General features: G+C 52.3%; 63 protein-coding genes (1 of these 63 running past the window's edge). 34 read left to right on the forward strand and 29 right to left on the reverse strand.

Annotation, left to right across the window (positions count from 1 at the left end):
* Nucleotides 1-41: 41 nt before the first annotated feature.
* The 5 genes from CYQ09_RS17620 to idi form a co-directional block, all read right to left on the reverse strand.
* On the reverse strand, nt 42-734 hold the full coding sequence (locus tag CYQ09_RS17620; RefSeq protein ID WP_106746712.1) for a dimethylsulfonioproprionate lyase family protein: 693 nt from the start codon (nt 732-734) through the stop codon (nt 42-44).
* 42 nt (nt 735-776) lie between these two features.
* The gene (locus tag CYQ09_RS17625) at nt 777-2,483 is read right to left on the reverse strand and encodes a peptidoglycan -binding protein (RefSeq protein WP_106746713.1); all 1,707 of its coding nucleotides are present in this window, start codon (nt 2,481-2,483) and stop codon (nt 777-779) included.
* A 3-nt stretch (nt 2,484-2,486) separates the two neighbouring features.
* Entirely contained in the window at nt 2,487-3,569 is a 1,083-nt protein-coding gene (locus CYQ09_RS17630; protein ID WP_106746811.1) for a biopolymer transporter ExbB, read from the reverse strand.
* Nucleotides 3,570-3,722: 153 nt separating this feature from the next.
* A complete protein-coding gene (locus tag CYQ09_RS17635) occupies nt 3,723-4,253 on the reverse strand; it encodes a gamma-glutamylcyclotransferase (RefSeq protein WP_106746714.1) in 531 nt (176 codons plus the stop codon).
* A 55-nt stretch (nt 4,254-4,308) separates the two neighbouring features.
* On the reverse strand, nt 4,309-4,848 hold the full coding sequence (idi, locus tag CYQ09_RS17640; RefSeq protein WP_239495998.1) for an isopentenyl-diphosphate Delta-isomerase: 540 nt from the start codon (nt 4,846-4,848) through the stop codon (nt 4,309-4,311).
* Between the two features lie 147 nt (nt 4,849-4,995).
* Between idi and CYQ09_RS17645 the strand changes: the two genes are divergently transcribed.
* The 8 genes from CYQ09_RS17645 to CYQ09_RS17680 all read left to right on the forward strand — a co-directional run bounded on the left by CYQ09_RS17645 (nt 4,996) and on the right by CYQ09_RS17680 (nt 13,360).
* The gene (locus tag CYQ09_RS17645; protein WP_106746715.1) at nt 4,996-5,778 is read left to right on the forward strand and encodes a ThuA domain-containing protein; all 783 of its coding nucleotides are present in this window, start codon (nt 4,996-4,998) and stop codon (nt 5,776-5,778) included.
* The gene (locus tag CYQ09_RS17650; protein ID WP_204353990.1) at nt 5,775-6,824 is read left to right on the forward strand and encodes a Gfo/Idh/MocA family protein; all 1,050 of its coding nucleotides are present in this window, start codon (nt 5,775-5,777) and stop codon (nt 6,822-6,824) included. Before CYQ09_RS17645 ends, CYQ09_RS17650 begins: the two co-directional genes overlap by 4 nt.
* Nucleotides 6,825-7,022: 198 nt before the next feature.
* The gene (locus tag CYQ09_RS17655) at nt 7,023-7,430 is read left to right on the forward strand and encodes a hypothetical protein (protein ID WP_106746716.1); all 408 of its coding nucleotides are present in this window, start codon (nt 7,023-7,025) and stop codon (nt 7,428-7,430) included.
* A gap of 90 nt (nt 7,431-7,520) precedes the next feature.
* Nucleotides 7,521-8,360 carry a flagellar motor protein MotB gene (locus CYQ09_RS17660; RefSeq protein WP_106746717.1) on the forward strand — a complete coding sequence of 280 codons (840 nt, stop codon included), beginning with the start codon at nt 7,521-7,523 and terminating at the stop codon, nt 8,358-8,360.
* Nucleotides 8,361-8,456: 96 nt separating this feature from the next.
* The gene (locus CYQ09_RS17665) at nt 8,457-9,776 is read left to right on the forward strand and encodes a flagellar hook protein FlgE (protein WP_106746718.1); all 1,320 of its coding nucleotides are present in this window, start codon (nt 8,457-8,459) and stop codon (nt 9,774-9,776) included.
* Between the two features lie 22 nt (nt 9,777-9,798).
* Complete coding sequence (gene flgK / locus CYQ09_RS17670) at nt 9,799-11,247, forward strand: flagellar hook-associated protein FlgK (protein ID WP_106746719.1); 1,449 nt, start codon at nt 9,799-9,801, stop codon at nt 11,245-11,247.
* A gap of 2 nt (nt 11,248-11,249) precedes the next feature.
* Nucleotides 11,250-12,254, forward strand: a complete 1,005-nt coding sequence (locus CYQ09_RS17675) for a flagellin (RefSeq protein WP_239495999.1) — start codon at nt 11,250-11,252, stop codon at nt 12,252-12,254.
* Nucleotides 12,254-13,360 carry a flagellar basal body P-ring protein FlgI gene (locus CYQ09_RS17680; protein ID WP_106746720.1) on the forward strand — a complete coding sequence of 369 codons (1,107 nt, stop codon included), beginning with the start codon at nt 12,254-12,256 and terminating at the stop codon, nt 13,358-13,360. The genes CYQ09_RS17675 and CYQ09_RS17680 overlap by 1 nt, the downstream gene beginning before the upstream one ends.
* A gap of 268 nt (nt 13,361-13,628) precedes the next feature.
* Here the strand turns inward: CYQ09_RS17680 and fliP are convergent, their stop codons facing one another.
* The 4 genes from fliP to fliF are packed head-to-tail and all read right to left on the reverse strand — an operon-like array spanning nt 13,629 to nt 16,709.
* Nucleotides 13,629-14,357, reverse strand: a complete 729-nt coding sequence (gene fliP / locus CYQ09_RS17685) for a flagellar type III secretion system pore protein FliP (protein WP_106746721.1) — start codon at nt 14,355-14,357, stop codon at nt 13,629-13,631.
* On the reverse strand, nt 14,358-14,645 hold the full coding sequence (locus CYQ09_RS17690) for a FliM/FliN family flagellar motor switch protein (protein ID WP_106746722.1): 288 nt from the start codon (nt 14,643-14,645) through the stop codon (nt 14,358-14,360).
* Entirely contained in the window at nt 14,638-15,198 is a 561-nt protein-coding gene (locus CYQ09_RS17695) for a hypothetical protein (RefSeq protein WP_106746723.1), read from the reverse strand. Before CYQ09_RS17695 ends, CYQ09_RS17690 begins: the two co-directional genes overlap by 8 nt.
* Nucleotides 15,198-16,709 carry a flagellar basal-body MS-ring/collar protein FliF gene (fliF, locus tag CYQ09_RS17700; protein WP_430383365.1) on the reverse strand — a complete coding sequence of 504 codons (1,512 nt, stop codon included), beginning with the start codon at nt 16,707-16,709 and terminating at the stop codon, nt 15,198-15,200. Before fliF ends, CYQ09_RS17695 begins: the two co-directional genes overlap by 1 nt.
* Nucleotides 16,710-16,878: 169 nt before the next feature.
* Here fliF and CYQ09_RS17705 point away from each other — a divergent pair, with 169 nt between their 5' ends.
* The 9 genes from CYQ09_RS17705 to CYQ09_RS17745 all read left to right on the forward strand — a co-directional run bounded on the left by CYQ09_RS17705 (nt 16,879) and on the right by CYQ09_RS17745 (nt 25,823).
* A complete protein-coding gene (locus tag CYQ09_RS17705) occupies nt 16,879-17,352 on the forward strand; it encodes a flagellar basal body-associated FliL family protein (RefSeq protein WP_106746725.1) in 474 nt (157 codons plus the stop codon).
* Between the two features lie 10 nt (nt 17,353-17,362).
* Nucleotides 17,363-17,722, forward strand: a complete 360-nt coding sequence (locus CYQ09_RS17710) for a hypothetical protein (RefSeq protein WP_106746726.1) — start codon at nt 17,363-17,365, stop codon at nt 17,720-17,722.
* Nucleotides 17,722-18,294 carry a MotE family protein gene (locus CYQ09_RS17715; protein WP_106746727.1) on the forward strand — a complete coding sequence of 191 codons (573 nt, stop codon included), beginning with the start codon at nt 17,722-17,724 and terminating at the stop codon, nt 18,292-18,294. Before CYQ09_RS17710 ends, CYQ09_RS17715 begins: the two co-directional genes overlap by 1 nt.
* An 81-nt stretch (nt 18,295-18,375) precedes the next feature.
* A complete protein-coding gene (motA, locus tag CYQ09_RS17720) occupies nt 18,376-19,245 on the forward strand; it encodes a flagellar motor stator protein MotA (protein WP_106746728.1) in 870 nt (289 codons plus the stop codon).
* The gene (locus CYQ09_RS17725; RefSeq protein ID WP_162617717.1) at nt 19,245-21,314 is read left to right on the forward strand and encodes a hypothetical protein; all 2,070 of its coding nucleotides are present in this window, start codon (nt 19,245-19,247) and stop codon (nt 21,312-21,314) included. The genes motA and CYQ09_RS17725 overlap by 1 nt, the downstream gene beginning before the upstream one ends.
* Nucleotides 21,315-21,488: 174 nt before the next feature.
* On the forward strand, nt 21,489-23,579 hold the full coding sequence (gene flhA / locus CYQ09_RS17730) for a flagellar biosynthesis protein FlhA (RefSeq protein ID WP_106746730.1): 2,091 nt from the start codon (nt 21,489-21,491) through the stop codon (nt 23,577-23,579).
* A gap of 17 nt (nt 23,580-23,596) precedes the next feature.
* Nucleotides 23,597-24,358: a flagellar biosynthetic protein FliR gene (locus tag CYQ09_RS17735; RefSeq protein WP_343229869.1), complete on the forward strand. Its 762-nt coding sequence runs from the start codon at nt 23,597-23,599 to the stop codon at nt 24,356-24,358.
* Entirely contained in the window at nt 24,355-25,428 is a 1,074-nt protein-coding gene (locus CYQ09_RS17740) for an EscU/YscU/HrcU family type III secretion system export apparatus switch protein (protein WP_106746732.1), read from the forward strand. The genes CYQ09_RS17735 and CYQ09_RS17740 overlap by 4 nt, the downstream gene beginning before the upstream one ends.
* On the forward strand, nt 25,428-25,823 hold the full coding sequence (locus CYQ09_RS17745) for a hypothetical protein (protein WP_106746733.1): 396 nt from the start codon (nt 25,428-25,430) through the stop codon (nt 25,821-25,823). Before CYQ09_RS17740 ends, CYQ09_RS17745 begins: the two co-directional genes overlap by 1 nt.
* Here the strand turns inward: CYQ09_RS17745 and CYQ09_RS17750 are convergent.
* The 9 genes from CYQ09_RS17750 to CYQ09_RS17790 are packed head-to-tail and all read right to left on the reverse strand — an operon-like array spanning nt 25,811 to nt 30,333.
* Nucleotides 25,811-26,308, reverse strand: coding sequence for a flagellar basal body-associated FliL family protein (locus CYQ09_RS17750; RefSeq protein WP_106746734.1), 498 nt, complete (start codon nt 26,306-26,308; stop codon nt 25,811-25,813). The genes CYQ09_RS17745 and CYQ09_RS17750 overlap by 13 nt on opposite strands.
* A 21-nt stretch (nt 26,309-26,329) precedes the next feature.
* On the reverse strand, nt 26,330-27,052 hold the full coding sequence (flgH, locus tag CYQ09_RS17755) for a flagellar basal body L-ring protein FlgH (protein ID WP_106746735.1): 723 nt from the start codon (nt 27,050-27,052) through the stop codon (nt 26,330-26,332).
* Nucleotides 27,053-27,061: 9 nt separating this feature from the next.
* On the reverse strand, nt 27,062-27,478 hold the full coding sequence (gene flgA / locus CYQ09_RS17760) for a flagellar basal body P-ring formation chaperone FlgA (RefSeq protein WP_162617718.1): 417 nt from the start codon (nt 27,476-27,478) through the stop codon (nt 27,062-27,064).
* Nucleotides 27,475-28,260: a flagellar basal-body rod protein FlgG gene (flgG, locus tag CYQ09_RS17765; RefSeq protein WP_106746736.1), complete on the reverse strand. Its 786-nt coding sequence runs from the start codon at nt 28,258-28,260 to the stop codon at nt 27,475-27,477. The genes flgA and flgG overlap by 4 nt, the downstream gene beginning before the upstream one ends.
* 15 nt (nt 28,261-28,275) lie before the next feature.
* The gene (locus CYQ09_RS17770; protein ID WP_106746737.1) at nt 28,276-28,989 is read right to left on the reverse strand and encodes a flagellar hook-basal body complex protein; all 714 of its coding nucleotides are present in this window, start codon (nt 28,987-28,989) and stop codon (nt 28,276-28,278) included.
* A 2-nt stretch (nt 28,990-28,991) separates the two neighbouring features.
* Nucleotides 28,992-29,258 carry a flagellar biosynthetic protein FliQ gene (locus CYQ09_RS17775; RefSeq protein WP_106746738.1) on the reverse strand — a complete coding sequence of 89 codons (267 nt, stop codon included), beginning with the start codon at nt 29,256-29,258 and terminating at the stop codon, nt 28,992-28,994.
* Nucleotides 29,258-29,539: a flagellar hook-basal body complex protein FliE gene (gene fliE / locus CYQ09_RS17780; RefSeq protein ID WP_106746739.1), complete on the reverse strand. Its 282-nt coding sequence runs from the start codon at nt 29,537-29,539 to the stop codon at nt 29,258-29,260. Before fliE ends, CYQ09_RS17775 begins: the two co-directional genes overlap by 1 nt.
* A gap of 11 nt (nt 29,540-29,550) precedes the next feature.
* Nucleotides 29,551-29,943 (reverse strand): flagellar basal body rod protein FlgC, encoded by a 393-nt coding sequence (gene flgC / locus CYQ09_RS17785; protein WP_106746740.1) that lies wholly within the window; start codon nt 29,941-29,943, stop codon nt 29,551-29,553.
* A 9-nt stretch (nt 29,944-29,952) separates the two neighbouring features.
* The gene (locus CYQ09_RS17790; protein WP_106746741.1) at nt 29,953-30,333 is read right to left on the reverse strand and encodes a FlgB family protein; all 381 of its coding nucleotides are present in this window, start codon (nt 30,331-30,333) and stop codon (nt 29,953-29,955) included.
* 86 nt (nt 30,334-30,419) lie between these two features.
* Here CYQ09_RS17790 and CYQ09_RS17795 point away from each other — a divergent pair, with 86 nt between their 5' ends.
* Nucleotides 30,420-31,745, forward strand: a complete 1,326-nt coding sequence (locus tag CYQ09_RS17795; protein ID WP_106746742.1) for a FliI/YscN family ATPase — start codon at nt 30,420-30,422, stop codon at nt 31,743-31,745.
* A 40-nt stretch (nt 31,746-31,785) separates the two neighbouring features.
* Here CYQ09_RS17795 and CYQ09_RS17800 read toward each other — a convergent pair whose 3' ends face one another.
* From CYQ09_RS17800 to CYQ09_RS17825, 6 genes are all read right to left on the reverse strand, one after another.
* Complete coding sequence (locus tag CYQ09_RS17800) at nt 31,786-32,589, reverse strand: DUF1217 domain-containing protein (RefSeq protein WP_106746743.1); 804 nt, start codon at nt 32,587-32,589, stop codon at nt 31,786-31,788.
* Nucleotides 32,586-32,990 carry a flagellar biosynthesis repressor FlbT gene (gene flbT, locus CYQ09_RS17805; RefSeq protein WP_106746744.1) on the reverse strand — a complete coding sequence of 135 codons (405 nt, stop codon included), beginning with the start codon at nt 32,988-32,990 and terminating at the stop codon, nt 32,586-32,588. Before flbT ends, CYQ09_RS17800 begins: the two co-directional genes overlap by 4 nt.
* Entirely contained in the window at nt 32,990-33,364 is a 375-nt protein-coding gene (gene flaF, locus CYQ09_RS17810; RefSeq protein ID WP_106746745.1) for a flagellar biosynthesis regulator FlaF, read from the reverse strand. Before flaF ends, flbT begins: the two co-directional genes overlap by 1 nt.
* Before the next feature lie 92 nt (nt 33,365-33,456).
* On the reverse strand, nt 33,457-34,302 hold the full coding sequence (locus CYQ09_RS17815; protein WP_106357111.1) for a flagellin: 846 nt from the start codon (nt 34,300-34,302) through the stop codon (nt 33,457-33,459).
* 210 nt (nt 34,303-34,512) lie between these two features.
* On the reverse strand, nt 34,513-34,854 hold the full coding sequence (locus CYQ09_RS17820) for a hypothetical protein (protein WP_106746746.1): 342 nt from the start codon (nt 34,852-34,854) through the stop codon (nt 34,513-34,515).
* Entirely contained in the window at nt 34,847-35,140 is a 294-nt protein-coding gene (locus CYQ09_RS17825) for a rod-binding protein (protein ID WP_106746747.1), read from the reverse strand. The genes CYQ09_RS17820 and CYQ09_RS17825 overlap by 8 nt, the downstream gene beginning before the upstream one ends.
* 106 nt (nt 35,141-35,246) lie before the next feature.
* Between CYQ09_RS17825 and CYQ09_RS17830 the strand changes: the two genes are divergently transcribed.
* Nucleotides 35,247-36,482, forward strand: coding sequence for a flagellar hook-length control protein FliK (locus tag CYQ09_RS17830; protein ID WP_106746748.1), 1,236 nt, complete (start codon nt 35,247-35,249; stop codon nt 36,480-36,482).
* Between the two features lie 9 nt (nt 36,483-36,491).
* Nucleotides 36,492-37,151: a flagellar hook capping FlgD N-terminal domain-containing protein gene (locus CYQ09_RS17835; protein ID WP_106746749.1), complete on the forward strand. Its 660-nt coding sequence runs from the start codon at nt 36,492-36,494 to the stop codon at nt 37,149-37,151.
* Here the strand turns inward: CYQ09_RS17835 and ubiB are convergent.
* A complete protein-coding gene (gene ubiB / locus CYQ09_RS17840) occupies nt 37,148-38,677 on the reverse strand; it encodes a 2-polyprenylphenol 6-hydroxylase (RefSeq protein WP_106746750.1) in 1,530 nt (509 codons plus the stop codon). The two genes, CYQ09_RS17835 and ubiB, sit on opposite strands and share 4 nt — an antisense overlap.
* A 1-nt stretch (nt 38,678) precedes the next feature.
* On the reverse strand, nt 38,679-39,431 hold the full coding sequence (gene ubiE, locus CYQ09_RS17845; RefSeq protein WP_106746751.1) for a bifunctional demethylmenaquinone methyltransferase/2-methoxy-6-polyprenyl-1,4-benzoquinol methylase UbiE: 753 nt from the start codon (nt 39,429-39,431) through the stop codon (nt 38,679-38,681).
* Nucleotides 39,432-39,524: 93 nt separating this feature from the next.
* Here ubiE and CYQ09_RS17850 point away from each other — a divergent pair, with 93 nt between their 5' ends.
* The 11 genes from CYQ09_RS17850 (at nt 39,525) to CYQ09_RS17900 (ending at nt 49,335) form a co-directional block, all read left to right on the forward strand.
* Entirely contained in the window at nt 39,525-40,157 is a 633-nt protein-coding gene (locus tag CYQ09_RS17850) for a hypothetical protein (RefSeq protein WP_162617719.1), read from the forward strand.
* Nucleotides 40,157-41,008, forward strand: a complete 852-nt coding sequence (gene mutM / locus CYQ09_RS17855; RefSeq protein ID WP_106746753.1) for a bifunctional DNA-formamidopyrimidine glycosylase/DNA-(apurinic or apyrimidinic site) lyase — start codon at nt 40,157-40,159, stop codon at nt 41,006-41,008. Before CYQ09_RS17850 ends, mutM begins: the two co-directional genes overlap by 1 nt.
* A 62-nt stretch (nt 41,009-41,070) precedes the next feature.
* A complete protein-coding gene (locus CYQ09_RS17860) occupies nt 41,071-41,847 on the forward strand; it encodes an enoyl-CoA hydratase (RefSeq protein ID WP_106746754.1) in 777 nt (258 codons plus the stop codon).
* A gap of 171 nt (nt 41,848-42,018) precedes the next feature.
* Nucleotides 42,019-42,966, forward strand: coding sequence for a type IV pili methyl-accepting chemotaxis transducer N-terminal domain-containing protein (locus CYQ09_RS17865; protein ID WP_162617720.1), 948 nt, complete (start codon nt 42,019-42,021; stop codon nt 42,964-42,966).
* A 159-nt stretch (nt 42,967-43,125) separates the two neighbouring features.
* Nucleotides 43,126-43,389 carry a 30S ribosomal protein S20 gene (rpsT, locus tag CYQ09_RS17870; protein ID WP_106357089.1) on the forward strand — a complete coding sequence of 88 codons (264 nt, stop codon included), beginning with the start codon at nt 43,126-43,128 and terminating at the stop codon, nt 43,387-43,389.
* A gap of 610 nt (nt 43,390-43,999) precedes the next feature.
* Nucleotides 44,000-45,355: a chromosomal replication initiator protein DnaA gene (gene dnaA / locus CYQ09_RS17875; protein WP_106746756.1), complete on the forward strand. Its 1,356-nt coding sequence runs from the start codon at nt 44,000-44,002 to the stop codon at nt 45,353-45,355.
* Between the two features lie 125 nt (nt 45,356-45,480).
* Complete coding sequence (gene dnaN, locus CYQ09_RS17880; RefSeq protein WP_106746757.1) at nt 45,481-46,599, forward strand: DNA polymerase III subunit beta; 1,119 nt, start codon at nt 45,481-45,483, stop codon at nt 46,597-46,599.
* A 60-nt stretch (nt 46,600-46,659) separates the two neighbouring features.
* A complete protein-coding gene (recF, locus tag CYQ09_RS17885; RefSeq protein WP_106746758.1) occupies nt 46,660-47,760 on the forward strand; it encodes a DNA replication/repair protein RecF in 1,101 nt (366 codons plus the stop codon).
* Nucleotides 47,757-48,185, forward strand: coding sequence for a VOC family protein (locus tag CYQ09_RS17890; protein ID WP_106746759.1), 429 nt, complete (start codon nt 47,757-47,759; stop codon nt 48,183-48,185). The genes recF and CYQ09_RS17890 overlap by 4 nt, the downstream gene beginning before the upstream one ends.
* Nucleotides 48,182-48,715: a GNAT family N-acetyltransferase gene (locus tag CYQ09_RS17895; RefSeq protein WP_106746760.1), complete on the forward strand. Its 534-nt coding sequence runs from the start codon at nt 48,182-48,184 to the stop codon at nt 48,713-48,715. Before CYQ09_RS17890 ends, CYQ09_RS17895 begins: the two co-directional genes overlap by 4 nt.
* A complete protein-coding gene (locus tag CYQ09_RS17900; protein ID WP_106746761.1) occupies nt 48,715-49,335 on the forward strand; it encodes a LysE family translocator in 621 nt (206 codons plus the stop codon). Before CYQ09_RS17895 ends, CYQ09_RS17900 begins: the two co-directional genes overlap by 1 nt.
* On the opposite strand, the gene CYQ09_RS17905 is transcribed toward CYQ09_RS17900, so the two are convergent.
* Complete coding sequence (locus tag CYQ09_RS17905) at nt 49,319-49,918, reverse strand: TetR/AcrR family transcriptional regulator (protein ID WP_106746762.1); 600 nt, start codon at nt 49,916-49,918, stop codon at nt 49,319-49,321. The two genes, CYQ09_RS17900 and CYQ09_RS17905, sit on opposite strands and share 17 nt — an antisense overlap.
* A 103-nt stretch (nt 49,919-50,021) precedes the next feature.
* Here CYQ09_RS17905 and CYQ09_RS17910 point away from each other — a divergent pair, with 103 nt between their 5' ends.
* Nucleotides 50,022-50,612 carry an NAD(P)H-dependent oxidoreductase gene (locus CYQ09_RS17910; protein WP_106746763.1) on the forward strand — a complete coding sequence of 197 codons (591 nt, stop codon included), beginning with the start codon at nt 50,022-50,024 and terminating at the stop codon, nt 50,610-50,612.
* 107 nt (nt 50,613-50,719) lie between these two features.
* Nucleotides 50,720-53,134: a DNA topoisomerase (ATP-hydrolyzing) subunit B gene (gyrB, locus tag CYQ09_RS17915; RefSeq protein ID WP_106746764.1), complete on the forward strand. Its 2,415-nt coding sequence runs from the start codon at nt 50,720-50,722 to the stop codon at nt 53,132-53,134.
* Between the two features lie 202 nt (nt 53,135-53,336).
* Here the strand turns inward: gyrB and CYQ09_RS17920 are convergent, their stop codons facing one another.
* Nucleotides 53,337-53,657 carry a hypothetical protein gene (locus CYQ09_RS17920; protein WP_162617721.1) on the reverse strand — a complete coding sequence of 107 codons (321 nt, stop codon included), beginning with the start codon at nt 53,655-53,657 and terminating at the stop codon, nt 53,337-53,339.
* 587 nt (nt 53,658-54,244) lie between these two features.
* Between CYQ09_RS17920 and CYQ09_RS17925 the strand changes: the two genes are divergently transcribed.
* Nucleotides 54,245-54,718 carry a GNAT family N-acetyltransferase gene (locus tag CYQ09_RS17925; protein ID WP_106746766.1) on the forward strand — a complete coding sequence of 158 codons (474 nt, stop codon included), beginning with the start codon at nt 54,245-54,247 and terminating at the stop codon, nt 54,716-54,718.
* An 80-nt stretch (nt 54,719-54,798) separates the two neighbouring features.
* Here CYQ09_RS17925 and CYQ09_RS17930 read toward each other — a convergent pair whose 3' ends face one another.
* Nucleotides 54,799-55,037: the 3' end of an AbrB family transcriptional regulator gene (locus CYQ09_RS17930; RefSeq protein ID WP_106746767.1), read on the reverse strand. It continues 820 nt past the right edge of the window; only the last 239 of its 1,059 coding nucleotides appear in the window; its start codon lies off the right edge, out of view; its stop codon occupies nt 54,799-54,801.

Genomic DNA, 55,037 nt, shown 5'->3' on the forward strand with positions numbered 1-55,037 from the left:
TGCCCGCCGTTAACGGCGGGCATTTTTCGTTTTCCCAGCCATCATTTGGGCTTTCGTAACGTGCTTAGCCTCATCTGCGGTTCTGCAAGGCGCTCACTGGGACCCACCCACGCATAAGCAAGAAGACAAGGATCGCGGTCTCCCGTCGTGATGCGGTGTTCGTCCCCAGGTCGATTAAAAATTAGTGATCCGGGCGCATAAACCGCTGTGTTGTTTTCAGACCATGCGCCGGAAATTGAAACATAGCTTTCTTCAATGTCTTGGTGGCTATGTTGCGGATAGTTCGTGTTCGGCGCGAATAAAACGAAACCCAGAATCAACGTATCGCATTGGACCGGGCCGCGTGGGCCTAAAATCTCGCAATATGCGTATTTTTGCCCCAGCGATTTTGATACTTTTTCGTACCCGTATTCCCATGTCAGGCTATCTTTTACTTCGCGCAGGGCGCGTGCCATCCCTTGCATCGCAGCCCGTTCGCCCAGATCTAACGCACGCGGAAAATGCGCTGTTACAGGCTTTTGGCTGTCAGTTCGGTCAATGAGATGAGGATTTTTTGCGATTGTCGCAGACAGCCGGTCGCGCACACGTTTGCGATGGCTTCGGATCGGGATGCTGCCGCCATCTGACCAGAACCGGTACAAGGAATCGATCTCTCGTAGAAGGTACACCCAATTCGGGCAGTCCATTAGCCTTGGTGTTTGAATGCGATCTGTAAAAGAAGGTACTTGGGTCATTTTAGAAGCCAAGCACAAAGTTTGGCATTCTCGCAAGGATTTCTAACGCTCGGTCAGCTTTAGTTCGATTCGCCGGTTTTGCGCGCGTGCTTCTGGTGTGTTTGCTGGGTTCAGCGGTTGGAATTCCCCGAAGCCATTCGCAGCGAGGCGCCGCGGATCAATACCCAGTTCTTCGGACATGAAACGCACCACCGAAAGAGCCCGCGCTTGGCTCAGTTCCCAGTTGTCACTGTAACGCCCGCCGCCTGATACAGGAATGTTGTCAGTATGGCCGTCAACGCGGATCACCCAGTCGATCCCTGACGGGATATCATCGGAAATACTGCGCAAAATATCGGCTATATTTGCAATTTCCGCTTCGCCAAGTGGTGAAAGCCGTGCGCTGCCCGGTTCAAACAGAACCTCTGATGAAAACACAAAGCGGTCGCCTTCTATCCTAACGCGATCTTGGCCCTCTAAGATTTTGCGCAGTTCGCCAAAGAAGTCGGATTTGAATTGTTCAAGGTTTTGGGTTTCCGCCCGCAGGCGTTCGGCTTCGGCTTCTAGGCGAATGCGCTCTGCTTCCTCGAGCGCGCGGCGCTGACGTTCTTCGGATGCGACGCGAGCAAGCGCGGTATTAAGCTGGGACCCCAGTGTTTCAATCTGAACCTGCGCCTCGCGATCAGAGTCTTCTGCCAAGTTTAGCAAACCTTGCAAATTTGAAACTTGGCGACGCATTTCTGCGATCTGTTCGTTAAGCAGTGCAACCTGCCGTTGGCTTTCTGCAGATACGGCTTCTTCAGCTTGCAGGGCTTCGTTTGCCATCGCAAGTAACTGCGCTTGTCGTGCGGCTTCCGTTACTTGGTTCGACTGATCACCCTGCATTTGCGCGAGCGCAGCGCGGGCTTCGGCGAGTTGGATACTCAAGGCGTCATTTTCACTTGAAAGCGAATTTTTAATCGCGTCGAGTTCTGCTTGTGCAGCCCGCGCCGCAGCCAAAAGCGTTAGGGTTTCTTCGGCATCGCGACGTTGCTGTTCAAGGTTCAGGGTCATCGCGGTCAGTTCTGTATCTGCATTGGCAAGACGTTCGCGCAATGCTTCGGCCGCGGCCGCATCAGCGATTTGTGCTGTTTCCAATGCTGATAGCTGTGCGTTTTTGTCTGTCGCTTGTGTTTCAAGATCTGCGACCATCGCTTCAAGCGCTTCGCGACGGGCAGCTGATAGGCGGGCTTCTTCTGTGTTGGCGTCAATTTCACTGCGCGCTTGTGCAAGTGCAAGATTCAGCGCGTCCTGCTGCGATATGAGCGATGCTTGATCAGCAAGTAATTGCGATTTTTCAGCTTCCAAACTGGCCACGTTATTGCGGGCGGCATTCATGTCTGAAAGTAACCCGGCCACTTGTGCCTCGAACTGTGTGATTTCTGTTTGGGCCTGCGCCAGAGCTTGCTCTTGCGCTTCTCGGTCAGCAATTAGCGATGCAATACGGTTTGCTTGTCGTGTGGCTTCGGCGTTCGCGGCGTCAAGATTCGCAGTCAGCGTATCATTGCGGCTGCGTTCAAGCCCAAGGGTGCTTGCGAGCGCGGCAACCTCATCGTGAAGCGTGTTTAGTTCGCTTTCCTGCCCGGTAATGGTTTCCTGCAGTACAAATTGGATCACCATGAAAATGGTAAGAACGAACATTAAGACGAGCAAAAGACCCGTCATAGCATCGACAAAGCCGGGCCAGATAGCGTTTTGGAAACGGTTCGATGATCTGCGGCTTAGCGCCATGGATCAACCTCTGTCCTTGATTGCGTTCGCCAATGTGGCCAAGTCGGCGCGCAAGTCGCCAATGCTTTCTTGTCGTCCGGCAGACATTTCTTCCAAAATCCGCAGCAACTGCACATCAATTGACCGTAGACGCATACGGCTTTCGGCATCGATCCCTTCCATGCCGCTGTCATCTAGTTTTTTGATCAACCGGTCTTGGCCGTCAGCAACCCGAGTGAGAAGCGCGTTGTTATCATTTGTCTTGGTGGTGTGGGCCAATTGCTCAAGAGCGGCTGCAAGACTGGCAAAACGGGTATCTGTTGTTTCGCGTTCGGTTTCATTTTGGCCAATCATGACCTGCATTGTGTCCATCAGTTCACCAAGCTGATCGACAAAAGAATCCATCGCCCCCAGATCGGTTGTGCCACCTTCTTCACCGTCGATTCCGACACGTGTAATGGTGGATAGCCATTCTTCGAGCTCGCGGTAGAAACGGTTTTGACCGTGGCCAGCAAACAGTTCCAACAAACCAACGATCAGCGACCCAGCAAGGCCCATCAATGAACTAGAGAACGCAGTGCCCATACCGCCAAGCTGGCTTTCAAGACCGGTCTGTAACCGACCAAACACATCTGCACCGCTTTCGCCTTCGGCTGGGTTTAGGGAACGAATGGTATCGACCAATGCAGGAACAGTCGTTGCTAAGCCGTAAAATGTCCCCAAGAGCCCAAGGAAGATAAGAACATTGCCGATATAACGTGTGATTTCACGGTCTTCGTCGATCCGCTGCGCGACAGAATCAAGAATTGATCGGCCTGAACTCGATGAAACTTGGGTGCGTGCGCCACGTGACCGTAGCAATGTGGCCAAGGGCGCAAGCAGTGAAGGCGCCTTGGTAAAGTTGTGACCGCCCGTTTCTTTGGCAAAATGTTCGATCCAACGAACCGACTTCATCAATAAGAAAACCTGATTGATGCAGGACAACACCCCCAGCCCAAAGACAGCAAGGATCACCCCATTTAAATATGGGTTGGATTTATAGATCGATACGATCTGGTTCAGCCCAATGTAGAAACCGGTTCCGACCAGTCCCAGAACGACCAGCATGAAAATGATTTGCCGAATTGGCTGCGAAAATTTTGGCTGCGCTTTGGCTTCCCGTTTGTCAGACACAGAAGGGAGTCCTTATTCCTGAATTATTCTATTGGCTCATACCATTAACGGCTGCTTGCCATGCATAAAATAATAATGGCGATGAATTTATGTTGCAGTCAAGGCACGCACGCGGTCAACCAGCCACGTCATATCGGCGTCACGGATACCAAGTTGCGTCAGATGAGCCGCCGTATTGAACAGGTATTCCGTGTTCGGCCCACGACCGCCGATGGCTGTCGCGATCATCTGCGCCTGTCGTTCAAGGTCGAATTGGCAGTACTGAACATGGTTAGGGTCGATGACATAGGCGAGCGCACGAATCGTGCCATTGTCGTCAGTTTTTAGATCGACATGTTTTTCGACATAGGCGGACGAAATGAGTTCACGTTCGCGCAGTTCACCAAGCACTTTGTCTTCTTCCGTAGGGGCAACCTGAAACGCCATACCAGTGCATCGGCCACCGGGCACCGCGTCAAGTGCCAGAACGAGACCAGGTTCGTTCTCTGATCCGCGATGATGGATCGAGAGCATGCAGAAACTGCGGTGGTAGTCGTGCAGGCAGGCTTTGACCGCTTTTGCGGGGGCAAAGCCGGGGTTCCATAGCAGTGACCCATATCCGAAAACCCAAAGCGACATGATACTTTCCTTTTCCTAACAACCATAAACACTGGAATGGCCCTGACGAAAAGACCTAGCGCGGGCTGCTCCCTAAATCGCCAAAGATCGCCGTGGCATGGTCTTGTAGGTAAATCTTTAGCCATGGGGTATAGTTTTCAGGGTGCCGCGCCACATCCGCAGACAGATCATAGAAATCGACCCAGCGTGTTGCCATGACTTCATCGGGGTTTGGTGTGAATGCTAGGCCATCGGGTGCCTCGGCGACGAATACCTCGACGACCTCGTGTTCGATAAGCCCGTTGCCCACATCCGCGCGGTATTCAATCTGATCGCGGTGGCTGGGGTATAGCCCTGTGATCCCGAGTTCTTGCTCCAGTCTGCGCATGGCACAATCGCTGTCGGCCTCGTTCCACTCTGGATGGGTACAGCAAGTGTTCGCCCATAGACCCGGCGTATGATATTTCTCCAGCGCGCGCTGCTGGATCAACACCCGCCCACGGTTCATCACAAAGACGCTCACGGCCTTGTGCTTTAAGCCCTTTTCATGGACTTCTAATTTCTCGACGGGGGTCAATGTCCCGTAAACCCATGCGGGAATCATCTGTTGTGGCATTGGTCAGGCCTAGTTTGTTCGCGGCACATATAGCCATGAACCCTTTGGATTACACCCCGACACAATGCCCCACGTTGGATCGCGACTTGCGTTTCGAAAAACTCTGGCGCAACGTTCTCTCAAAGCGCTTTGAGAGGGAGTAGTGAAATGACAATTCGTGCGGTTGTATGGGGCGAAAATGTCCATGAGCAAACTAATAAAGTTGTGTCTGATATTTATCCTGACGGTATGCACAGTGCGATTGCAGCTGCGATTAGCGGTGATGGGGTGATAGCCACCACCGCGACGCTACAAGATGCTGAACATGGGCTGACCGAAGCAAGGTTAGCCGAAACCGATGTCTTGCTATGGTGGGGACACGCGGCGCATGGCGATGTATCTGATGAGGTTGTTGAACGCGTTGCAGACCACGTGAATGCGGGAATGGGTCTTATTTTATTACATTCGGCCCATTTCGCGAAAATCTTTAAACGGCTCATGGGAACGCCCTGTAATCTGACTTGGCGAGAGGCCGGAGAACGTGAGCGGATTTGGGTAACATCGCGTAATCATCCGATTGCGGCGGGTTTGCCTGACCACTTTGAGCTTGAAAACGAAGAAATGTACGGCGAACCCTTTGGCGTTCCAGAGCCGCTCGAGACGGTGTTCATCAGTTGGTTCCAAGGTGGTGAAGTGTTCCGTTCCGGGCTTACCTATAAACGCGGCGCAGGGAACGTGTTTTACTTTCGTCCCGGTCACGAAACATATCCGACATATCACGATGCGAACGTGCAGCGTGTTTTGCAAAATGCAGTGCGCTGGGCCTATAACCCAGCCCCCCGTGTTGCAGGCGTGAATGACGCGCCAAACGTTCCTGTCGATCAGGCACTTGAACCGATCGAGGAACGCGGCGCACGTCTGCACCAAGACGGAGAGGAAGGTTTCCGATGATCCGCGTTTTGATCGTAGGCACCGGTGGAATGGCAAACCAACACGCCGAGGCCTATGCCGCGATGGAAGATGTGCAGGTTGTTGCTGGTGTCGATCCTAATGCAGCTAACTTACACGAATTTAACGCCAAACACGGCATCACCCACGCGTTTGATCAGGTGCAAGATGCGCTTGATTGGGGGGAATTTGACGCAGTATCTAACGTAACCCCTGATGCAATACACCATCGCACAACACTGCCGTTCCTCGCAGCGGGTAAACACGTTTTATGTGAAAAACCGCTTGCGGCAAACTATGAAGATGCGGCCGAAATGGCTTCTGCTGCAAGGGCCGCGGGCGTCGTGAATATGGTCAACTTGACTTATCGCAACGTTCCCGCGCTGATGCAGGCAGCGGAGATGGTTGCGGCTGGCAAGATTGGTGACGTGCGCCATTTTGAGGCATCCTATCTGCAAAGTTGGCTTACCCAGCCAACATGGGGCGACTGGCGGACCGAAGATCAATGGCTGTGGCGCTTATCGACTGCACATGGATCAATGGGCGTTTTAGGCGATGTAGGCGTCCATATTCTGGATTATGCAACCTTTGCAGCTGGGTCTGATACCGCGCGCGTTTCTTGCCGTTTGAAAACGTTTCACAAAGCGGAAAATGATCAAATTGGTATCTACCCGCTGGATGCAAACGATAGCATGACGATGCAGCTCGAGCTTGAAAATGGCGCGGTGGGCGTCATTCATGCCAGTCGTTTCGCAAGCGGTCATATCAACGATCTTTGCCTTCGCTTATTCGGGACCGAAGGCGGGCTTGAGGTGCGTTTCGAAAATGAAATCAGCACGCTAAGGTCGTGCATCGGTGGCGATATGATGACAGGGGCTTGGACAGACATTGCACCGGACACCATTCCGACGAACTATACCCGCTTTATTGATGCTGTTCGTGCGAATTCGGTGATCAACCCTGACTTTGCACGCGGGGCTGCATTACAGCGTGTTTTAGACATGGCCGTTAAGTCAGACACAGACGGATCACGCGATCAAGTCTTATAAGATTAGCACCGTACGGTGCTAATTTTGACTTTTATCCGCAACTAAGGTTGAATTCTATTATGGAATTTCGCCCTTGCCGTGCGCGGTGCGGATAAGCGCAAACATTTCAGAAATACTTTTGCGGTAGGGCTTATTTGCAATGCCTATACAGATCGCGGTTATCCGTGCGCTGTGTCGATACGGATTGGAAGGTTTGAAATGAATGAAATCCTTGTACCGCTGGCTGCTGCTGACTTGATTGACCGTATTGCCTTGTTGCAGTTGCAGATAGACAACGGCGCGGGCGAATGCACAAACGGTGCCGCTGTGCGCCAGAAAAATCTTTTAGATCGGCTTGCGCATCGTGTTTTACCAGATGACGTTGAACTTCATCGGATGCGGTTGCACCTCTACGAGGCAAGATGTGATCTTTATGCCATCGAAGAAGACTTGCGCGCTTGCGATGAACGGGCAGAGTTCGGCGTGCCGTTCGTTGCCTTGACCCGTGCATTTTTAGCGTCCCGTGACGCGCTTGAGGATGCAAAGGCCGAATTGCGTGATCATTTGAGCAAACCTTTGTTGATCAACGAAGAACATGTACAAACGCAGGGACACCATGACGTTTAATAAAGCATATTTTTAGCTAATTTTAACATTAATCATGCGTTCATTGCTTCGCGTCTACCTCTTTTCTTGGGTGAATAACGAGGTGGTAAGATGGGTGTCGAAAAAGCTGCGCCAATAATTATTAAACGAAAAAAAGTGGTGTCTGGTGACGGTCATCATGGTGGTGCTTGGAAGGTTGCATACGCAGATTTTGTCACAGCGATGATGGCGTTCTTTATGCTGATGTGGTTGCTGAATGCGACAACGGAAAAACAGCGCAAAGGTATCGCGGATTACTTTTCTCCAACGATCCCGATCAATCGTATTTCCGGTGGCGGTTCTGGCGCATTTGGAGGCGACAGTATCTTCTCGGAAGACGTCCTTGCGATGAATGGTACGGGGATTAGTCAACCGTCTATTGGCGCGAATCCTGTGCGTGTCGATGACGCCGATCAAGGTGAAGCTGCCGCAGTTGCCGCTCAGGTGGCAGCACTGCGCGATATCGAAGAGGTATTGATGGGGCGCAGTGGCGAAAGCATGCTGTCAGATCAGGCGTTGCGCCATATCGTGACGCGCCTCACTGATGAAGGGCTGGTTATCGAAATATTTGATCTACCCGATGCGGCGCTATTCGTCGATGCAACGACAACGCCGCATCCGGTGACAGCTGAAATTGCCGCAATGCTTGCGCGCTTATTTCAAGTGGTAAGTAATCCAGTCGTCGTTCGGGGGCATTTACGGGCAAAGACGGTTCTCGCGGTTGATAATCCGATATGGGAACTTTCCACCGGACGCGCCGCTCAGATGCGCCTGATGCTTGAGGCGGGGGGGCTAGATCCACGCCGGATCACGCGGCTGACTGGTGCAGGTGATCGTAATCCGGCTGTCCCTGATCCGACAGCTGCACGGAATAACCGTGTAGAAGTGGTCTTGCTACGGTCCGATCGATAGCCGGAAGTAAGTTGAATTTTATCCGTTAGGCTGACGTTAATTCTGGGCGGTTAGGCATGAGGGGACAAATGATCTTCGACGCAGAAAGGCTCAGCTATGACCATTTCCTCTTCATTGAACGCGAGCGTTGCAGGGCTCGCAGCAAATGCATCGCGCCTGGCGACGATTTCTGACAATATCTCAAACTCCTCAACTCACGGATATAAACGTGCGGTCACGGATTTTCATTCGATGGTCATCGAAAGCGGACAGGGAAGCTATTCTGCCGGTGGGGTTCGGGTTTCGACGACACGTTTGATTGACGAACGCGGTGCGCTCGTGTCGACGTCGAACTCGACCGATTTGGCGGTGCGGGGGCGGGGAATGCTTCCTGTGACTTCGGAAGCCTCAGTTGCGGCAGGTGAAGACAATCCATTGATGTTAACAAGCACCGGTTCGTTTCGGACCGATGCCGAAGGTTATCTTCAAACAACTGGTGGGCTTGTGCTCATGGGGATTCCTGCATCTGCGGATGGGACAATTCCAACCTATCCACGCGATTCTGCTGATGCGCTTGAACCTATTAAAATTAACGCAAATCAGTTTGTTGGCGAACCAACAACAACCGTCGAAATGGCCGTGAACCTGCCTGCAACCTCTGCCAGAGAAGGTTCTGATGGGGATGTTGAAACGCTGTCCGTCGAATACTTTGATAACCTTGGCGCGTCATCAACGTTGAGCTTTTCGTTCACTCCGACCGTGCCTGCAACAGGTGCATCAAACGAATGGACGATGGAAATTCGTGACAGCGAATCAGACCTTGATGCTGATGGAAACCCCGATGTGGTTGGCGTGTATGTTTTGACATTCGACGATAGCCGAGGCGATGGTGGTACAATGGCAAGTGTCACAGACGTGGGGCCCGGTGGCGCGTATGATCCCGCAACAGGTGCATTGGTGGTCAATGTCGATGGCGGCCCCTTAGAGATCAACATTGGCGAACTCGGAAGCTCTGCTGGTTTGACACAACTGTCTGACGCGTTTGCGCCCGTATCCGTGACAAAGGATGGCAGTCCCGTTGGTAACATGATTTCTGTTGAAGTTGACGAAAGCGGCTATGTCCGCGCAAGTTTTGATACCGGAACCAACCGTGTCCTCTATCAAATCCCATTGGTTGATGTCCCGAACATGAACGGTTTGGAAGCGTTAGATCAGCAAAGTTATCGGGTGACTCCCGATAGTGGGTCATTCTTTTTGTGGGATGCAGGTGACGGGCCAACTGGCGATATCGCAAGCTATGCTCGCGAAGAGTCGGCGACTGACGTAGCAGGTGAATTGACCGAACTGATTCAAACACAACGTGCCTATTCATCGAACGCCAAGGTTATCCAGACCGTCGACGAGATGCTGCAAGAAACCACGAATATTAAACGCTAATCGCATAGTGGAGTGACAGAAGATGAGCTTAACAAGCGCACTTAACAATGCGATTTCTGGACTGACTTCGACGTCACGTATGGCAGAAGTCGTTTCATCCAATTTGTCAAACGCATTGACAGACGGGTATGGGAAACGTGCGGTTGAGCTATCGTCGGTCCAGGTGGGCAATGTTGGTGGTGGCGTACAAGTTGTCAGCATTAACCGCTTTGTTGACGCTGGTATATTAGCAGACCGTAGATTGGCTGACGCTGCGCTGACCGGACAGCAAGACACGGTAAACACGCTGACACGCCTTGAGCAAAGCATCGGGGGCATCGGCGACGAAAATGGACTTTCTGCGAAACTAGCCGCGTTCGAAAATGCATTGATTAGTGCCGCCACTGACCCCGCGTCTGAAACACGGTTAGTCGATGTTTTCAACAGTCTGGAAGGAGTTGCTGAGACCCTGAAAAGCAACACGCGTGATGTACAGACACTTCGCCAAGATGCAGATCAGGCGATTGCGAATGATGTTCAAAGTTTGAATATGGCTCTTAAGCAGGTCGAGGACTTGAACAAAGATATTTTGCGTATGCAGGGCAGTGGGAATGATGTGTCTGCCTTGCTTGATGCGAGACAGGTTGCTGTTGATGAAGTATCCGCAATTGTTCCTGTCCGTCAGATCGACCGTGACAACGGTACAATTGGTCTCATCACAACGACGGGTGCAACTCTATTAGATGGACAGGCTGTTGAATTCGATTTTTCGGCGACGCCAACCATTACTGCGGACATGACATTTTCATCTGGTGCGCTTGGTGGGATCATGCTGAATGGCGCACCTATCGATTCAGGTAGCGGTATTGGTCGGTTAGATGGTGGATCGCTTGGGGCTGCCTTTACGATGCGCGACGATACTTTGGTCGCAGTTCAGCAATCACTCGACGAAATTGCCGTAGATTTGATCGCCCGTTTCGAGGATCCATCGACTGACCCTACACTAACGGCCGGCGACATTGGTTTGTTGACGGACGAAGGTGGGGCGCTTGATCTTGGAGATATTCCGGGATTGGCGGGGCGGATATCTGTCAACGCTTTGGTGGATCCAAACAAGGGGGGGAATCTTCGCTTGTTGCGCGATGGTATCAACTCTGTGACGGCCGGTCCGTCAGGCAATGCGGCGCAATTGAACAGTTGGCTTGATGCACTTGATATCGCTCGCGCGGATGTCCCGGGAGGGGTGAGCCTGTCTGCGATAGGCCGCGTTGCGAATTTTACCGCCGAGGTTGGTTCCGTACGTTTGAGCGCAGAAGAACAGCTAAGCTTCACCGCGGCGCGCTGGGATACATTGCGAGAGGCAGAGCTCGCAAATGGGGTCGACACGGATATTGAATTGCAAACGTTAATGCGTGTCGAACAGGCATATGCCGCCAATGCCAAAGTGCTCGAAGCCGCGGATTTTATGATGCAACGACTTATGGAGATCTAAGCATGCCAATAAATTCTGTCGGCGATATGGCGCAACAGTATAGTACGATGCGTAACGGGTCGTCGATAAAACGCGAATTGTCAGAACTCGCTGAAAGCATGTCTTCCGGGCTAGTCACGGATATTGTGCGGCATCTAAATGGCGAAACGGCACAGCTTTCTGGTATTAATCATACGCTGTCTCGCTTGGATTTTTACATCACGTCGGGTGGCGAAATTGAAAACTCCTTAGCCAATATGCAGGTGGTCTTGGGGCAGGTCGACAAGATTTCTGAAGAAACAAGTAGTCAGCTTTTACTAGTTAATAGCAACGCGTCAGAGGGGCAAGTAACCGAAGCAGCGCGCACGTCGAGATCAACTTTCGACACTATGGTCAATTTACTGAATACGCGTGTCGGTGATCGGGCGTTATTTGGCGGGGCGGAGGTTGAAAACGCTCCGCTTGCTCGTGCTGACGATATGCTTACCGATATAGTTACGGCGATTGGCGGGGCCACTTCGCAGGCCGCAATTTCAGCGGCTATTGAGACTTGGTTTGATGACCCAGCTGGGGGGTTTGCAACGATGGGCTACCAAGGAGACACAGGGGCAGCAGTTCAAAAGCGTATTTCAGGTGATACCACCATTTCAGTTGATGCACGGGCTGACGACATCGCGATCCGCTCCGCATTGAAATTCGCCGCGCTGGCCGCAATCGTCGATGAAATGCCAGCATTGGACTTAGGCACACGTTCGGGGTTGCTACAAGAGGCAGGAATGGGGCTGTTTTCGGCTTCAGGTGAACTCGTTAATGTTCAGGCGCGAGTCGGTTCTTTGGAGGGTAGTATTACGCGTGAATTAACCGAGATGTCCGCGCAATCGACGGCGCTTGAAATTACAAAAAATGATCTCGTTTCTGCGGATCCGTTTGATACGGCCTCACGTTTGCAGGCGGTACAATTGCAGCTTGAAACACATTATGCGGTGACTGCTCGGATGTCGCAGCTATCTCTGCTGAGCTATCTCTGATGAATATACTCAAAATTTTATTGTTTTGTGCAGGTTTGCTTGTTGCATGTTCAGCGCAGGCATCACCCATTCGAATCAAAGATCTTGTCGAGTTCGATGGTGTGCGATCCAATGATTTAGTGGGATATGGCCTTGTCGTGGGATTGAACGGGACGGGTGATGGTCTCCGTAACGCGCCATTCACCGAAGAAATGCTTAGTAACATTCTTGAACGCCTAGGTGTGAATGTTACCGGAGAACAGTTTCGCCCCAAGAACGTAGCTGCGGTTCTGGTCACTGCTAGTCTACCGCCCTTTGCTCGCGCAGGTAGTCCCATAGATGTTACTGTATCGGCTATTGGCGATGCCAAAAGTTTGTTGGGCGGGACCCTTATTATGACGCCGTTGAACGCGGCTGATGGGGACATATACGCTGTCGCCCAAGGGACAATCATTGCAGGGGGCGCATCGGCGGCAGGTGATGGTGCGTCCGTTGTTCAAGGGGTACCAACAGCAGGGGCAATTCCTTCTGGAGCGACCATAGAACGAGAAGTGGCATTTGATTTTGCTGGCATGACAACCTTGCGATTGGCGCTTCGCACCCCTGATTTTACAACCGCTAGCCGTATTGAATTAGCAATTAATTCAAATTTTGGGCGTGGTGTAGCCGTTATGTTAGACGCCGGCACCGTAGAACTTGATATTGAAGCAACACGAATGACCTCGCCTGCCCACGCGCTAGGTCGTATCGAAAACATAATGGTTGAACCCGAGAGGCGCGCCCGGGTTGTTGTAGATCAACGATCTGGAACGATTGTCATGGGTGATGATGTTCGAATTAGTCGCGTTGCTGTTAGCCAAGGGAATCTGACGTTGAGGATACAAGAAGCACCGCTCGTTTCGCAGCCCAACCCATTTTCGCCGGGCGAAACAGTTGTCGTGCCGCGCACGAATGCTGAAATTATTGATGAGCCTGGTATTGGTTTGGCCGAAGTAGACGAGGGAACGTCGTTAAGTGAAGTTGTAGCGGGGCTAAATGCATTAGGCGTGGCACCGCGCGATATGATCGATATCTTGAAAAGCATCAAAGCCAGCGGAGCTTTGCACGCGGAATTCATTGTCCGCTAGCGGTAAAATGGGTGAATGGGCTAGCCGTCAAACTACTGGTGAAGTCTAGCGGTGTCGGTGATGAAAAGGACGACATGCTTGGCTCCCAAGTTCCCTTTAGACTTACTCGCAACCCTTTATTCTAAGACTTCGGTGCGGTGACGCCTAAAGCGTACCTAGGACTTCTAAAGTTAGCTTATAAGGCGTAGATCGTCGAAATGCAGTAATGGCCTATCCCCTCCAGAGATAGGAAGTACTAGGTCTTGGATGTTCCCGAGATTAGTCGCCGTTAATTGTAACTTCGGACCAAACTTGATGCGATGAGGCCCCACCCATCGGCAACGACGAAAAAAGCGAGCTTGAACGGCAGCGAAACAATTGCCGGGGGGACCATCATCATACCCATCGACATAAGGACCGCAGCGACAACTAAGTCAATGATTAGAAAGGGTAAAAAAATCAGGAAACCCACCTGGAACGCGCGCGCAATTTCACTTAGCAAAAACGAAGGTACTAATACAGACAAGGGTGCATCGGAAATTAATGTTTGGGTTCCGACGTCGGGCCGTAAGTCCGCCAGCGAAGCGAAAGTGTCAGGTTCGACGCGTGCGACCATAAATACCTGTAATGGTTGCATTGCATTTTGAAGTGCTTCGTCTAATTTTATCGTCCCACTCATTAATGGTTCAATCCCAGTACTCCAAGATTCTAAAAATACAGGTTCCATAACAAAATATGTGAGAAATAGAGCCAGACTCACAATAAGCATATTGGGTGGCGATTGCTGAAGCCCGATTGCCTGCCGCAAGATAGCGAATACTGTCACAATGAAGGGAAAACAGGTCACCATTATTGCGATACCCGGCACAAGGCTAAGAACCGTCATCAGGATAATGAGTTGAACGGAACGGGTTGCGAGCGACCCATCATCGCCTAAGGAAATCGATATCTCCTGCGCAAGCGCAGGAGATGTAATAAACACGAAAATAATCGCTAAATAAAAAACGTTTTTCCGCATTTAGTTAAGCTCGTCCGGCTCGGATATCACCTCTGTTAACCGTACAGCGAGCTGGCCGGGCTCTCCGTTTTCTAGCTCTTGCAGTTCGCCTCTCGCGATGAGACGATCACCGATGAAAAGTTCGACGGGGTCTTCGATACGTTTGTCTAGCGGGATTACCGCATTCTCACCCAAAGCAAGCAAATCGCGCACGAGTGGGCGTGCTTTCCCTACCGAAACGAGTATTTCGATTGGGATGCGACGAAGTGGGTTTCCGTCTGTTGTTGAACGGAGTTCTGGTTCATCCATGCCGGTCGATCCTATTATCTGAATGTGTAAGGGCGCTAAGAGTGTCGTTGATCTGTGCAATGAGGCTATCGGCATCAAGAAATGTCTCTTTCCCGGTGCAGTCGATCCAAGCTGAATTTACGGATAGCGTGCGATCGTCACTAATGTGGATTGTCAACTTCTGATCTTCGCAAAGTTGCTCTATCGCCCGTCGTTGTATGGGGTGCACAAAAAGAGTGGGGCCGCCTGACGTGCTGGTTTCGACAGCCAATTTCACCGCATCGATTAGTGCCGGTCCAAAACTTGCTGCTACCATGGCCGGCAATAATTGGCTTGAGATTGCGGATAGGAGTGGCCCGAAAGACTGTAGTAGCTGTGCGCGCGCTTCCTCAAACCCGAATTCTATATCGGCGATCGCGTGGACAAGTTGTTCTTTCAGCGCGGTTTCGTCGTCGCGCGCGCGTTCAGTTGCTACGTCGAAGCCCTGCTCGAAGCCGCTTTGGAAATCTGGATTGGGACGTTTAGGATCTGTTTCACTATCGTCGAACGATTCAAGAGAGAGCACATGTGTCATTATGTACTCGCCTTCGGGGCTGGCTCTTCGATCCATTCTTGCAAAATTTGAATGGTTTCAGTTTCTCGGTCAGAAACCATCTGGCGAAGCCGTTTGACAGGGTCTGCGGATGCGTCTTCGATGACTTCGGCATTGTTGCTCGCCGGTTCCGAGGTAATCGCCGCAGTCATCACCGAAAGATTGTTGTTTTCATCTACGTCATCGGGCGCAGGTAGAAGTGGAACAGGTGCTAGGATCGGTCTTACGACGAAAAGCCCTAAAATGAGAGCGACAACAGCAAGAACCCCAATTTGAATGAGTTGCATCGTATCTAACGGGACGCCTGAAGCAGGTGCGCTGACCGTCGTCCCAAGCGAAGCGATCGGCTCAAACGGCATAGATTTTAGCGTGATAATATCGCCGCGCGTTTCATCGATTCCGACTGCTGACGCAACAAGCTCTTTAAGTGATGCGAGCTCTGCTTCGGTTCGCGGCGCGAGGGATGCTTCGCCAGACTCCGATACCGTTGTCTGTTCGTTCACCAAGACGGCGACTGTCAGTCGCTTAATCGCACCTGGCGCGCGTAGAAGTTGCCGCTCAGTTTCCGAAATTTCATAATTTGTTAGCACTCTACTTTCGCTATTTTCGTTACTTGACGCACCTCCCGTGCCGTTCGCGTCGCCGTCAGGTAGATTGGAGGCAACAGTCACATCGCCGCTGCGACTGTCATTCGATACACCAGAGCTTTCGGTGACATCCGTGCTAATTGCGATGCGACTTTCTGGATCTAGCCGCCGTTCAGTAATGGATTCCGTTTCGGTCACGGTATCCATTGTCACTTCAACAACGGCGTTCCCTGGGCCGACACGTGCTGCAAGCAGCCGCTCAGCTTGTTGACGCAAAGCAGCTGCGCGGTCGTCACTACTTGCGACAATAGCATTTCCATCAGGATCGGACAGAAGTCCACCATCATCATCGATGACCGCGACCGATTCGGGTGCCAATGTTGGTACCGCGGCGGCAACGAGGTATTGCAAGGCCTTGATATGCTGACCCGATAGCGTTCCGCCAATGGTTGTTACCGTTACTGCGGCCGTCGACGTTTGGTCCCGTTGAAACGACCGTGAAGATGGTGTCGACAAATGGACCCGTGCCGACCTTATGTGAGGGCTCGCTAATATTGTGCGTGCGAGTTCGCCTTCCTTTGCGCGCCAGTATGCAGCGTCGAACATTTGCGATGTGGTACTAAATCCGGAAAGCGAATCAAGTATTTCATAGCCTTGATTGCCACTTGCGGGTAAGCCGTCGCTCGCTAACCCCATCCGCAGCGTATCACGGATCACTGTTGGCACATATATCGCGTTTCCACGGACTTCATACGCGACACCGCGTTGGTCAAGTGCGGTCAAAATTTCGCCCGCAGCGCGCCCTTCAACAGCACCAAATAAAAGTGACATGTCCTCGGTGCTGGCCCCCTTGGCGAGGGTTAGAATTGCGGCGAATACTGCGGCGGTAGCCGTAAAAACGTACATTCTGCGACGCGCATCAAGCGTAGACCAAACGGTGCTAAGGCTTTTCAATGTTGTTCTCCATTTCGATGGCATTCTGCCTAAGTTCTTTGTTTGGACTAGGAGCCTTAACAATCGGTTAGGGCTTCTTGGTTTATGAAAAGTTTTATCAAGAGACAAAAAGGGCTGTGTCATGTCGGATGAAACGGATGCTCCTAAGAAGGGAACAAAGGCACCTTTGGTGATTGGACTGGTGCTTGCGCTGATCGGCGGGGGGGGCGGTTTCTTTGCTGTGCAAAAGGGGGCAACTGACCATGCCAAAAGCGCAGCGCCAGTAAGCGAGGAAATTCACGACACTGATCAGGTGGCGGTTGCATTCGTTGCGCTTGATCCATTGATCATTTCGCTGCCAGGGGCACAGGGGCGCGAACATCTGCGTTTCACCGCGCAGCTAGAGGTCACCCCTGGGCACGCGGCCGACGTTGAGGCGATCAAGCCAAGGATTATCGATGTGTTGAACGGGTATTTGCGTGCGGTTGAGATTGCGCATCTCGAAGACCCTTCTGCGCTGGTCCGGTTACGTGCGCAAATGTTGCGCCGGGTGCAGGTCGTTGCTGGTGAAGGTCGAATTCGAGATCTTTTGATTATGGAATTCGTATTAAGTTGAGAGGCAGAAAATGACGATGATTGCAGATATATTCATGATTGCGGGGAGCCTGGCAGCAGGGTTTTACTGCTTTGTGCTGTCCCGCCGTTTGCGAAGATTTACCGATCTAGAAAAGGGCGTGGGCGGTGCAGTGGCCGCGTTGTCCTTGCGGGTGGATGATCTTACAAAGACGCTTACGCGCGCGCAAACCACAGCCAAGTCTTCGGTTGAAACGCTAGATTCGGTGAGCACACGTGCTGAGGCCGCAGGTCAAAAGTTAGAGTTACTTGTCGCCTCTTTGCATGACTTGCCCAAACCTGAACCCGAGGTCACGCAAGAAAACAGTAGCGCGTTGTTTGTGCGTCGCTCTCAGTCACTCGGAATAAATTGATGAGCACGCGATTGAAACGCCGATCAACGGGCTGGACGTCGAATGCCATTATTGGGCTTCTGCTTACATCAGCCATTGTTCGGATCGGAACTGCTGCTGGCCCTGCGATGGCTGATAATACAGTTGCATCTGTTGATGAACAGGCCCCCGTTGCGACAAATGCCGCTGATACGGGCACCCTCTTGGCGGCGCTACAAGCACGCGAAATACGATTGGATGAACGTGATTCGCAAATAACGGAGCGTATGCAAGCGCTTCATGCTGCAGAAGCTGAGATTGAGGAAAAGCTGCAGGCTTTGGTCGTCGCAGAGGAAAGGTTGAGCGCGACTCTCGCGCTTGCTGATGGTGCGTCGGAAACGGACTTGATGCGGTTAACAACAGTGTATGAAAACATGAAACCCAAAGAAGCGGCGGCGCTATTCAGTGAAATGGCACCGCAATTCGCAGCAGGTTTCCTAGGAATGATGCGACCTGATGTTGCGGCCTTGATTATGACTGAACTTGAACCTGAAATTGCTTATTCTTTCAGTGTTGTACTTGCGGGTCGGAATGCAAACGTACCAACCGATTAGTGCTGACTGATCGTTAATACCTCTGCTGTAAAACAGATTCGAAACCAATGACGGTTCATAATAGCAAAGGGACAAACCCAAATGGTTGGCTTGATCGGTGTAGTCTTAGTTTTTGTAACGGTTTTTGGCGGCTATCTGCTTGCGGGTGGTAAAATGGCGATCATCTTAAAAACGCTCCCATTTGAGATGATCATGATTTGCGGCGCCGCAATCGGGGCTTTTACAATCAGCAATGATGGCGCAGCGATTAAGCATACGCTCAAAGACATTGGTAAAGTTTTTAAGGGGCCAAAATGGCGTTCTCAGGATTATAGCGATGTTTTATGCCTGTTGTTTGAGCTTATTCGGCTGGCTCGCGGCAACCCAATGGCCCTAGAAGGCCATATCGAAACCCCGGAAGAATCCCCGATTTTTGGTAAATACCCAAGGATTTTGGAAGATGGTGAATCTATCGCGCTTATTTGCGACACGCTGCGCTCGGCCTCGATGAATTATGACGACCCACATCAGGTCGAGGAAGTTCTAGAAAAAAGAATTGAAGCGACCCTGCATCATAAAATGCATTCAACACATGCATTGCAAACGGTCGCCGATGGCTTACCAGCCTTGGGTATCGTTGCTGCCGTGCTTGGCGTGATCAAAACAATGGGTTCAATTGACCAGCCGCCAGAAGTGTTAGGAAAACTGATCGGGGGTGCATTGGTCGGCACATTCCTTGGGGTGTTTTTAGCCTACGGTTTAGTTGCGCCGTTTTCCACCAAGGTAAAGGCGGTCATTGAAGAGGATGCCCATTTTCATCAGCTGATTAGAGAGGTGTTGGTCGCGAATTTACATGCGCACGCGCCAAATATTTGCATTGAGGTAGGGCGGCAAAATATGCCGGGGGGGCTGCGCCCCAGTTTTTCTGAGATGGAAGTCGCACTGAAGGCTGCCAAGCAGAGCGCAGCCTGATGCATAAATTATTCCTAATGATATGTTTGATTTTGCCATTACGTACGGCTGCCGAACCAGTCAGCGTACAAACCGGCGAGCACCCAAACTTTACGCGTATGGTGTTTAGTATTGCCGAGGGTGTTGATTGGAAACTAGGAAGAATAGATGATGGATACGCGCTATTGTTGCCGTCTAGCGACGGTTTCGATTTGCGACGTTTTTATGACCTTATTCCACGTGATCGCATTTCAGAGGTCAATCAGTTGGCAGAAGATACCGTACGGATCGCCGTCGCGTGCGATTGCAGGGCAGAGGCATTTCTTTTCCAGCCACAAATTCTGGTTGTCGACATTATTGACGGCTTGCCGAAATTCGGATCGCCTTATGAAGAGCCATTTTTTGATGACTTCGAGGCAACTAATTTACCGGTTCCGAACGAATTACCTGAATGGAGTTTACCGCTCATCATTCAGGCGGAACAAGGAACCGTAAAGACGAAACCTATCGTGGCGCCAGTGTTCGATTCAGTCCCAACAGGTGGGCTTGATGCTGATCTATCTTTGTTAGAACAAACCGTTGTTCATGGTCTGGCTGATGGGTTGACGCGTGGCGTTTTAGACAGAGGTCAGACCGTTTCCACCGGGACGATGCGAGAAGCAGTCAGCGCGACCGACCTGTGGGCTAGCAACGAACATCTTCCCGGGTTGATCACGCATAACAACCTCGACGTGATGGCCGTTAGTGTCGACCAAAGAGCCGGGCAAACGCAATCAGGAGGCGCTTGTCCCGAAGAAGAGTATTTTAATGTTCACCTTTGGGCGGATGAGCGACCATTTAGCACCCAAATAGGCGAGGCGCGTTCCGGCGTTACTCAAGAATTTGATCAAACAGACGAGCATAACGTTCTACGGCTTGCGCAAATTTATGTTTATTTTGGATTTGGCGCGGAAGCGATTCAAGCTTTGGAAACCGATGGTGTTCACTCCAAACAGCGCTCCTACCTCAGCCAGTTGGCTCATATCGTTGATGGCGATAGTCGCAGTCATGAACTAGGCACACAACAAGTTAGCTGCCATTCGGCTGTTGCGCTATGGGCATTGCTTTCGGTCAGTGACGGCCCGCTTGACGCAGAGGTTGATCGATCGGCAGTCCTTACTGCCTTTAAAGCCTTGCCGCCAGAGTTGCGATCTCACCTGAGTGCGGAACTCGTGACCCGGTTTCTGGATATCGGCGATCATGATGCTGCCATGCAGGTGCTGTCCAGCGCGCCGGTCGACCGGGATAAATCAGCTGAAGATTTGATAGCTGATATTTTACTATCGGGCGTTATTGGTGATCACGATGCTGCCGCGGAAACTATCCTAGAACTAGTCCAGCCAAACTCACGTATTACGCCTAACGCGATGACCGAGATTTTGAATGGCTCTAGCGAAAAGGATATTCCAGTTGCGCGTCAGGACTTTGTCTTGGCGGATGCTGTGCGTTTCGAAGCGCGAGATTCGCCGGAAGCGGCAGAGTTAGCTCGGGCGCAGTTCGATGCTTACCTCGCCCAAAACCTCTTTGACGACGCATTGGCGCTGTTATCTAGTGAAACCGTCCATGTTGATCTACGTACGAATACCCGATCGTATGATGCTTTGGCGGCCCGCGCGGCTAGCGAGATGTCTGACGCTGACTTCGTTGAATTTGCATTCGACCAACCTCCGGACCATTTTTCGCCTGAAGTGCAACGCGAAATCGGTGTGAGACTAGCTGATTTAGGTTTTATTGATCGAGCTACATTATTTGGGTTTTCCGAGACCCGTATTGAAATGTCTCCGATAGAGTATCCTTTAACACCTGACGAGACCAATATGGGGTGGGGAGGATCGCAGAACGGGCAAGCGGAGGTTGATCTGAATGATGCTAAGCGCTCCACTCCGCTGGAGGGCGCCGTATCTCAAACCACTAATTCTGATGGAGTGTTTTCAGATTATGCTATCCAATCCCCGCTGGCTGATAGCCGCGCATTATTGGGCCAATCGTCAGAGATACGGGAAGCGATAACGGCCTATTTAGAGGATTTAAAAAAGCCAGATCAGCCATAATTCCGTGTATATGGTTACGATTTATAAACCAGTTTTAGACAATGATCATCTAATTGATGGATCGGTGCCTAAGATGAATATGCAATCAAATCCCCCTGAACGGCTCATGGTCAAAAATCTCATAGGAAGCATTCGTTGTGTAACTGGTGCACACGATCTTTGGTCGGTAAGCAGATGAGTTCTTTTCGGCTAAATGAAATCTTTCAACCGACAATTTTGTTGGCGCTGGCTTTGATGGCTGTGATTGTAATGATGATTTTACCAGTGCCGGCTTGGGTGCTCGATATTGGCTTAGCCGCTTCATTTGCGCTCGCGATTTTGATGTTTACGGTGACGCTCTTCATTGAACGACCTCTTGATTTTTCGGCTTTTCCAACAGTGTTGTTGGCATCCTTAATGCTGCGGTTGTCGCTGAACGTTTCCTCGACCAAATTAATTATAGGACAAGGACATACGGGCACCGACGCTGCGGGCGGTGTAATCGAAGGGTTCGCAACGTTCGTGATGGGCGGTAACGTACTACTAGGATTGGTCGTTTTCTGTGTGCTGTTAATTGTTAACTTTGTGGTCATTAACAAAGGTGCCACGCGTATGGCCGAAGTAGGCGCGCGTTTTGCATTAGATGCTATGCCCGGCAAGCAATTGGCAATCGATAGCGATATGTCGGCAGGTGTGATCGATCATCAGGAAGCCAAGACACGGCGCGAACGCGAACAAGCCGAAACAACGTTTTTTGGCTCGCTCGACGGTGCATCCAAATTTGTCAAAGGTGATGCCGTTGCGGGGTTACTGATCACGGGCCTTAATCTCGTGATGGGCTTGATCATCGGTATTGCGGTGAACGATATGCCAGTATCTCAGGCATTTGAAACATATGCGATTTTGACGGTTGGTGACGGGCTAGTTTCGCAAATCCCGGCGGTTGTGATTTCAATCGCTTCGGCGCTGCTTCTCGCGAGGGGGGGCGCGACTGGCCCGACCGATTTGGCGTTGGCGTCGCAATTAGGGCGTCATCCCTCAGCTTTGGTTACGGTTGCAATTCTAATGGCACTTTTTGCATTGGTACCGGGCATGCCGTTTATCCCGTTTATGTTGGGTGCCGCGACGCTTGGCTTTTGCGCACTTTCGATAAAATATAAGAAACAAGATCCAGAGCCAAGCGCGAACGATTTATCTGAGCTCACTGAAAATAAATCACTGCAAAAATCGATGGGTGACGTTCTTGATTTGGACGACATTCACGTAGAGTTCGCGCCGGATCTTGTCGATATGGTGCTGGATCCTGGTACGGGGCTCGATGCGCGGATCGCTAACATGCGTAGTCATGTTGCTACAGGATTCGGTGTTCTACTTCCCGAAATTCGATTAACTGACAATGCGTCTCTGACGCCTGGAACTTACGTCATTCATGTTCAAGGCGTCGAGCAGGTGCGCGACAACTTAAAGCCAGATCAAATATTGGCGCTCATTAGCGAAGCGGATGTAACCGAAATACAGGGTGATGTCGTGGCGGAGCCTGTATATGGGGCGCCGGCAAAATGGATTACTGCGCAGAAACAGGAAGACGCGGCGCTGGCAGGGCTTACCACGGTTCAGCCAGCAGAGGTTCTCGCTACTCATCTGTTAGAGGTCGTCAAACGTAACTTCTCACGTTTATTAACCTTTAAGGCTTTGCGGCGTAGGTTGGACGAAATGGCAAACCTTAGTGATGCGGCGCGTGCGGATGCAAACAGAAAAATGTTGGAAGAGTTGATACCCGACAAGGTTCCGTTCGACTTACTTCTTTCAGTGTTGCGTTTGCTATTGGACGAACGTGTCTCGATCAGGAACCTACCGTTAATAATCGAGGCGGTCGCTGAGGGGCGGCAAATGCACCCGTCAGTCGACGGAATTACGGAACACGTGAGGCAGCGGTTGGGCTTTCAATTGGTTGCCGAAATGCGTCGATCTGATGGAACGATACCTCTCGTTCAGTTGGCGCCAGAATGGGAAGATACGTTTACAACATATGAAATTCGGTCAGACCGCGGGTCAGGTGATGTTGCTTTGCCTCCCGAAAACTTTAACCGACTCGCCGATGGTATAGCTGAAAAGTTGGCTCAGGCAGCATCTACCGGTGCACATGCTGCAGTGGTGACTTCGATGCGAAGGCGACGGTTTTTACGAACGGTGATGGCTGCCAAGGGGATCATGAACCCTGTTCTGTCGTTCGAAGAAATTGGCGTTGATGCGCGACCAGCGTTGGTGGGGCTCGTCGCAATATGATTGCGGAACTATCGCAAATGGTAACGCTTTGGCAGAATAGTATTTGGACTGCATTTGTCGTATTTGTGCGGATCAGCGCGATGATGGCGGTCATGCCAGCTTTTGGTGACCAACCAGTTCCTGTTCGGGTGCGGGTGGCTCTGTCCTTCGGGTTTACTTGCATTGTTGCACCTTCTGTTTTTTTGTCGGTACCCCCAATAACGAATGGGGTGATAACAGCGCTTGCTACGGCGGCGCCAGAGGTACTAAGTGGCCTGTTTTTCGGACTATTTTTGCGATTTTTTATTATGGCTCTTCAAATTTCTGGGGCTATCGCGGCCCAGTCGACATCGCTATCTCAGATTTTTGGTGGATCCGCGGGGGCCGATGCACAGCCTGCGATTGGTCATCTTTTGGTCGTAAGTGGTACGGCTCTCGCCGTGATTTCTGGCCTGCATGTCCAGTTGGCCGGCTACATGATTCAGACCTATGAATTAGTTCCGATTGGGACAATGTTGCGCGCGGATACGGTCGTAAATCTAGGTTTGGACGAGGTTCGCCGCATTTTTGAGCTCGGGTTTTCGTTGGCAGCGCCATTCCTGTTGGCTTCACTCGTATATAACGTCGTGCTTGGTGTTATTAACCGCGCAATGCCGCAGTTGATGGTATCATTTGTGGGTGCGCCTGCGATCACAGCGGGCGGATTACTGCTTTTGCTGTTATCTGCGCCGATTATGTTGGCGCTTTGGCATGACGCGTTCAGTGAATTTATGGCATTCCCATTTAGGTCGCCGCCATGAGTCAAGACGCAAGCTCAAAGCAGTTTGAGGCCAGTCAAAAGAAGCTTGATGATGCCCGCGAAAAAGGAGAGTTTGCACGATCTGCGGATCTAACGACTGCTGCCGTATATGCGGGCTTTTTGCTCACTGGGATTACGCTTGGCCCCCAAGCGCTTATGGACTTAGGCTCAACATTAAGTGCGATGATGTCGCAATCTGATAAGCTAAGTTCACTGCTCTTTGGTGGTTCCGCACAGCCAATTTTGGGCGGGGTTATACGCGCGTCTGTGTTCAATATCGGGGTATGGTTTGTTATCCCAGCGTTATGTGCCGTGCTGTCTCTTCTTGCTCAGCGTGCATTTGTCATAGCACCCAACAAAATTGCACCAAAACTTAGCCGGATATCTCTGATTTCTGGTGTGTCGAACAAATTCGGTCGTCAGGCACTTTTTGAGTTCGTCAAGAGTTTCTCTAAGTTGCTGATATACGCGATGATCTTAGGGGTATTTCTGCGGTCACAAACGGATCAGATATTAGGAAGCATGTACTTACCGCCGGCGCTTATCGTTGTAGTACTTGGAACAATGCTAGTGAAACTCTTGGCCATTGTTGCAACCGTTGCAATCGCGATGGGCGGTGTGGACTATTTATGGCAACGCGCTGAACACCTACGGAAAAACCGGATGAGCCGGCAGGACATGATTGACGAGACGAAGCAGTCTGAGGGCGATCAAATGATGAAACAGCAACGCCGCATGAAGGGGCAGGCGATTGCTATGAACAAGATGCTTGCGGATGTGCCGACTGCTGACGTCATTATCGTGAACCCGACCCATTACGCCGTGGCACTAAAATGGGACCGCACATCTGTGGGAGCCCCCGTTTGTGTGGCTAAGGGAGTAGATAAAAGTGCGGCCAAGATCCGCGAAATTGCTTTTGAACATGGGGTGCCTGTGCACTCTGATCCGCCGACGGCACGCGCACTCCATGCTAGCGTTGAGATTGGGGATACGGTTGCATCCGAGCATTATCGGGCTGTCGCCGCTGCGATTAGGTTCGCTGATACCATGCGTAAAAAGGCACGAAACTGATGGCTGATGTTCCACAGGCACAAAGATTGTCCCAGTTGACGGGGTTGATACTACGCTCAGCGCAGTCAGAGATGGCAGAACTGTCTCGGCGAGAGGCTGACCTGCGCCGAAATCTTGCGCAGTTGGTGCAGCCAAAGCATGCTCGGGGCGGGCCCCAGTCATCAATCATGGACGCAGCGATATTGGCAGGTGCAGACGTACGTTGGCTACATTGGGTCGATCAACGGCGATCAACGATCAATACCGAACTCGCGCAGGTTTTGGCGCAGCAAGAAGCCTGTCGCGCCAAACTAAAAATTGCGTTTGGACGTGATCAGGCCGTTCATGAGATAGTAAAGCGGATGCAAGCGGACAGCCGAATTTTGCAGCGACGCAGGGCATATTATGTGTCCTGACGTACTATGTCTGTGATCAGAACATCTGTCACGTTTTGTCCCGCAACACGTTGCGCCGCATTGAGTAGCGCGCTCCGCAGCGCGTGCATATTCGTTCCTGAGGTAAAATTACCAGAAAAACCGCCAATGTTGGCATGATCAAACATAACCTGCAAAAATGCATCGCGTAATTTAGGCTCTGTTGTGTGGACCGCCGATGTATTGTTCCTCGTTACCTCAAGGCTAATCGCCATCACGACGAGCGCCGAAACTGCACCGTCTTCTACAACAGGGATGACGAACTGGTTGTTCAACTTCGCGTACTCGCGTTCCAGGGTTATTTCCGCGACGACAGCATCCGAATGATCCTCTGCAACTACTTCACCACAAGGGTTACCATCAGTTAAAAGTTCCTCTTGGTGTGCGGGCATCAGCATTATCCCTGCGCCAACGCCCCCCCCCGTACCGATGAGCAAAAGCAACAACGGCAATAATATCTTTTTCATGTTATGTCCTTTGGTTTCTGATCAAAACGGCAGCGTGCTTTCAAGCACCTGATGCCCGTAACGTGGTTGCTGCATATCAGTGATCTGACCGCGTCCGCCGTATGAAATCCGCGCTGACGCGATTTTGTCGTAGGTGATCTCATTTTGCCGGGTGATGTCCTCGGGGCGCACGTATCCCGTGACAATCAGTTCACGCAATTCGTAGTTAACACGCACCTCTTGCTGTCCTGTAATCGCAAGGACACCATTGGGCAGGACGTCCGTAATGGTTACAGCCACCCTGAGCGTTAGTTTCTCATTGCGCCGCACAGATCCATCGCCGGAGGAGCTGCTATCGGAATTTAGATCAACAAGCGCGGCCGAAGAAGCCCCTTCAGGCAGGCGCGGATCGATACGTTGAGGGATGCCCATGAGTTGCGGCATCGCTGCTTGCTGGGATGCAGATCGCGACCGGGCAGTAGAATTCGAAATTTCGGCGCTGTCGTCGATTTCGATAACGACTGTCATGATGTCTCCGCGCTGCATGGCGCGTCGGTCTCCCAATAGTGACCCACGTTCTCCAGTCCAAAGCGATGCTTGCGACGTCGGGCCTAGCATTGTGGTTATCACAGCGTCTGGAAGGCTCGGATTGAACATTGCTTCACGCTCTACGGTGCGTTCTTGCGGGGTAAATTTTGGAGGGCGGCCAATGGGGGTTGTAGTGCAACCAGAAAGCGTGGCGATAATCAAAAGCATTTTACGCATTATTTGTCCTTAATGTGCGACGTAACCAGCGCCATCCGCACCAATTTGGGCAGTAACAGTGCTACGCGAACTGATGTTCATGACCCTGATCACATCGCCGGGCCCGGCCCTGCCAAGAGCACGCCCTTCGGTGCTAATCATCAGGCCATGACGATTGTAATGCAGTGGGATAATTTGGTTGCGTTCAACAACAGCCGGAAATCCGACATCGCCCGGGCGGATAGGACGCCCTGCGTACAGCGCAACGCGGGCTTCCATGCCGATAATTTGGGCGGGGTCGCTGATACCGCCAGGGATGCTCCGCCCGTTTACCATCACATCTTCGGGCATAATTGTTGAATGTGCGGGAATGGTCCGCGCCGCCAGCACGGTGTCCGCGCTAATCGGCGTCGCAAAAATACCAATTAAGGCAAAGACGCGGATCATCGTACCTGAACCATCGAACTAAGCATTTGATCGGCTGCGGTGATAACCTTTGAATTTAGTTCGTACCCGCGCTGGGCGGCGATAAGATCGGACACTTCGCGTACCGGATCGACTGAACTGGCTTCTAAATATCCTTGGCGCAGCACGCCCAATCCATCTTCGCCGGGGGTGGCAACGAGTGACGGACCCGATGCAGGTGTTTCGACGAACAGGTTTGATCCAACCGCCTCCAAGCCTTTGGGATTGGTAAAACCGGCCATTGTAAACTGGCCAAGCAACTGCGGTTCTACTTGGTCAGAAAAATAACCATACACTTCGCCTTCGGCGTTGATCGACAGCGATTGCGTATCACGCGGGATCGTGATGTCCGGAACGACGGGGTACCCATCTGAGGTGACAATTTGGCCGTCCCCCGTTAACTTTAGTCCGCCATCGCGCGTGTAGGCGGAAACGCCGGATGGCAACGTTACCTCTAGGTATCCGTCACCTTCAATCGCGAGATCCAAATCACCACCAGTCGCGGCAAGCGACCCCTGTGACAGCATGACCGATACCGCAGTCGTACGTACCCCAAGACCCAGTTGAACGCCGGTTGGCAACGAAGTCCCATCAGATGCGTTAATTGTGCCCGGGCGGGCAACCTGTTGATAATGCAGGTCTGCGAATTCAGCGCGACGCGCATTGTAACCTGTCGTGCTCATGTTCGCGAGGTTGTTGGAAATAACTTCGACGCGGGTTTGTTGTGCCGACATGCCGGCGGCGGCGATTTCTAATGCACGCATGGTAATTCTCCTGTGTTATCGGATCGACTGAATGACGCCGCGGATGCGTTCGTGTTCTTTATCCAAAAAACCCTGACCCATTTCATAAGCGCGCTGGACTTCAATCATGCGACTGACTTGTAAAATCGGATTTACGTTGGATTCCTCAAGATACCCTTGCAGCATTCGACCATCTGGAACTGGTTCAAATCCGCCCGCAGCGTCAAATAGAACACCACTTTCGCGGGTCATTTGATTTGGGTCGGTGGGCGCAAATATCCCGACCTGTCCGATCGGTTGGCCACCTGCGCTTATCGTACCGTCTGCGCCGATCCCAACATGACCAACACCCTGGGGAACAAACATGGGTGCGCCGCCTGCATCCAGAACAGGATAGCCATCGGGCGTCACAAGGTCCCCGTTCTCATTGGGGCCAAAAGCTCCCGCACGGGTAAGCCGCTGGCCGTTCGGTGTTTCGACAAGAAAGAAACCATCGCCCTCAATTGCTAGATCAAAGGTACCGCCGGTTTGTGTCAGGCTACCTTGGGTCATGACAGTGTCGCGCACGTTTGCAGTCGCCATCGAAAGCGATGCAGTGTCGGGGCCAAGCGCCTTAACATGTTCAGAAAACATCACCTCTTCGGCGCGAAATCCAGTGGTTGAGGCGTTCGCGATGTTGTTCGCAAGCACTTGCATTTCGTTCATCAATCCCGACTGGCGGGTTAGGGTGGTATACGAAGCATTATCCATGTCTAACCTCCGGCAATGATGGGGATAAGCGTGCCTTGAAATAGGCTCACGAGCGTTTCAGTCATGTAGTTCATGGTTATCCAGAAGGTCCCGACAATGGCTGCCAGTTTGGGCACAAACGTCAGGGTCATTTCCTGAATTGATGTCAGCGCCTGAAATAGGCCCACGACCAAACCGGTGATCAAGGCGACCGTTAGGATTGGGATTGATATAATAAACGCTGTCCAAAGCCCCTGCCGCAGCGTGTCATAGAACAACGCTTCGGTCATTAAATTGGCATCCGCAGAATTTCTTGATAGGCTTCGACGACGCGATCGCGGACTGTCACGGCGGTTTGCACAGCCAATTCTGTTTGGGCCAATGCCTCTACAAGGGCGTGCGGGTCCGCGCCTGTCGTCATTGCTTGCATCGCCGTGTTTTCACTGGCCTGCATTGTCGACATGAAATCCTTCGCCGCACCAAGGATCGCGTTACCGCTCGATCCGGCATCTGGGGCTGTGGCTGTTTTGCTGGCAGCATAGTTTTGTGCAACGAGTGAACTGATGTTCATCAGGGTTCTCCTTATTTGCGTAATAAATCCATGAGCGCAGATGACATCTGGCGCACTTGATCAAACATTTTGAGGTTGGCTTCGTAACTGCGCTGGGCCTCGCGGGCGTCGGCAATTTCAACAAGTAAATTTACATTCGACCCATCGTAATGCCCGGTCGCATCTGCCAACGGGTTGGATGGGTCATAAATACGCGGAAGTGGGGTTTGATCTAGCTTGACCCTGCCTGTTTCCACCGCACCCGTACTGCGCCCGGCATCGACGACTTCGCTAAATGAAATCGTTTTGCGGTGGTATCCGGGGGTGTCGGTATTGGCGATGTTTTCGGACACATGCCGTAGTCGATTGGCTTGCGCTTTCATTCCACTGGTTGCAACTGACATTGCTTCGCTGAAATCGGTCATGATGCTTCCCTACATTTTGCCAAGGCTGGTACGTAGTACGGTCATTGCATGTCGGTATACGGCCAAGGCCTTGTCATGATCCTGACGAACCTCGACCGACTTCATAAGTTCGTCTTCAATCGCAACTGTGTTGCCGTTCGGGGATGGTTCACCTGTCGTCGTCGTGGTCGCCGTGGAAAATTCCGTTGTACGAGTGGTCATATGTCCGGGGCGTGTCGCGCGCTGTTCTGTCGCTGTACTGCGCATAGCATCGGTGAATGGAGCAACATCCTGAGTTTGGTAGCCGGGTGTGTCTGCGTTGGCGATGTTGCGCGCGATCATCGTTTGTCGGGCCCCGGCATGGCGGGCCATCGCACTGGCGGTTTGGAACATATCCAAAGAATTACTCATCGGGGGTTCTCCCTCGTTTGGTTTCAACAAAGCATTAAGGCTGATTCCTTAAGAAGAGGTTTGTGGGATCACGACAGGAACAACAGATGACGCAAAATATCCTTGAACAAGCGGCAGCAGCGGTCGAAAATTTACGTGGTGTTCATAAAGTCGGGCGCGTGTTGGGGGTGCACGGGGGCACCGTCCAAGTGGGTGGTGCGAATGATTCTATAAAAGTTGGTGATCGCGCGCGTGTGTTTTGCGATGAACGACAAATCAGCGGTGAAATTGTTCGCCTAGATCGGAACGGTGCGCATGTGTTGCTTGACGGTCCGTCGGACGGTATCCGTTTGTCAGACCGGGTTGTGTTCGATCAGTCCCCCGTTTTTGCGCCCGATAACAGTTGGATAGGTCGTGTAATAGACCCTGATGGCGTACCGATTGATGGGCGTCCGCTCTTGCCGGGTGTTACACCGCGCCAGCTTCGCATGGATCCACCAGCGCCACATCAACGTCGCCCGATGGGTGCGCGGATCGAAACAGGACTAGCTGTTTTTAACACGCTTTTGCCAATTGTTCAGGGACAAAGGGTTGGCTTATTCGCGGGTTCTGGCGTGGGAAAGTCAACATTGTTGGCAGATTTAGCGCGGGGGGTGACCGCAGATGTGATTGTCATCGCGCTCGTCGGCGAGCGCGGTCGCGAAGTTCGACATTTCGTCGAAGACGTTTTGGGGCAGGAGGGTATGAAGCGCGCGATTGTTGTGGCTGCGACGTCAGAACGCGCACCTCAGGTGCGACGCAGATGTGCATGGGCCGCAACTGCAATAGCAGAGCATTTCAGGGACAATGGCAGGCAGGTTCTATTGCTTGTCGATTCTGTTACTCGATTCTGCGAGGCCCACCGAGAGGTGGCTGTTGCAGGTGGAGAAGCCGCGAATTTGCGCGGATACCCGGCATCAACAGGTCCTGCGATTGCAGCGCTTTGTGAACGGGCTGGTCCAGGTGCAGGTGACAGCGGCGACATCACAGCAGTGTTTTCGGTTTTGGTTGCGGGTTCAGATATGGATGAACCGGTCGCCGATATGTTGCGCGGGGTGTTGGATGGTCACATCGTGTTAGAACGCGAGATCGCAGAGAGAGGCAGGTTTCCAGCGGTCAACGTTCTGAAATCGGTTTCTCGTTCACTGCCCGACGCTGCAACTGACCAAGAAAACAGCCTTATTGCGCAGGCCCGAACCCATATGGGTACCTTTCAAAAGGCGGAGCTCATGATACAAGCGGGTCTATATACTGGAGGTTCTGACCCGGCGATTGACGCAGCTATCGCATGCTCACCAGCGCTCGAAAGCTTTTTGACGATGAAGGATACTCGCGGAACTTTGGCTCATTTTGCAAAGCTACGCCAAGCAGTAACTGGAAAATCCAGTCGCTAGGGCAATCGCAGTTTCCCTGTAACCTTTTAATCAATGACCTTTAAAAGATAGAAGGTACGGATTGTAATAAAGTAAGTGCTGTGGAACCACCTGTTGAAGTCGCAAATTTTGCGGCTTCAGATCGTATAAGAAACATCCGGACTAGCGTTTCCTGCTGTTCTGGATCAGAAAAGTCGGCAAGACTATCCGTGCCGAAGACAGCCTGAGACCGTTCTTGGAAAATTTCAAGCTGCTGATCAAGGTCAATGCTAGATGTACTAGATGGCAAGCCAAGCGCGGTTTGAAATACATTTCGCATGGGGGCATTTCCCATGACCGAATACCACTGCCCAGCCTGAGAACTATTTCTGCTTAAGATGTCTGCGATTCCAGTTTCCACGCTCATGGCAAGCCGCAGATCGTTATCTTGTTCTCCAACAGCCTGTTCAAATTGTCGTACTTCGTACCTGCCTATGATATCGTCCGCAAATCCTGCAGTTTGCGTCGAAGGTGCCGTTTGGTCCCCAAAACCAAATGCTGCGCTGAAGTCAGCATAGCGATTATCGGCCATACGGTTTGCAAGAGCATCATCCGCCGAAGTTCCGTCTTCTAGAATTTTCCGAATAAAGAATTGACTGTTGATATCATCATCAAGGCCGAACGCACCGAGAGCAACCGACAACAACCGTCGGTCACTGACAAGGTCTGCCGCAGTTTGGACATTGCCGATGTTTTCGCGGAAATACTCGGTATCTCTCACGATGGGCTGACTGTTTGTGAACGCTTCTTGTTGGCTATCAAGCGTGCGTTCAAGAAAGCGCCATCCACCGTAGCCCGAAAGCGGTACAACAGGTTGAAAAGTCACGCTTGATGTCCAGCAAGGAGACGCGCTTCACGCGGTAGTAGGTTACGTAAAGCCTTGAGAGAGCGGTAAAAGTCGCATTTTTCAGCTGCATTAGTGGCCGCTGTTAGATGTTGGCGGCTATCATCGTCGCGTAATGCTTGGCTTAGCTGTTCGATGCCGCGCATAATCTGGAATTGCGCATCCCTTTCTTCCACATCGCCCGACAATACAAGTTGAGCGATATAGCATACGCGACGCACAGGCGTCGTGACCTCGTCTGGTCGAATGGCATCACGCAATCGTAAAATATTGGCGTTTGGAGTAATGATGGAGAGACGGCTTCTCCGGTCACCATTTTCAATGACCGCACCGTTTACTAACACACGTTCCTTAGGGTTTAACTTTAAAACCAGCCCTGACATTATGATACCCCTCGCCCGTTGAGACCGCGTAGAACAGCTGTATTGATTTCAACGAGCGCTGAAACGTCAGTTTCGCGACGCAATACGCGCCGGCTATGATGTTCTGTGAACTCAGCCAAATAAAATAACTGCGCGCGCAGGCTTTTGGGTAATGCGTTGTCGCTGCCAGCAACATCGCTAGCAAGGGTCGTCCACATACGTCGATTATCGTGTACAGCAACTGCCAACGCGGCAAAATTGCCTGCGCTTTGTGACATGGTATCGCGTAGGCGAGCAGTGATTTGGCTGACGAGTTGAGCTTCGACTGATCGTTCTGTTCTGATTGCGAGTTGTGTTGGGGCATATGCCTGCCGAGCTTGTTCTATGACGTTCACGTGGGGTCCTTCCGGCACGAATTCGAACGATACGGGGGTTTTCCGCGACGAATCTTGTTGTGGTGCCGATGTTGCGGCACCACTTATTCAATTTAACGGAACAGCGACAGAATAGTCTGAGGCGCTTGGTTCGCGATCGATAGCGATTGTACACCAAGTTGTTGCTGTACTTGCAGCGCCTGCAGCCTTGCAGATGTTTCTTCCATATCAGCATCCACCATGGTGCCGATGCCAGACTTCAGAGAATCTGATAGTTTGCTCACAAATTCGTTTTGACTGTCGATCCGTTTCGCCGACGCGCCAAGCTGTGCAGCACCATCAATCGCAGTTGTCAAAAAGGTTTCAAGTTCGCCCAGTGCAGTTGCAGCAGTTGCAGTGTCTGTAATCGCAGTTAGGTTTGCAACCAAATCGACATCGGCTTCGAAGTCCACGCTATCAACGGTAATCAACGTCGGTGTCGGTGCGCCGCTTCCGACACGATCAAGCGACGACAGCACGTTCAAGCCAGTGCCACCATTACCGTCCACATCTGTGGCAAGCAGGTTCGCCCCATTGAATTGCGATGCGCTGATAACTGAAGCGACTTGGGCCGCTTTTTCATCCATATCAGCTTGGATCTTGGCGAAATCAACGTTTTCAGACTGTGCAGAGACAGCGAGCTGTTTCATCTCGGTCAGTGTTTCGACAATCTGCTCGGCCCCAGCCGAAGCGACAGCGACTGTTGATTCGCCAAGTGCCAGGCTATCAGAAATTGCCTTGAACCCAGCGACATCCGATTCCATGACCTTGGAAATCGCCCAAATCGCTGAGTTGTCTTTGGCAGAGCTGACTTCTTTACCCGTAGAAATCATCGACTGTGTTTCGGACAGGTCGCCGTTGATTGATTTCAGTGTCTGAAGCGCAACCATTGCGCTGTTGTTGGTCAGAATGCTGGACATGTTTCGTGATCCTATAATGAAGGGGGCGCTTTGCGCCGGTTTGTTTCAGGAAACCGTGGGTGTTCCACGGAATGAAACGTCATTCTGACGAAGATCAGTGCCTGCGTTAGCTAAGCACCTTAGCCGTTTTGGCTGTGTCACCAGTTTGTGCGGATATGACTAAACAATGCGTTAAAGCTGAAAAGCGAAACGCCGCAAATTTTACCCAAATTATGCCTTCTTTTCGAATTCGGATTTTGGATTCGCCATTTTGGCGATGGCACCTGACTTATCGTATACGTTTAGGCCCGCGCGCACATTTTGCAGCGCCTCAATCCTTGCGCGCGCAGCGCCAATCCCTGCTATTGCAGCCGAAAACAGTGTCTGATTCTCGGCTACTGCCAACTGAACGGCACGCAATTCCTTTGCATCCGGCGTGCACTCAGCGAGCTCTTTGAACAGTTCAGATTTCGCCTTTTCCAAACTGCCAAGTACATCAAAGTTGGCCCGCCGCAGCGCAGATTTCTCGGCTTTGAGTATCTGTATTAGACGTTTTATCACTGGATTACGCATTTGATTGTACCTTCATTGCTTCAAAAAGTGATTGAGCAAGGCCAATGCCGCCGGCCTTTACCATTTCGTTGGCCTGCGCTTCGCGTAGGAATGACGAAAAATGCTCTTCTCCCGCGCCGCCGCCAAAGGCTTCGCGAGGGGCGCCAAGCCCAGCGGATTTTAACATCTCCGATAGGAATGACGCCTCGAGCTTTTGCGCTGCCTCGCGCAGCTTTGCATCATTTTGGATATAGTCTGGTAGCTGCGGGTTTGACCGCGGGGCAGGTAGGGCTGGAATGGCTGTCATCGGCTTCTCCGGGTTTGATCCTTTTCCACTTTGCCAGCGAGCCGTAAACAATCAGTAAGTATTGTCAGGCAAAAGGGAGCTGTTCACAGATTCTATTGGAGAGTTGATGATACCTTTGTTGCCATCTGACGTGTCTACCAAGGCTACGGAACCGGTTTTGGTTGGCGAAATGCCCTGCGCAACGGATAACGCGTTCGCTTTTGCCGATATTCTAGATGAATTGTCAGAGCCGGACGTCGATGCCGAAGAAACGCCTGTGTTCGCTATGCTAGGCGATCTTATTCTTGACGGCGCGACAGGTGAGCAGAAGGTTCAGCAAAGCGACTTTGACGGCCTCAAAATTGACGATGCGCCGGTAAAATTACCGATACCTGACGATGTAGCCGTAAAGCATGACGCGGTTAGTGTCGTGGCTGTCGATGCGCAAAAACATAGCCCCAATGATATTGGTGTTACGAAGCAAATTGTTATGCCAAAAATGACCGCCGCGCAGTCCATTGTCGAAGGTTGCATTCCACTGCCCGCGCCAGATGATGGCGTGCTTGGTCCGCGGTCAATTGCTATACTAAAATCGAGTATTGAACCTGAAAAACAGGCACAGATACCGGCAATCCCAAAACCTGTGGCGCACCCCATTCGCGCAGAGCGTTTTGTTGAGGCGGTCGATAGTGTCGCCCGGGTGGCCGAAAAAACGGTGACTTCTGAACCTGCGATGAAGATCGATTCCGCGCCAAGGCCTGATACAATTCTTAAGCCATTTGGGTATGAGCCAAAGCCTTCTTTTGATACTGCGCCAGCAACACCAAAAATGATGCCTTCCATAGTGTCAGAGCCGCCCACACTGGAGGCCAGTAGGCAGGTTATCGATGCTGAAAATGGGGCCTTTTGGATACCTGATAAAGGTGTCTCTCAACACATACAGCCAACCAGTTCGGCGGTGTCCATCCCAAACGCTGATACCGTTCGGCAGGTTGCGAACCAGCTTTCTGTAGCGGTGACAGAGCATGCCGGAAAACCCACAGAAATTGCCTTGAACCCAGAAGAGCTCGGGCGCGTAAGGTTGAGCATGTCAGTGGTCGAAAATGCCATCACGCTAAGCATCTCGGCTGAACGGCAAGAAACAACTGACCTGATGCGTCGGCACATTGAAACACTTGCTCAAGAATTCCGCGACCTTGGGTATAGTGATGTTTCCTTTGCCTTCGGGCAGGATAATAGGCCGGAACAATCGGCGAACACTGATGCGGGGGTCGAGGTTGATGAAAACACCGAAACGGCCCAAGTCGCAGACCCGCATACAACGCAAATGATAGTGACCAGCGGTTTAGATATAAGGCTTTAGGAAATCGATATGGACGTAACAAGCACAACAGGCACGACGACCGCAGCGATACAAACAACGGGAACGACAAGCGGGGTAAGCGGCGACTTTGAGATGTTTTTGCAGATGCTTACCGTGCAGATGCAAAACCAAGATCCACTGAACCCCGTTGATTCAACCGATTATGCGACACAGCTTGCAACGTTTTCGGGGGTGGAACAGGCCGTGATGACGAATGATTTGCTTAAATCGCTCAGCGCACAACTTTCCTCGGGTGGGTTGGCCGATATGGCCGCGTGGGTTGGCAAAGAAGCGCGCGCCGCATCCCCGGCATATTTTGACGGGGAACCAATTACTTTGGCCCCAAACCCAGCCGTTGTTGCGGATAAGGCAGAGGTGGTTGTACGCGACGAATCGGGTGCTGAGGTGCAGCGGTTCGACGTTCCAATCAGTGCGGACCCCGTAGAATGGGCGGGTGTCGACACGGGCGGATATCCATTCGCCGAAGGTCTTTACTCCTTTGAGTTGATCAGCTCGCTTGAAGGCGAAATTCTTACCGAGGAAGCGGTTGAATTGTACAGCACCGTGACAGAGGTACGTGCCCAAGATGGTGAAACCATTCTCATTCTTGATGGTGGTGTCGCGGTTGCGACATCACAGGTCAGCGCGCTGCGTGACCCGGCACTTTAAAGCAACGCACTGATCCAAACGCCTGCACCGACAAGCGCACCACCAAGTGTCATCCATCCCAGCTGATGGGCCAATGACGGTGGCTTTGGCTGCGGCTGCGGATTGTTCCGACGTATCAACGCTTCTTCGGCTAATCGCGGTAGTTGCGGCCCAAATCGAGACAAAACCATCGCTGTTTTACCAAGATCACGCAGTAGGGCCTTGGGGCCGATACTTTGCTTGATGTAGCTTTCGACCACAGGCTTGGCGACTTGCCAGATGTTCATATGTGGGTCCAGCGACCGGGCGACACCTTCGACCACGACCATCGTACGTTGCAGCAGAATTAGTTCAGTGCGGGTTTCCATGCCAAAGCGTTCGGTTACCTCAAATAAATAACTTAGCAGCCGTGCCATGGAAATGCGGCTGGCATCCATACCAAAAATCGGCTCGCCGACAGCGCGCAGGGCGCGCGCGAATTCGTCCACATCTTGATCAGCGGGCACATAGCCTGCCTCAAAATGGACCTCAGCAACGCGTTGATAGTCTTTACGAATGAACCCAAACAAAATCTCGGCATAGACCCGACGAGTATATTCATCGATTTGGCCCATGATCCCAAAGTCATAGGCGATGATTTCACCGTTGGCGGCGACCTTTAGGTTCCCCTGATGCATGTCACCATGAAAGAAACCGTCGCGCAGCGCGTGGTTCAGGAACAGTTGCAGCACCCGTGATGCCAGCGCTGTTCGGTCGTGCCCAGCGGCGTCGAGTGCCGCGTTATCACCAATACTGTCACCTTCCGCCCAATCAAGCGTCATGACGCGTCGGCTGGAAAGATGCCAGCGGATGAGTGGAACCTGAAACCCGGCGTCGCCTTCTGTGTTGGCGGCGAATTCCGCAGCGGCCGAACTCTCAAGCCGCAGGTCAAGCTCTCCAGCAACGACGCCTTCGAAATGGGTGATCACATCCATTGGGCGTAAACGTCGTGACGCGGGCGACAGAATTTCAATCGCACGCGCCGCGAAATAGAACGCGTCAACATCCTTGCGGAATGCTCTCTCGATGCCGGGACGCAGGACCTTGATTGCAACGGCCTCGCCTGTGTCCGCCAGATGTGCCTTGTGGACTTGCGCAAGCGAAGCAGCCGCAACGGGTTCTGAAAACGTCGAAAACAACGTGTCTGTCGGCGCGCCCAGTTCGCTTTGGATAGCGGCTTTGGCTTCCTCCATCGAAAACGGTGGCAGTTTGTCTTGTAGCACGCGCAACTGAACGGCCAAATCTTCGCCAACAACATCGGGGCGCGTCGATAGGACTTGCCCAAACTTGATATAAGCAGGTCCCAGCGCCGTCAGTGCCCTTGTGGCGGGGGGCATGTTTATGTCGCCTTTGTAGCCAAGCCACTGAAACGGCCAAACCAACGTGCGGATGGTCATGCGCAGAAGAGGACCCGCATCAAGCGCGTCCAAAACGACTGTCATCGCGCCAGTGCGTTCAAATGTTGCGCCAGTACGGATCAGGCGAATGATATTGTGGGGGCCACGCATATTATAGTTTCCAACCCGAATGCAGCGCTGCAATGCCAAGCGACAGGTTGCGATACTTCGCATTCCCAAAGCCAGCTTTGCGCACCATGTCTAGGAACGTGTCTTGGTCTGGGAAGTTGCGGATGGACTCCACAAGATATTGATAGCTGTCACGGTCCCCGGCAATCAGTTGACCCATCTGCGGGATAACATTGAACGAATAGGCGTCATATGCGGCCTGCATCATCGGGTTCGGCAGTTGGCTAAATTCCAAAACCATCAAACGGCCACCCGGTTTCAAAACACGGTAGGCTTCGTTCAGGGCTTCTTGGGGGCGCGTGACGTTCCGGATGCCAAAGCTGATTGTGTAAACATCAAAGGTGTTCGATTCGAACGGCAGCGCCATCGCATCGCCAACCACCCAATCAAGACTGTCCGACATGCGTTCTGCCTCGGCGCGTTTACGGCCTTCGACAAGCATGGATTCGGTAATATCCAAAACGGTGGAATGCCCGTGGCCCGCACGCTTCAGGAACCGGAATGAAATATCACCAGTTCCGCCAGCAACATCTAACAACCGTTGTCCGGGGCGAGGGGCAAGCCAATCCATCATGGCGTCTTTCCAGACCCGGTGGATACCAACCGACATCACGTCGTTCATTATGTCGTATTTGCTCGCCACCGAGGAAAACACGCCCTGCACGCGGCCTGCCTTTTCGCCCTCGGGTACGGTTTCGAACCCAAAGTGGGTGGTGTTCTCTGGCTTGTCGGTCATGTCATTCTTTCGCCCGAATACTGTCCCAAACGGGTTATACGGACTTGGTCCAATAGACAAACTGTCAATGTGACACGGGAGGTCGGCACAGCATTGCTAGATATTATTTTTGTCGTTTTGGCTTTCGTATTTTGCGGCGCAGTCATTTTCGGTTTCCATTATCTTCGGTTTTTGACCGCGCGGCGTGTGAATAAATGGACAAATCAGCGCGACAACGAAGGCCAAGAGGTCGAACAGACGGGTTTTGCCAAGACCCAACTTAGCAACCTCCCGATGGATGTTGGGTTTGTTGCAGGTGTTGGCAAGAACGCCGAACCAAATATGACGCTGAACGAAACGATACTGCGTCCAACAATTGGCATGCGGCTGATTAGTATCGTAATCGGGGGTGCTATTCTTTGGATGACGTGGTTGGGCGGAACGGAATACATTCCCGACGTTCCATATTTGAAAGAAGGCCTAAGCGCTGTTGTCGCGTATAGCCTGCTTTATACGAACCTATATGAACTGCGCTATGATCAGCATGGCATCATTCACAAGGATTGGTTCCTGCGCGAGGTCGATTTTCGCTGGCAGGATATTATCTCGATTCGGGATAACGGGCAGTACGCCTATATCCTGCGACTAGAGAGCGGTAGAAAGACCGAGGTAATGAAATACCTTGTCGGCATCCGTCCCTTCCTTACATATGCGAAAGAACAAATCGCAAAGAATAATAGGATCTAATGCCCGAACTTCCCGAAGTTGAAACCGTCAAAGCTGGCATCGCCCCTGCGATGGAAGGGCAGATCATCGCGCAAGCCGATATCAACCGCCCAGATCTACGCTGGCCCTTTCCTGAAAACATGTCTGCGCGACTGACGGGCAAACGTGTTTTGGGGCTGCGGCGACGTTCTAAATACATCTTGGCTGATCTTGATAGCGGGGAAACGCTGCTGATCCATCTGGGGATGTCAGGCCGGATGTTGGTGTCTGGCGTAAAGGTTGGTGAATTCCATCACCCGCACCCTGTGCCTGCCAAACATGACCACGTTGTGCTGCACATGGATAACGGTGCGCGGATCACCTTTAACGATGCGCGTCGGTTTGGCGCGATGGATTTGTTAGATACCGCCACACAAGAAGACCACTGGCTGATCCGTGACATCGGGCCTGAACCACTAGGCAATGCATTTGACGAAACTTATTTGGTGGAACGGCTTAAACGTAAAAACAGCCCGATTAAATCTGCGCTTCTTGATCAAGGAATTGTCGCGGGCTTGGGTAATATTTATGTTTGCGAGGTCCTATTTCGCACAGGCATTCACCCCACGCGCAAAGCAAGCCAAATCAGTGCCAAACGGATCGCCAGCTTGGTTCCCGTTATTCGCGAGGTTCTATCCGAAGCAATCGCCGCAGGCGGGTCATCGTTGCGCGATTATCGACAATCTGATGGCGAGCTGGGATATTTTCAACATGTCTTTCAGGTCTATGATCAAGAAGGAAAACCATGCGTAACCGACGGATGTAAAAAGACAATTCAGCGAATCGTTCAGTCGGGACGTTCTTCGTTTTTTTGCCCGCAATGCCAAAGATAACTTGCACCATGTGTCGCCTTTGCTAATCACTAAGGTAATCTGGGGAAACAGGAAGTACACGAATGGCTTTTGAGAAAATCATCGTAGACGTTAGCGATTCTGTAGCGACTATCACTCTGAACCGCCCAAATGCGATGAATGCGCTGAATAGCCAACTGTTGCGCGAACTGTGCACCGCACTTGAAGACGCAGACGCAAACGACAAGGTGCGCTGTATTGTGATTACGGGGTCAGAAAAGGCATTTGCCGCTGGCGCGGATATCGCAGAAATGTCCGATAAGACATTCGTAGAAATGTATACTTCGCGATTCTTCGAAAACGAAACCGACCGTTTTAACCGCACTCGTAAACCGATCATCGCCGCTGTCGCAGGCTATGCGCTGGGCGGTGGCTGCGAACTGGCGATGATGTGTGATTTCATTATTGCCGCGGACAATGCCAAATTTGGGCAGCCTGAAATCAATCTTGGTGTTATCGCTGGGATTGGCGGCACGCAGCGTTTGACGCGCTTTGTCGGCAAATCAAAATCAATGGAAATGCATCTGACCGGGCGCTTCATGGATGCCGATGAGGCAGAGCGCAGCGGGCTGGTGAGCCGCGTTGTTCCTGCGAAAAAGCTATTGTCCGAAGCTCGTTCGACGGCGGAAAAGATCGCCGAGAAATCACAAGTCGCAACGATTGCTGCAAAAGAAGCAGTTAATCGCGCTTATGAAACGACGTTAGCCGAAGGGCTGAACTATGAACGTCGTGTCTTCCAGTCGCTGTTTGCGACCGATGACCAATCCGAAGGCATGGCCGCGTTCCTAGAGAAGCGTGAACCGCAGTTCCGCGACCGCTAGCCAACCTTTCCCTACGCACCCACCTTTGCGCTTTGGCGCGACCGGCAGGTCACTGTTTTGCCGTATCGATTACCTCTTTTTGCCCCAATGTGTTCTCATGGTTGTGAGGTGATGTCCTGTATCAACCTTGAGTCCATCGACACAATGCCAGGATCTGAGATAAGGAACGAAATGACCGTTTTGCCGCTAAAGAAGTCTGCCTTTTTACTGAGTACGCTGATTGCTCTGCTTCCCAATTCACTGCTTGCCGGGAAAACATCGCCCCCCATACCCGAACAGATTGTTCTTGCTGAACAAACCGAAATTATCATCGACATGGGCGCAGCAAACCGTGTTATCGCTGCCGATCTATTGCGGACCTTATCCCAAGAAATCCCTGCCGCCGTATGCTATCTTCATAACAATGTAGGCGTTGATGAAGCATCCGATCTATTGCGCTCTAGCATTGCGCAGTTTGATGCGGCGCTGCTTGCATTGTTGAATGGTGACGAAACGTTGGGAATTATCGGTGCAGAACGCTTGCATCGGGTGACCGTAGAGATCGAAGAACTGATCGCCACATGGGGTCCAATTCAGAACGCGGCGCTTACTGTGTTGGATGACCCTAGCGATGAAACCGCAGTTGCAACGATCTTCGATGCCGCTGATACGCTTTTGGACGCGACCTATCATCTTCTGAGCGAGATCGAGGCCGAATATTCTAACCCTGTAGAACTGCTTCAGTCCGATGTTTTGCTTCTTGAGGTGTCAGGCCGGCTGGCAATGATGACACAGCGCATGGCCTATGAGGCATGTCGGATCTGGTCGGGCGACGGAAGCGAAGCGTTGATCGCGGATCTTCAGAAAACAATTTCTCAGTTCGAAGTTGGCATGCATGCGTTGGCCAATGGAATGCCAGAATTAGGAATTAAGCCCGCCCCTACGCCGGAAATCGCACAAAACCTAGAATTCGTCGCCGCGGATTGGGTTGTTATCAACGGATACCTTGATGCCGCGATATCGGGTGCAGAAATGAGCGTCGCAGATCGCGCTGATTTGTATCACTTGTTGGCGGTTAAGCTGCATAAGGTTGAAGAACTTGAAGTGCTTTACCAAACATATTCCAAACGTGTGTACTAACGCAGGCCAAAATGGCGTTGCATTGTTAGGGAATCTGGCTTATGCGGCGCCTCATACATGCGTGTGAGGCCCGCTTTGGCCAGATCAACCGGTTCTGAACCCGGTCGGGGCTTATTGCGCTATTGAATTTTAATTTGACCCGACGAAGGGAAAGACCAAATGGCAAACACACCACAGGCGAAAAAACGCGCCCGTCAAAACGAAGCCCGCTTTGCAGTAAACAAAATGCGCCGCTCACGCATCCGCACGTACCTGCGTTTCGTTGAAGAAGCGATTGCATCAGGCGACAAAGACGCAGCCGCTGCTGCACTGAAAGCTGCACAGCCAGAGCTGATGCGCGGTGTTACAAAAGGCGTTGTTCACAAGAACACAGCTGCTCGTAAAATCTCTCGCTTGGCGTCTCGCGTCAAAGCAATCGGCTAAATTTTTCTGCTTCGCTCAGCGATGAGCGGCGGATTACTGCTAAAGGGCATGCCTGTTCAGGGCGTGCCCTTTTTTGTGCGAGTGTTGTCCGTTTGCGCTTATTTTGTGTGATTTCAGCGGCCCGTTAGATTCTTTTCACGCAATCTTAGAGTCAAGCGCGATGTTGTGTTGAAGCGTCCGCAGAGAGCTTGCTAGTTTAGCCAAGCGATTCACATCGTTCCGGGGGGACATGAAGAGTTTGCATCGAAAAAACACTGTGCGTCTGTCGTTTGGATGAACGCATAAGGTCATTCTTTGCCAAACTTCATGCAACGCTGGCAGGCAGGATTTGTATCAACTGATACTGCTGGGCTGGTTTTGTGTCTGTACGGTTACCAGAGGCTGCTCTTTGGTAATTTTACGGTTCTTGTTCTTTTGTCTGCCGCTCAGACGCCTGAGCCCGACTGTCGTCGGCTTATGCGTTCAGGCCTATGGATTTGGTAACAAAGACCTTGTTTGAGTGGTGTCACTCAAGCACGAGAATTCTTTTGTCCAAATGGTTTGATTGTGAAGCGCAAGCGAGGCTCGCTTCGCAAGATGAACGACATGTGTTTGGGGACAGAGATACAAGATGACGAACGATACTTGGGCGACGGTACAGACGAAACTTAAGGGCGCATTGGGCGCGAACAATTTTTCAAGTTGGATACAACCGCTCGAATTTTCGAAACTAAATGCTGGCGTTATGACATTTCATGTACCGACAAATTTTATCGGTAACTACGTGTCGCAAAACTTTGGTGATCAGATCATCTATCACATGAACCAAATGGGCGAATCAGTACGCCGTTTGGAATTCACGGTTCAGTCTCAGACGCGCACCGTTGCCGCTGCTACCCCAACAGCCGCACCAGCGCCTGCGCCAAAGCCGACATCGACACAAGAAATCTCTGGTTCGCCAATCGATTCGCGTTTTACGTTCGACACATTTGTTGTTGGTAAGCCAAACGAATTGGCGCACGCCGCTGCACGCCGCGTCGCGGATGGTGGCCCTGTCACGTTCAACCCTCTGTTCCTTTACGGTGGCGTTGGTCTTGGTAAAACCCACCTGATGCACGCCATCGCAAATGAACTAAAGCTACGCTCGCCAGAGCTAAATGTGCTTTATCTGTCTGCAGAACAGTTCATGTACCGTTTCATCACTGCCTTGCGTGAACGCAAGATGATGGACTTTAAACAGCTGTTCCGCTCGGTCGACGTTCTGATGGTTGACGATGTTCAGTTCATCGGCGGCAAAGACAGCACCCAAGAAGAATTCTTTCACACGTTCAACGCGCTTGTTGATGGTCAAAAACAGATCATCATCTCGGCTGATCGTGCCCCCGGCGAAATCAAAGACCTCGAAGAGCGTATTAAATCGCGCCTGCAGTGTGGTCTGGTCGTCGACCTGCACCCGACTGACTATGAACTGCGCCTTGGCATCCTTCAGTCCAAAGTCGAAGTTTACGCTGCGCAATATCCTGATCTGGCGATTGCCCCCGGCGTTCTGGAATTCCTTGCACACCGTATTTCAACCAACGTGCGCGTTCTTGAGGGCGCATTGACTCGCCTGTTCGCATTCGCGTCGCTTGTTGGCCGTGAAATCACATTGGAGCTGACCCAAGACTGCCTGTCCGATGTTCTCAAAGCATCAGATCGCAAAGTCACCGTCGAAGAAATCCAGCGCAAAGTATCTGAACACTACAACATCCGCCTGTCCGACATGATCGGGCCAAAGCGCGTGCGCAACTATGCACGCCCACGTCAGGTCGCGATGTATCTGGCCAAGACCATGACCAGCCGTTCTTTGCCGGAAATCGGACGCCGTTTTGGTGGCCGTGATCACACCACGGTCATGCATGGTGTGCGCCGGATCGAAGAACTAAAAGTCACCGATAGCCAGATCGCAGACGATCTTGAATTGCTGCGTCGCGCGTTGGAAGAATAAGTCCAACGCTTGACGCCGGTGCGCCCATCGTCAACAGTCCAACAAAACGCTTGAGCCCCACGGAAAATACAGTACATTTTCCGTCCCGGCGGCCTTAGCCACCAAGATATGCGGAGCATTGGGACATGAAAATCAGCATCGAACGCGGAGCCCTCCTTAAGGCGGTCGCACAAGCCCAATCAGTTGTTGAGCGGCGTAATACAATTCCGATCCTTGCAAACGTGCTGATCGAGGCCGAAGGCGACTCTGTCCAGTTTCGCGCGACCGATCTGGATATCGAAGTCGTTGACCGCGCCCCAGCAATGGTAGAACGCGCTGGCGCGACTACCGTGTCCGCCGTGACGCTGAACGAAATCGTGCGCAAATTGCCTGATGGTGCCTTGGTGTCACTGACCGAAGATAGCGCATCGGGTCGCCTAACAATCGAAGCGGGGCGTTCAAACTTCTCACTCGCGACGCTGCCAAAAGAAGATTTTCCAGTCATGGCAACGTCTGAATATGCCGCGAACTTCTCGGCGCCTGCGCCAGTTCTGCGTCGCCTGTTCGACAAATCCAAATTTGCCATCTCGACCGAAGAAACCCGCTACTACCTGAACGGCGTTTACATGCACGTCGCAGACAGCGACGGCGGCAAGGTGCTGCGCTGCGTGGCGACAGACGGTCACCGTTTGGCGCGCATTGATGCAGAACTGCCCGAAGGCGCGGGCGAAATGGCTGGCGTTATCGTTCCACGCAAGACAGTTGGCGAATTGCGCAAGCTGCTTGATGACGACGACATGCAAATCGCTGTTTCCGTCTCTGAAACAAAAATCCGCTTTGCGACACCTGACATCACGCTGATCTCAAAGGTTATCGACGGCACATTCCCAGATTACACACGCGTCATTCCGCAAGGAAACACACGTAAGATGGAAGTCGACGCCAGCGAATTCGCAAAGGCCGTCGACCGTGTCGCAACAGTATCATCCGAGCGTTCGCGCGCGGTGAAACTGTCACTCGACGAAGACCGCCTGATCCTTTCGGTAAACTCGCCTGACAGCGGTGCCGCCGAAGAAGAACTGGCTGTTGCTTATGGTGATGAGCGTCTGGAAATCGGGTTCAACGCGAAATACCTGCTGGAAATCGCCAGCCAAGTTGACCGCGAGAATGCTGTTTTCATGTTCAACTCTTCCGGTGACCCGACGCTGATGCGCGAAGGTAACGACATGTCTGCCGTTTATGTCGTCATGCCGATGCGCGTTTGAAGCGGACAGGTTTCGTAGAAACATTGCGTAAGGGCTTCATGCAAACCCTTGCGGCCAGATATGACTAAGCTCGCTATCTCAGAATTGGTGCTGTCGCACTTTCGATCGCACAAGCGGGCGGTGTTAGAGCTTGATCCGCGCCCATTGGCCATTTTTGGACCCAACGGCGCGGGTAAAACCAACCTTATCGAAGCAGTTTCATTGCTGTCGCCCGGTCGCGGTTTGCGTCGTGCAGCGGCAGATGATCTGACACGCCGGCCAGAGGCGCTTGGTTGGAAGGTCACATCAGTTCTGCATTCGTTAAACCAAACCCATGAACTAGAAACCTGGGCCGAAGCAGGCAGCGCCCGCCAATTGCGCATTGATGGCAAGGCATCGGCGCAGGTCGCGCTTGGCCGGATCGGGCGCATCTTGTGGCTGGTGCCGTCCATGGACAGGCTATGGATCGAAGGTGCTGAAGGGCGGCGTCGCTTCCTCGATCGTGCGACGCTTAGCTTTGAACCAAGCCATGCCGATGCAGTCCTTTCATACGAAAAGGCGATGCGGGAACGAAATCGGCTGCTAAAGGACATGGTACGCGACCCACATTGGTACACGGCTCTCGAATCCAAAATGGCAGAGGCAGGCACAGCGATCCAAGCCAGCCGTCAGCGCGCCATCGCCGAACTGACCGCCGCGCAACAGGCCACGACCACAGCCTTTCCAACCGCTGATCTGACTCTGACCAGCCCTGATCCAATTCCCGATGACCTTCAGGCGGCATTCGCAGACAATCGCGGGCGCGATATGGCGGCGGGGCGCACCTTGATCGGGCCACACCGCGCCGATTTGCACGCCGTATTCGCGGATAAAGGCGTCGACGCAAAGGATTGCTCGACCGGTGAACAAAAGGCGTTGTTGATCAGTCTGATCCTCGCCAACGGACGTGCGCTTGCCCGCGATTTTGGAGCGCCGCCGATTCTGCTACTGGACGAAGTCGCCGCCCACCTTGACGCGACGCGCCGGGCCGCGCTTTATGATGAAATATGCAACCTAGGCGCACAGGCATTTATGACCGGAACGGGGCCAGAGCTATTTACTGAACTAGGCGACCGCGCCCAATACGCCGAAGTAACTGAAATCGAAGGGCAATCGACCCTGACCCGAAAGGAAAGCCTATGACACCGCAGCGCGTGACACTGATTACCCTTGGCGTAGCAGACCTTGAGCGGGCGAAATCATTTTACGGCACACTTGGCTGGACCCTGCATTCCGAAACCGAAGGCGTGGTGTTTTACCAAATCAACGGCATGGTACTGGGGTTCTTTGGGTTAGAACCACTCGCCAAGGACCAAGGACGACCTGACGCAAAGCTAGGCACAGGCGCCATGACACTCGCGCAAAATTTTGAAACCGAAGCCGAGGTTGATACAGCCTATGCTGCAGCACTTGCGGCAGGGGCGACTGCACTTAAGGCACCGGAAAAGGTGTTTTGGGGCGGTTATTCCGGCTATTACGCCGACCCTGACGGCCACGTTTGGGAGGTCGCACACAATCCGTTCTGGCCACTGAATGACGACGGTAGCCTGACCTTACCGACCCCATGACGATATCCGTTGAGACCATCAATGAACTTGATCTGACGCCACAGACTGACGCTGAAATCGCGGCGCTGTTGATGGCTGCGTTTGATTCCGGGTTCGGTGGCCGATCTTACTATCGGCAACGGCACCACCTTCGCCTTTTGGCGCGTGATGGCGATGTCTTGGCTGGGCATGTGGCCCTGCTGTACCGCGCTATTCAGTCGCGTGGGCAGTTGATCCCGATCATTGGTCTGGCCGAGGTCGCCACCGCAAGCACCCATCGGGGCCAAGGCATTGCACGCACGCTGATCACGCAATCGCTGCAAATCGCACAAGACAGCCAAGCACAGTTCGCGCTGCTTTTTGGCGATCCCGCGCATTACAACCGCTATGGGTTTCGCACTGCGCAAAACCAACTACGCCAACTGGACCTAAAGGACGGTCATTCGTCTGGGGTCACTACAGCACCGGACAGCGGCTTTATGGTTGCACCCACAGGTCATATAGATTGGGATGACACTGCCGAAATCGACCTCATGGGACATGAATTTTAATGACGATCAGCCCTTACGAGCTCATGCTCTATGCCTCGGCGCTTTTTGTATTGTTCCTGACCCCCGGCCCAGTTTGGGTCGCACTGCTGGCCCGGTCAATGTCGGGTGGTTTTCAGGCAGCTTGGCCACTGGCGATGGGTGTCGCCATCGGTGATATCCTCTGGCCTTTGGTCGCCGTCTTGGGCGTTAGCTGGTTGGTGTCCGAATTCGCAGGTTTCATGGATGTGCTGCGCTGGGTTGCGGTGATCGTATTCCTACTCATGGGCGCTCTGCTCATTAAGAACGCTGACAAGTCGCTTAGCAGCAACAGCCGCCTGACACGTCCCGGCATGTGGGCCGGGTTCTTAGCGGGGCTAGCGGTCATTATCGGCAACCCAAAGGCCGCGCTGTTCTACATGGGCATCCTGCCGGGGTTCTTTGATCTGACCCAAATGACAAAGCTAGATATCATTGCGATCTGCACGCTTAGCTTTGTTGTTCCACTGACCGGAAACCTGATTTTGGCACTATCCGTTGACCGCGTACGCGGGTTCCTAAAATCCCCCGCGGCGGTGCGGCGCTTGAACCTCTCAGCCGGTTGGCTACTGATCGCAGTCGCCTGCGTTATTGCGCTGACCTAGGCACCGCGAGCCAAGCGCGAAGATAAGGCGCAAGCCGATCTTGAACATCAACGCTGTTGTGCAACGCGCAAAACTCCAAAGCGATGGCTTGGATAATGAACGCCTGAATGCCCTCGGCCAATAACATCGCATCGACATCGCTGCGTACGATGTGTGGTTGCAACCTCTCGACCCATGTCGCAAATAACATGACCTGTTCCATGAAGTTCACCGAAATCAGCTCTGTCGTTTCAATCGCCGCTGCGCCTGAAAACCTAATCACGACATCAAATACGACACGGTTTTGGCCCATATAACCCATGAGCGGCCCAAGCGCCGGGCCAAAGCCGTCAACTGTATCCGGGGCAGGCGCCTGCGCAATTTGTTTCAGAATGCGGTCCATTTCTTGACCGATCAGAAATGCCATGAGGCGGTCTTTGTCTTCGAAATGCGAAAAGAACGTCCCCTTGGCGACTTTTGCACGCGCAACCACGTCTTCAACACGCAAAGCGGCAAAGCCAGATTCTGCGACGATTTCACTGGCTGCGTCGATCAATCGTTGGCGCGTCGCGATGCGGCGCTTTTGTGGGGGGCGTGTTTCCATGAACGGTAGAATACCAATATTTTGACCCTGGTCAAATTTTTAATTGACCGTGGTCATTTTTTGGCGCTATGAAAGTGACCGTAGTCAATTTTAAGGATTCGTCATGACACAGAAACGTATTATCGTGCTCAATGGACACCCTGGCCCGACCTCACTGTCGCGCCAGTTTTCTGAAAAATATGCGGCTGCTGCCCGTGATGCGGGCAATGACGTGCGCCTACACCATCTGCCTGAAATGTCGTTCGACATTGATTATGGGTTTGCAGGTTACGAAAACGCCAAACCCCTCGAACCCGACCTCGAAACTTTCTTGGCTGACTTGGAATGGGCCGAGCATTTCGTGGTGGCGACGCCAATGTGGTGGGGTGGGTTACCTGCAAAGCTGAAAGGGCTTTTCGATCGCTCATTCCTGCCGGGCCGCGCTTTTAACACAAGGGTGAAAAAGTTGGGAATGCCGGCCCCGATGCTAACGGGAAAGACCGCGCGCATCATTCTGACATCGGACACGCCACGTTGGTTCGAACGCCTCATCTACCGCAACGCGATCATGCACCAAACAAGCAAACAGATCATGGGTTTCGCGGGGATCAAACCAACACGCTACACCTATTTTTCAGGCGCAAGCGAGGCGTCAGACGCAAAGGTCAAAGGCTGGTTTACCAAGGTTGAGGCAATTGGAAAAAGAGCAGGGTAACGGGCGCACTCCAAACTCCGCTTAAAACCACAAAATCTTGTGTCATTTGCGTGACAAACATCCGTAAACCGCATATATTTTGCGCATAAGGACACGGGAAAAATTACATGGTCGACGACAATAAAAAACCAGAAGAATACGGCGCCGATTCGATCAAAGTTCTCAAGGGCTTAGAGGCGGTTCGCAAACGCCCCGGAATGTATATCGGGGACACAGACGATGGCTCTGGTCTGCACCACATGGTGTACGAAGTCGTGGACAACGGCATTGATGAGGCGCTGGCTGGTCACGCGGACCATGTTTACGTAAAAATTAACGCCGATGGGTCAGTCACCGTCGGCGATAACGGGCGCGGTATTCCGGTGGGTATCCACGAAGAAGAAGGCGTTTCCGCAGCCGAGGTCATCATGACCCAGCTGCACGCTGGTGGTAAGTTCGACAGCAACTCTTACAAGGTGTCTGGCGGTCTACACGGCGTGGGTGTTTCCGTTGTGAACGCCCTGTCTGATTTCCTTGAACTGCGCATCTGGCGCGATGGCAAAGAACACTACGCCCGGTTCGAAGGCGGCTTTACCACCGAACACCTAAAGGTCATGGGCGATGCCGATGGTCGCAAAGGGACCGAGGTCACATTCCTTGCCTCAACCGAGACATTCAGCAACCGCGATTTCGAATTCCACACGCTTGAAAAACGTCTGCGCGAACTTGCGTTCCTGAACTCTGGCGTACGGATCATTCTCGAAGATTTGCGCCCGGCGGAACCGCTCAAGGCCGACCTGTTCTATGACGGTGGCGTCAAAGAATTCGTGAAATACCTCGATCGTTCAAAGACACCACTGATGGAAGAACCGATTTATGTGACCGGTGAACGTGACGAAATTGGCGTCGAAGTCGCGATGTGGTGGAACGACAGCTATAACGAAATGGTGCTGCCGTTCACCAACAACATCCCACAGCGCGACGGCGGTACGCACCTTGCGGGTTTCCGTGGTGCACTCACCCGCGCGATCACAAAATATGCGACTGAAACCGGGATTTCCAAAAAGGAAAAGGTTTCACTGACAGGCGACGACGCCCGCGAAGGCTTGACCTGTGTGTTATCGGTCAAAGTACCTGATCCAAAGTTCTCGTCTCAGACCAAAGACAAATTGGTCAGTTCCGAAGTACGCCCAGCCGTTGAAAACCTGATGGGTGAAAAGCTAAACGAATGGTTCGAAGAAAACCCAGCCGTCGCAAAGTCGATCATCAGCAAAATCGTCGAAGCCGCTGCCGCCCGAGAGGCCGCACGTAAAGCCCGCGAAATTCGTCGTAAATCGGCGATGGACGTGAACTTTAACGCATCCAAGCTCAAAGATTGCTCTGAAAAAGACCCGGCCAAAACCGAAGTCTTCCTAGTGGAGGGTGACTCTGCTGGTGGTTCTGCACAAACGGGCCGTGACCGTCAGACCCAAGCGATTTTGCCGCTGAAAGGTAAAATCCTGAACGTCGAACGTGCACGTTTTGACCGGATGCTGAACTCTCAGGAGATCGGCACGCTGGTGATGGCGCTGGGTACCGGCATCGGACGCGACGAATTCAACGTTGATAAACTGCGTTATCACAAGGTCATCATCATGACCGATGCGGACGTCGACGGTGCGCATATTCGTACGCTTTTGCTGACGTTCTTCTTCCGTCAAATGCCTGAACTGATCGAAGGCGGTTACCTCTACATCGCCCAGCCACCGCTTTATAAGGTGTCGCGCGGTAAATCCGAAGTGTACCTGAAAGATCAGGCCGCGATGGATGAATACCTGATTGAACAGGGTATTGATGGCGCGATGCTACGCCAAGGTAACGGCGAGGAAATCGCCGGGGCAGATCTGCGTCGTATCGTCGACGAGGCACGCCAGCTCAAGCGCGTGTTGGACGCATTCCCAACCCATTATCCACGCCATATTCTTGAACAAGCGGCCATCGCTGGTGCGTTTGTTCCCGGCGTTGTCGAAAGCGACCTACAAGGGACGGCCGACCGCGTAGCAGAGCGGTTGAACCTCATCGCATTGGAATGGGAACGCGGCTGGCAAGGGCGCATCACCCAAGACAAAGGCATGCGCTTGGCGCGCATCCTGCGCGGCGTCGAAGAAGTACGCACCCTTGACGGTGGCATGCTGCGTTCTGGCGAAGCCCGTAAAACCGGCACCTTTACGCAAAGCCTGCAAGACGTCTACAACCTGCCTGCAACATTGGTACGCAAGGACCGCAGCCAGCTGATCCACGGACCACTGGACCTGCTTAAGGCGATCCTTGAAGAGGGCGAAAAAGGCCTTTCTCTGCAACGCTACAAAGGTCTGGGCGAAATGAACCCGGATCAGCTTTGGGAAACCACGCTTGACCCAGATGCACGGACATTGCTGCAAGTGAAGGTGGAAGACGTCGCCGAAGCCGACGACCTGTTCACCAAGCTAATGGGCGATGTCGTCGAACCACGCCGCGAATTTATCCAGAACAACGCACTAAACGTTGAACATTTGGATTTCTAATTGTTTGTAGGGAAGCGGATAAGCTTGCGTGGCGCGCATAAGCTTGCGCGTCATGGGTGATACTTTAGAGGCCGAAACCGTATTTATTCAATTACTTACATGATTTCCCCCAAGTTACTCGACTTAGGGGGTTTGGCCATGCTTGTCGCTTCTCACGGAAAACCCAGAGAACTTTCAAATTGACCCTTTAGTCAGTCGTTGGCTATTGCCCATGATGGCGCACAGGCGTGAACATGGATCCATCCCGTGTAACAGGTACGAAGATCATCTTCTCTGGGACGATGTCGGCTGTCTTACCGGCCTCCTTAAAATCAGGTTCCTCTTCCTGCCAGATGGAAGCCAGATACCCCTTCTTTTTCTGCAACCAGGAGGCGGCGCTCAGCGCCTTGATTCCGCCATCAGAACCGGGTTCAAAGGGGCCATCGGTCTCTGAAAGCAAGTTGCGCACACGGCCCTCGGAGACACTGCCAAGCACTGCCGGCGAGCGCAGGTCGACCTCTCCCTCACCAAAATCGATCGCCAAGCGTGAGCATGCAAGGTCTGCGATCCGCAATAGTGCAGTGTCGCCACCGTTAATATGCGCAACGTAGCTAGAGGGTGGAATATTGTCGCTATACCAACAGAAGCAAAGGCAGAAAGCTACGAGCTTGACGATACTTCGCGACTATAGCAGTTCCGGCATCTCCACTTGGTATGCGCGCAGGTGGCGCAAAGTTATCTGCGCATTGCAATGGCTAAGTCATTGTTTCATGGTACGCGAGGCGCAATATTACGCGCTTCCCTACATTGTTGTGGGCAGCGCATAGTGCTTCGCGCTGCCCATAATATTTCGCAAGTTGCGCAAAACATTATACTTCAGGAAATTAGACCTCAGAAAAACGCGGTAAAAAATCTTGCGTTAATTCCAAATTTTCGTCCAGGCATCTGACTATCGCGTCGTCACTTTGACGTCACTGGTTTGTAAACAGTATTACGCACCGACTTTCTGAACGGGCTTAGACACACTTGAAACCTGCCACAGCCCGATAGTGACAGCTTTTCGCGATGCGGTTAGTGTCTGTTTATTGGGTGTATTCTGGGCCGTGAGGCGTTGATGGGGGGGGGCGAATTTTGGCGCAGGCGATCAGCATTAGAGATGTCACCAAGAGTGACTACGATCAATGGAGATCGCTGTGGGGGCAATATAACGCCTTCTACGGGCGGGAAGGTCCAACCGCCCTGTCTGACGCTATTATTCCATCGACTTGGCGACGGTTCTTTGACCCCAACGAACAGGTGTTTTGCCTCGTGGCAGAGAGCGGAGGGAATCTTGTCGGCCTCGCTCACTACATCTTTCACCGAAACACGATTACGATTGAAAATACCTGTTACCTTCAGGACCTTTTTTCCGATTCCAAGATGCGTGGGTTGGGCATAGGCCGACAGCTAGTGACCGAATTCTACGAGCGCGCAAGACTTGCTGGAACGCGCGGGGTCTACTGGCACACGCACTCATCCAATCAAACAGCAATGAAGTTATATGACAAGATGGCAGAGAACACAGAATTTGTTGTCTATCGGCGTTCACTTTCCAAACGACGCTGAAGTGGCCATCGGCGTGTAAATGAACTGGCAGCTAAACCCAACAAAAGAGCATCACCTTGTGACGTCCCCCCGTAACGTTTTCAGCCTTTGCGCCATCGTGTAAAGACAATCGGTGCTATCGCGATGACCAATGTAATCCGGAAAATATGCATCACCGATACATAGGTGACGTCTTGTTCGAGCGCGAGCGCGAGCAAAGACATTTCGGTCAGTCCGCCGGGGGAATAGGCGAGGAAAGCTTGGCTAGTGGGGAGGCCGTTTGGCCACGCGATAAGCAGCGCAAAGATCACCGCAACCACAAGCATGGCCCCCGATGCAA

The sequence above is a fragment of the Yoonia maritima genome, from assembly GCF_002933395.1.
Taxonomy (GTDB): domain Bacteria; phylum Pseudomonadota; class Alphaproteobacteria; order Rhodobacterales; family Rhodobacteraceae; genus Yoonia; species Yoonia maritima_A.

Excerpts from the sequence above, each read along its gene's own strand:
- CYQ09_RS17725 (WP_162617717.1), top strand. The coding sequence starts at position 19,245 with ATGCATAAATTATTCCTAATGATATGTTTGATTTTGCCATTACGTACG.
- CYQ09_RS17710 (WP_106746726.1), top strand. The coding sequence starts at position 17,363 with ATGACGATGATTGCAGATATATTCATGATTGCGGGGAGCCTGGCAGCA.
- CYQ09_RS17630 (WP_106746811.1), bottom strand. The coding sequence starts at position 3,569 with ATGCTGGTCGTTCTGGGACTGGTCGGAACCGGTTTCTACATTGGGCTG.
- idi (WP_239495998.1), bottom strand. The coding sequence starts at position 4,848 with ATGCCACAACAGATGATTCCCGCATGGGTTTACGGGACATTGACCCCC.
- flgC (WP_106746740.1), bottom strand. The coding sequence starts at position 29,943 with ATGACCGATTTCAGCGAAGCAATGTCAGTTGCAACCAGTGGAATGAAA.
- CYQ09_RS17620 (WP_106746712.1), bottom strand. The coding sequence starts at position 734 with ATGACCCAAGTACCTTCTTTTACAGATCGCATTCAAACACCAAGGCTA.
- CYQ09_RS17715 (WP_106746727.1), top strand. The coding sequence starts at position 17,722 with ATGAGCACGCGATTGAAACGCCGATCAACGGGCTGGACGTCGAATGCC.
- CYQ09_RS17740 (WP_106746732.1), top strand. The coding sequence starts at position 24,355 with ATGAGTCAAGACGCAAGCTCAAAGCAGTTTGAGGCCAGTCAAAAGAAG.
- CYQ09_RS17645 (WP_106746715.1), top strand. The coding sequence starts at position 4,996 with ATGACAATTCGTGCGGTTGTATGGGGCGAAAATGTCCATGAGCAAACT.
- CYQ09_RS17830 (WP_106746748.1), top strand. The coding sequence starts at position 35,247 with ATGATACCTTTGTTGCCATCTGACGTGTCTACCAAGGCTACGGAACCG.
- dnaN (WP_106746757.1), top strand. The coding sequence starts at position 45,481 with ATGAAAATCAGCATCGAACGCGGAGCCCTCCTTAAGGCGGTCGCACAA.
- CYQ09_RS17695 (WP_106746723.1), bottom strand. The coding sequence starts at position 15,198 with ATGACACATGTGCTCTCTCTTGAATCGTTCGACGATAGTGAAACAGAT.
- fliF (WP_430383365.1), bottom strand. The coding sequence starts at position 16,709 with ATGTACGTTTTTACGGCTACCGCCGCAGTATTCGCCGCAATTCTAACC.
- flgA (WP_162617718.1), bottom strand. The coding sequence starts at position 27,478 with ATGATCCGCGTCTTTGCCTTAATTGGTATTTTTGCGACGCCGATTAGC.
- CYQ09_RS17895 (WP_106746760.1), top strand. The coding sequence starts at position 48,182 with ATGACGATATCCGTTGAGACCATCAATGAACTTGATCTGACGCCACAG.
- mutM (WP_106746753.1), top strand. The coding sequence starts at position 40,157 with ATGCCCGAACTTCCCGAAGTTGAAACCGTCAAAGCTGGCATCGCCCCT.
- recF (WP_106746758.1), top strand. The coding sequence starts at position 46,660 with ATGACTAAGCTCGCTATCTCAGAATTGGTGCTGTCGCACTTTCGATCG.
- CYQ09_RS17660 (WP_106746717.1), top strand. The coding sequence starts at position 7,521 with ATGGGTGTCGAAAAAGCTGCGCCAATAATTATTAAACGAAAAAAAGTG.
- CYQ09_RS17665 (WP_106746718.1), top strand. The coding sequence starts at position 8,457 with ATGACCATTTCCTCTTCATTGAACGCGAGCGTTGCAGGGCTCGCAGCA.
- CYQ09_RS17790 (WP_106746741.1), bottom strand. The coding sequence starts at position 30,333 with ATGAGTAATTCTTTGGATATGTTCCAAACCGCCAGTGCGATGGCCCGC.
- CYQ09_RS17650 (WP_204353990.1), top strand. The coding sequence starts at position 5,775 with ATGATCCGCGTTTTGATCGTAGGCACCGGTGGAATGGCAAACCAACAC.
- flgK (WP_106746719.1), top strand. The coding sequence starts at position 9,799 with ATGAGCTTAACAAGCGCACTTAACAATGCGATTTCTGGACTGACTTCG.
- CYQ09_RS17705 (WP_106746725.1), top strand. The coding sequence starts at position 16,879 with ATGTCGGATGAAACGGATGCTCCTAAGAAGGGAACAAAGGCACCTTTG.
- CYQ09_RS17745 (WP_106746733.1), top strand. The coding sequence starts at position 25,428 with ATGGCTGATGTTCCACAGGCACAAAGATTGTCCCAGTTGACGGGGTTG.
- flhA (WP_106746730.1), top strand. The coding sequence starts at position 21,489 with ATGAGTTCTTTTCGGCTAAATGAAATCTTTCAACCGACAATTTTGTTG.
- CYQ09_RS17890 (WP_106746759.1), top strand. The coding sequence starts at position 47,757 with ATGACACCGCAGCGCGTGACACTGATTACCCTTGGCGTAGCAGACCTT.
- CYQ09_RS17865 (WP_162617720.1), top strand. The coding sequence starts at position 42,019 with ATGACCGTTTTGCCGCTAAAGAAGTCTGCCTTTTTACTGAGTACGCTG.
- motA (WP_106746728.1), top strand. The coding sequence starts at position 18,376 with ATGGTTGGCTTGATCGGTGTAGTCTTAGTTTTTGTAACGGTTTTTGGC.
- CYQ09_RS17820 (WP_106746746.1), bottom strand. The coding sequence starts at position 34,854 with ATGCGTAATCCAGTGATAAAACGTCTAATACAGATACTCAAAGCCGAG.
- CYQ09_RS17900 (WP_106746761.1), top strand. The coding sequence starts at position 48,715 with ATGACGATCAGCCCTTACGAGCTCATGCTCTATGCCTCGGCGCTTTTT.
- CYQ09_RS17860 (WP_106746754.1), top strand. The coding sequence starts at position 41,071 with ATGGCTTTTGAGAAAATCATCGTAGACGTTAGCGATTCTGTAGCGACT.
- CYQ09_RS17690 (WP_106746722.1), bottom strand. The coding sequence starts at position 14,645 with ATGGATGAACCAGAACTCCGTTCAACAACAGACGGAAACCCACTTCGT.
- fliP (WP_106746721.1), bottom strand. The coding sequence starts at position 14,357 with ATGCGGAAAAACGTTTTTTATTTAGCGATTATTTTCGTGTTTATTACA.
- flgH (WP_106746735.1), bottom strand. The coding sequence starts at position 27,052 with ATGCGTAAAATGCTTTTGATTATCGCCACGCTTTCTGGTTGCACTACA.
- CYQ09_RS17825 (WP_106746747.1), bottom strand. The coding sequence starts at position 35,140 with ATGACAGCCATTCCAGCCCTACCTGCCCCGCGGTCAAACCCGCAGCTA.
- CYQ09_RS17910 (WP_106746763.1), top strand. The coding sequence starts at position 50,022 with ATGACACAGAAACGTATTATCGTGCTCAATGGACACCCTGGCCCGACC.
- CYQ09_RS17735 (WP_343229869.1), top strand. The coding sequence starts at position 23,597 with ATGGTAACGCTTTGGCAGAATAGTATTTGGACTGCATTTGTCGTATTT.
- flbT (WP_106746744.1), bottom strand. The coding sequence starts at position 32,990 with ATGTCAGGGCTGGTTTTAAAGTTAAACCCTAAGGAACGTGTGTTAGTA.
- CYQ09_RS17905 (WP_106746762.1), bottom strand. The coding sequence starts at position 49,918 with ATGGAAACACGCCCCCCACAAAAGCGCCGCATCGCGACGCGCCAACGA.
- gyrB (WP_106746764.1), top strand. The coding sequence starts at position 50,720 with ATGGTCGACGACAATAAAAAACCAGAAGAATACGGCGCCGATTCGATC.
- ubiE (WP_106746751.1), bottom strand. The coding sequence starts at position 39,431 with ATGACCGACAAGCCAGAGAACACCACCCACTTTGGGTTCGAAACCGTA.
- CYQ09_RS17655 (WP_106746716.1), top strand. The coding sequence starts at position 7,023 with ATGAATGAAATCCTTGTACCGCTGGCTGCTGCTGACTTGATTGACCGT.
- CYQ09_RS17680 (WP_106746720.1), top strand. The coding sequence starts at position 12,254 with ATGAATATACTCAAAATTTTATTGTTTTGTGCAGGTTTGCTTGTTGCA.
- ubiB (WP_106746750.1), bottom strand. The coding sequence starts at position 38,677 with ATGCGTGGCCCCCACAATATCATTCGCCTGATCCGTACTGGCGCAACA.
- dnaA (WP_106746756.1), top strand. The coding sequence starts at position 44,000 with ATGACGAACGATACTTGGGCGACGGTACAGACGAAACTTAAGGGCGCA.
- CYQ09_RS17775 (WP_106746738.1), bottom strand. The coding sequence starts at position 29,258 with ATGACCGAAGCGTTGTTCTATGACACGCTGCGGCAGGGGCTTTGGACA.
- CYQ09_RS17770 (WP_106746737.1), bottom strand. The coding sequence starts at position 28,989 with ATGGATAATGCTTCGTATACCACCCTAACCCGCCAGTCGGGATTGATG.
- CYQ09_RS17750 (WP_106746734.1), bottom strand. The coding sequence starts at position 26,308 with ATGAAAAAGATATTATTGCCGTTGTTGCTTTTGCTCATCGGTACGGGG.
- rpsT (WP_106357089.1), top strand. The coding sequence starts at position 43,126 with ATGGCAAACACACCACAGGCGAAAAAACGCGCCCGTCAAAACGAAGCC.
- CYQ09_RS17795 (WP_106746742.1), top strand. The coding sequence starts at position 30,420 with ATGACGCAAAATATCCTTGAACAAGCGGCAGCAGCGGTCGAAAATTTA.
- CYQ09_RS17675 (WP_239495999.1), top strand. The coding sequence starts at position 11,250 with ATGCCAATAAATTCTGTCGGCGATATGGCGCAACAGTATAGTACGATG.
- fliE (WP_106746739.1), bottom strand. The coding sequence starts at position 29,539 with ATGAACATCAGTTCACTCGTTGCACAAAACTATGCTGCCAGCAAAACA.
- CYQ09_RS17625 (WP_106746713.1), bottom strand. The coding sequence starts at position 2,483 with ATGGCGCTAAGCCGCAGATCATCGAACCGTTTCCAAAACGCTATCTGG.
- CYQ09_RS17815 (WP_106357111.1), bottom strand. The coding sequence starts at position 34,302 with ATGTCCAGCATTCTGACCAACAACAGCGCAATGGTTGCGCTTCAGACA.
- CYQ09_RS17835 (WP_106746749.1), top strand. The coding sequence starts at position 36,492 with ATGGACGTAACAAGCACAACAGGCACGACGACCGCAGCGATACAAACA.
- flgG (WP_106746736.1), bottom strand. The coding sequence starts at position 28,260 with ATGCGTGCATTAGAAATCGCCGCCGCCGGCATGTCGGCACAACAAACC.
- CYQ09_RS17635 (WP_106746714.1), bottom strand. The coding sequence starts at position 4,253 with ATGTCGCTTTGGGTTTTCGGATATGGGTCACTGCTATGGAACCCCGGC.